This is a genomic window from Janthinobacterium rivuli (genome assembly GCF_029690045.1).
GTDB classification, from domain to species: Bacteria; Pseudomonadota; Gammaproteobacteria; order Burkholderiales; family Burkholderiaceae_D; genus Janthinobacterium; species Janthinobacterium rivuli.
Window position 1 is genome coordinate 515,289 of sequence record NZ_CP121464.1, and the last position, 55,446, is coordinate 570,734.

55 protein-coding genes and 1 tRNA gene (1 of these 56 cut by a window edge) are annotated in these 55,446 nt (G+C 63.7%); 40 read left to right on the plus strand and 16 right to left on the minus strand.

Features of this window, described 5'->3' with window-relative positions; all coding sequences use genetic code 11:
- The 7 genes from P9875_RS02250 to P9875_RS02280 form a co-directional block, all read left to right on the plus strand.
- Positions 1-292, plus strand: the end of a protein-coding gene (locus tag P9875_RS02250; RefSeq protein ID WP_278317477.1) for a glycoside hydrolase family 127 protein. The gene continues 2,066 nt to the left of window position 1, outside the view; the window shows 292 of its 2,358 coding nt (coding positions 2,067-2,358); its start codon lies off the left edge, out of view; the stop codon is at positions 290-292.
- Positions 293-464: 172 nt separating this feature from the next.
- Positions 465-1,427: an ABC transporter substrate-binding protein gene (locus P9875_RS02255; RefSeq protein WP_035823666.1), complete on the plus strand. Its 963-nt coding sequence runs from the start codon at positions 465-467 to the stop codon at positions 1,425-1,427.
- A 9-nt stretch (positions 1,428-1,436) separates the two neighbouring features.
- Positions 1,437-2,978, plus strand: coding sequence for a sugar ABC transporter ATP-binding protein (locus P9875_RS02260; RefSeq protein WP_278317478.1), 1,542 nt, complete (start codon positions 1,437-1,439; stop codon positions 2,976-2,978).
- Positions 2,975-4,057 (plus strand): ABC transporter permease, encoded by a 1,083-nt coding sequence (locus P9875_RS02265; protein ID WP_278317479.1) that lies wholly within the window; start codon positions 2,975-2,977, stop codon positions 4,055-4,057. The genes P9875_RS02260 and P9875_RS02265 overlap by 4 nt, the downstream gene beginning before the upstream one ends.
- The gene (gene yjfF / locus P9875_RS02270; RefSeq protein ID WP_099401186.1) at positions 4,054-5,028 is read left to right on the plus strand and encodes a galactofuranose ABC transporter, permease protein YjfF; all 975 of its coding nucleotides are present in this window, start codon (positions 4,054-4,056) and stop codon (positions 5,026-5,028) included. The genes P9875_RS02265 and yjfF overlap by 4 nt, the downstream gene beginning before the upstream one ends.
- A gap of 4 nt (positions 5,029-5,032) precedes the next feature.
- Positions 5,033-6,007 carry a glycoside hydrolase family 43 protein gene (locus tag P9875_RS02275; RefSeq protein WP_278317480.1) on the plus strand — a complete coding sequence of 325 codons (975 nt, stop codon included), beginning with the start codon at positions 5,033-5,035 and terminating at the stop codon, positions 6,005-6,007.
- Positions 6,008-6,141: 134 nt separating this feature from the next.
- Positions 6,142-7,083, plus strand: a complete 942-nt coding sequence (locus tag P9875_RS02280; RefSeq protein ID WP_035823672.1) for a LysR family transcriptional regulator — start codon at positions 6,142-6,144, stop codon at positions 7,081-7,083.
- Positions 7,084-7,145: 62 nt separating this feature from the next.
- Here the strand turns inward: P9875_RS02280 and P9875_RS02285 are convergent, their stop codons facing one another.
- The 4 genes from P9875_RS02285 to P9875_RS02300 all read right to left on the minus strand — a co-directional run bounded on the left by P9875_RS02285 (position 7,146) and on the right by P9875_RS02300 (position 11,517).
- Positions 7,146-8,411 carry a DUF6445 family protein gene (locus tag P9875_RS02285; RefSeq protein ID WP_278317481.1) on the minus strand — a complete coding sequence of 422 codons (1,266 nt, stop codon included), beginning with the start codon at positions 8,409-8,411 and terminating at the stop codon, positions 7,146-7,148.
- A gap of 46 nt (positions 8,412-8,457) precedes the next feature.
- Entirely contained in the window at positions 8,458-9,189 is a 732-nt protein-coding gene (locus P9875_RS02290; protein WP_035823676.1) for a hypothetical protein, read from the minus strand.
- 32 nt (positions 9,190-9,221) lie between these two features.
- Positions 9,222-10,043 (minus strand): hypothetical protein, encoded by an 822-nt coding sequence (locus P9875_RS02295; RefSeq protein ID WP_035823679.1) that lies wholly within the window; start codon positions 10,041-10,043, stop codon positions 9,222-9,224.
- Positions 10,044-10,128: 85 nt separating this feature from the next.
- Complete coding sequence (locus tag P9875_RS02300; protein ID WP_278317482.1) at positions 10,129-11,517, minus strand: caspase family protein; 1,389 nt, start codon at positions 11,515-11,517, stop codon at positions 10,129-10,131.
- A 175-nt stretch (positions 11,518-11,692) separates the two neighbouring features.
- Between P9875_RS02300 and P9875_RS02305 the strand changes: the two genes are divergently transcribed.
- The 13 genes from P9875_RS02305 (at position 11,693) to P9875_RS02365 (ending at position 24,765) form a co-directional block, all read left to right on the plus strand.
- Positions 11,693-12,457: a hypothetical protein gene (locus tag P9875_RS02305; RefSeq protein ID WP_278317483.1), complete on the plus strand. Its 765-nt coding sequence runs from the start codon at positions 11,693-11,695 to the stop codon at positions 12,455-12,457.
- A complete protein-coding gene (locus tag P9875_RS02310; protein WP_278317484.1) occupies positions 12,454-13,479 on the plus strand; it encodes a hypothetical protein in 1,026 nt (341 codons plus the stop codon). Before P9875_RS02305 ends, P9875_RS02310 begins: the two co-directional genes overlap by 4 nt.
- 27 nt (positions 13,480-13,506) lie before the next feature.
- Positions 13,507-14,367 (plus strand): hypothetical protein, encoded by an 861-nt coding sequence (locus tag P9875_RS02315; protein WP_278317485.1) that lies wholly within the window; start codon positions 13,507-13,509, stop codon positions 14,365-14,367.
- 1 nt (position 14,368) lies between these two features.
- Positions 14,369-16,009 carry a hypothetical protein gene (locus P9875_RS02320; protein ID WP_255206314.1) on the plus strand — a complete coding sequence of 547 codons (1,641 nt, stop codon included), beginning with the start codon at positions 14,369-14,371 and terminating at the stop codon, positions 16,007-16,009.
- The gene (locus tag P9875_RS02325; RefSeq protein WP_278317486.1) at positions 15,984-16,895 is read left to right on the plus strand and encodes a glycerophosphodiester phosphodiesterase; all 912 of its coding nucleotides are present in this window, start codon (positions 15,984-15,986) and stop codon (positions 16,893-16,895) included. Before P9875_RS02320 ends, P9875_RS02325 begins: the two co-directional genes overlap by 26 nt.
- Positions 16,896-16,919: 24 nt before the next feature.
- Entirely contained in the window at positions 16,920-17,504 is a 585-nt protein-coding gene (locus P9875_RS02330; protein ID WP_099401196.1) for a hypothetical protein, read from the plus strand.
- Positions 17,505-17,629: 125 nt separating this feature from the next.
- On the plus strand, positions 17,630-18,655 hold the full coding sequence (locus P9875_RS02335) for a LacI family DNA-binding transcriptional regulator (protein WP_278317487.1): 1,026 nt from the start codon (positions 17,630-17,632) through the stop codon (positions 18,653-18,655).
- A complete protein-coding gene (locus tag P9875_RS02340; protein ID WP_278317488.1) occupies positions 18,655-20,142 on the plus strand; it encodes a sugar ABC transporter ATP-binding protein in 1,488 nt (495 codons plus the stop codon). Before P9875_RS02335 ends, P9875_RS02340 begins: the two co-directional genes overlap by 1 nt.
- Positions 20,123-21,130: an ABC transporter permease gene (locus P9875_RS02345; protein ID WP_278317489.1), complete on the plus strand. Its 1,008-nt coding sequence runs from the start codon at positions 20,123-20,125 to the stop codon at positions 21,128-21,130. The genes P9875_RS02340 and P9875_RS02345 overlap by 20 nt, the downstream gene beginning before the upstream one ends.
- 61 nt (positions 21,131-21,191) lie before the next feature.
- Entirely contained in the window at positions 21,192-22,154 is a 963-nt protein-coding gene (locus P9875_RS02350) for a substrate-binding domain-containing protein (protein WP_100875187.1), read from the plus strand.
- Between the two features lie 93 nt (positions 22,155-22,247).
- Positions 22,248-23,300: a sugar phosphate isomerase/epimerase family protein gene (locus tag P9875_RS02355; protein ID WP_278317490.1), complete on the plus strand. Its 1,053-nt coding sequence runs from the start codon at positions 22,248-22,250 to the stop codon at positions 23,298-23,300.
- Between the two features lie 9 nt (positions 23,301-23,309).
- Positions 23,310-24,458, plus strand: a complete 1,149-nt coding sequence (locus P9875_RS02360) for a Gfo/Idh/MocA family protein (RefSeq protein WP_278317491.1) — start codon at positions 23,310-23,312, stop codon at positions 24,456-24,458.
- A gap of 16 nt (positions 24,459-24,474) precedes the next feature.
- Entirely contained in the window at positions 24,475-24,765 is a 291-nt protein-coding gene (locus P9875_RS02365) for a 2Fe-2S iron-sulfur cluster-binding protein (RefSeq protein WP_278317492.1), read from the plus strand.
- 1 nt (position 24,766) lies between these two features.
- Here the strand turns inward: P9875_RS02365 and P9875_RS02370 are convergent, their stop codons facing one another.
- On the minus strand, positions 24,767-25,078 hold the full coding sequence (locus P9875_RS02370) for a hypothetical protein (protein ID WP_035823702.1): 312 nt from the start codon (positions 25,076-25,078) through the stop codon (positions 24,767-24,769).
- A gap of 92 nt (positions 25,079-25,170) precedes the next feature.
- Between P9875_RS02370 and P9875_RS02375 the strand changes: the two genes are divergently transcribed.
- Both P9875_RS02375 and P9875_RS02380 read left to right on the plus strand, forming a co-directional pair.
- Positions 25,171-25,440: a MoaD/ThiS family protein gene (locus P9875_RS02375; RefSeq protein ID WP_099377821.1), complete on the plus strand. Its 270-nt coding sequence runs from the start codon at positions 25,171-25,173 to the stop codon at positions 25,438-25,440.
- Positions 25,441-25,444: 4 nt separating this feature from the next.
- The gene (locus P9875_RS02380; RefSeq protein ID WP_278317493.1) at positions 25,445-26,551 is read left to right on the plus strand and encodes a WD40/YVTN/BNR-like repeat-containing protein; all 1,107 of its coding nucleotides are present in this window, start codon (positions 25,445-25,447) and stop codon (positions 26,549-26,551) included.
- Here P9875_RS02380 and P9875_RS02385 read toward each other — a convergent pair.
- The gene (locus P9875_RS02385) at positions 26,524-27,147 is read right to left on the minus strand and encodes a TetR/AcrR family transcriptional regulator (RefSeq protein WP_099377823.1); all 624 of its coding nucleotides are present in this window, start codon (positions 27,145-27,147) and stop codon (positions 26,524-26,526) included. The two genes, P9875_RS02380 and P9875_RS02385, sit on opposite strands and share 28 nt — an antisense overlap.
- A gap of 169 nt (positions 27,148-27,316) precedes the next feature.
- Here P9875_RS02385 and P9875_RS02390 point away from each other — a divergent pair, with 169 nt between their 5' ends.
- Positions 27,317-28,360: an MBL fold metallo-hydrolase gene (locus P9875_RS02390; protein WP_278317494.1), complete on the plus strand. Its 1,044-nt coding sequence runs from the start codon at positions 27,317-27,319 to the stop codon at positions 28,358-28,360.
- Position 28,361: 1 nt separating this feature from the next.
- Here the strand turns inward: P9875_RS02390 and P9875_RS02395 are convergent, their stop codons facing one another.
- Entirely contained in the window at positions 28,362-28,694 is a 333-nt protein-coding gene (locus P9875_RS02395; RefSeq protein ID WP_035828508.1) for a hypothetical protein, read from the minus strand.
- Positions 28,695-29,138: 444 nt separating this feature from the next.
- On the opposite strand from P9875_RS02395, the gene P9875_RS02400 reads away from it, so the two are divergent.
- Positions 29,139-30,149 carry a substrate-binding domain-containing protein gene (locus P9875_RS02400; protein WP_099401205.1) on the plus strand — a complete coding sequence of 337 codons (1,011 nt, stop codon included), beginning with the start codon at positions 29,139-29,141 and terminating at the stop codon, positions 30,147-30,149.
- A gap of 37 nt (positions 30,150-30,186) precedes the next feature.
- Here P9875_RS02400 and P9875_RS02405 read toward each other — a convergent pair whose 3' ends face one another.
- The gene (locus P9875_RS02405) at positions 30,187-33,783 is read right to left on the minus strand and encodes an indolepyruvate ferredoxin oxidoreductase family protein (protein WP_278317495.1); all 3,597 of its coding nucleotides are present in this window, start codon (positions 33,781-33,783) and stop codon (positions 30,187-30,189) included.
- A 194-nt stretch (positions 33,784-33,977) separates the two neighbouring features.
- Positions 33,978-34,919: a LysR substrate-binding domain-containing protein gene (locus tag P9875_RS02410; RefSeq protein WP_070258630.1), complete on the minus strand. Its 942-nt coding sequence runs from the start codon at positions 34,917-34,919 to the stop codon at positions 33,978-33,980.
- 149 nt (positions 34,920-35,068) lie between these two features.
- On the opposite strand from P9875_RS02410, the gene P9875_RS02415 reads away from it, so the two are divergent.
- A complete protein-coding gene (locus P9875_RS02415) occupies positions 35,069-36,295 on the plus strand; it encodes an HD-GYP domain-containing protein (RefSeq protein ID WP_278317496.1) in 1,227 nt (408 codons plus the stop codon).
- Here the strand turns inward: P9875_RS02415 and P9875_RS02420 are convergent.
- Entirely contained in the window at positions 36,292-37,338 is a 1,047-nt protein-coding gene (locus P9875_RS02420) for a GGDEF domain-containing protein (protein ID WP_278317497.1), read from the minus strand. The two genes, P9875_RS02415 and P9875_RS02420, sit on opposite strands and share 4 nt — an antisense overlap.
- Positions 37,339-37,819: 481 nt before the next feature.
- On the opposite strand from P9875_RS02420, the gene P9875_RS02425 reads away from it, so the two are divergent.
- The 14 genes from P9875_RS02425 (at position 37,820) to P9875_RS02490 (ending at position 50,841) form a co-directional block, all read left to right on the plus strand.
- Positions 37,820-38,002 (plus strand): Flp family type IVb pilin, encoded by a 183-nt coding sequence (locus P9875_RS02425; protein ID WP_034752975.1) that lies wholly within the window; start codon positions 37,820-37,822, stop codon positions 38,000-38,002.
- A gap of 53 nt (positions 38,003-38,055) precedes the next feature.
- Positions 38,056-38,589 carry an A24 family peptidase gene (locus P9875_RS02430; RefSeq protein ID WP_035823730.1) on the plus strand — a complete coding sequence of 178 codons (534 nt, stop codon included), beginning with the start codon at positions 38,056-38,058 and terminating at the stop codon, positions 38,587-38,589.
- Between the two features lie 93 nt (positions 38,590-38,682).
- On the plus strand, positions 38,683-40,056 hold the full coding sequence (locus P9875_RS02435) for an ATP-binding protein (protein WP_278317498.1): 1,374 nt from the start codon (positions 38,683-38,685) through the stop codon (positions 40,054-40,056).
- Positions 40,053-40,910 carry a Flp pilus assembly protein CpaB gene (gene cpaB / locus P9875_RS02440; RefSeq protein WP_278317499.1) on the plus strand — a complete coding sequence of 286 codons (858 nt, stop codon included), beginning with the start codon at positions 40,053-40,055 and terminating at the stop codon, positions 40,908-40,910. Before P9875_RS02435 ends, cpaB begins: the two co-directional genes overlap by 4 nt.
- An 18-nt stretch (positions 40,911-40,928) precedes the next feature.
- Entirely contained in the window at positions 40,929-42,377 is a 1,449-nt protein-coding gene (locus tag P9875_RS02445; protein ID WP_278317500.1) for a type II and III secretion system protein family protein, read from the plus strand.
- A 16-nt stretch (positions 42,378-42,393) separates the two neighbouring features.
- Positions 42,394-42,696 carry a hypothetical protein gene (locus P9875_RS02450; RefSeq protein ID WP_176389877.1) on the plus strand — a complete coding sequence of 101 codons (303 nt, stop codon included), beginning with the start codon at positions 42,394-42,396 and terminating at the stop codon, positions 42,694-42,696.
- A complete protein-coding gene (locus tag P9875_RS02455) occupies positions 42,686-44,113 on the plus strand; it encodes a pilus assembly protein TadG-related protein (RefSeq protein ID WP_278317501.1) in 1,428 nt (475 codons plus the stop codon). Before P9875_RS02450 ends, P9875_RS02455 begins: the two co-directional genes overlap by 11 nt.
- The gene (locus P9875_RS02460; RefSeq protein WP_099401213.1) at positions 44,110-44,592 is read left to right on the plus strand and encodes a TadE/TadG family type IV pilus assembly protein; all 483 of its coding nucleotides are present in this window, start codon (positions 44,110-44,112) and stop codon (positions 44,590-44,592) included. Before P9875_RS02455 ends, P9875_RS02460 begins: the two co-directional genes overlap by 4 nt.
- Positions 44,582-45,190 carry a TadE/TadG family type IV pilus assembly protein gene (locus tag P9875_RS02465; protein ID WP_278317502.1) on the plus strand — a complete coding sequence of 203 codons (609 nt, stop codon included), beginning with the start codon at positions 44,582-44,584 and terminating at the stop codon, positions 45,188-45,190. The genes P9875_RS02460 and P9875_RS02465 overlap by 11 nt, the downstream gene beginning before the upstream one ends.
- Positions 45,191-45,242: 52 nt before the next feature.
- The gene (locus tag P9875_RS02470; protein ID WP_035823743.1) at positions 45,243-46,412 is read left to right on the plus strand and encodes an AAA family ATPase; all 1,170 of its coding nucleotides are present in this window, start codon (positions 45,243-45,245) and stop codon (positions 46,410-46,412) included.
- A 50-nt stretch (positions 46,413-46,462) separates the two neighbouring features.
- The gene (locus P9875_RS02475) at positions 46,463-47,809 is read left to right on the plus strand and encodes a CpaF family protein (RefSeq protein ID WP_100876790.1); all 1,347 of its coding nucleotides are present in this window, start codon (positions 46,463-46,465) and stop codon (positions 47,807-47,809) included.
- 8 nt (positions 47,810-47,817) lie between these two features.
- Positions 47,818-48,795, plus strand: a complete 978-nt coding sequence (locus P9875_RS02480; protein WP_099401214.1) for a type II secretion system F family protein — start codon at positions 47,818-47,820, stop codon at positions 48,793-48,795.
- Positions 48,796-48,808: 13 nt separating this feature from the next.
- On the plus strand, positions 48,809-49,747 hold the full coding sequence (locus tag P9875_RS02485; protein WP_278317503.1) for a type II secretion system F family protein: 939 nt from the start codon (positions 48,809-48,811) through the stop codon (positions 49,745-49,747).
- Between the two features lie 11 nt (positions 49,748-49,758).
- Positions 49,759-50,841, plus strand: a complete 1,083-nt coding sequence (locus P9875_RS02490; RefSeq protein ID WP_278317504.1) for a LytR C-terminal domain-containing protein — start codon at positions 49,759-49,761, stop codon at positions 50,839-50,841.
- Between the two features lie 66 nt (positions 50,842-50,907).
- On the opposite strand, the gene P9875_RS02495 is transcribed toward P9875_RS02490, so the two are convergent.
- Positions 50,908-51,894 (minus strand): EDSAP-1 family PEP-CTERM protein, encoded by a 987-nt coding sequence (locus P9875_RS02495; protein WP_176390659.1) that lies wholly within the window; start codon positions 51,892-51,894, stop codon positions 50,908-50,910.
- A 364-nt stretch (positions 51,895-52,258) separates the two neighbouring features.
- Between P9875_RS02495 and P9875_RS02500 the strand changes: the two genes are divergently transcribed.
- Complete coding sequence (locus P9875_RS02500; protein WP_099401218.1) at positions 52,259-52,570, plus strand: hypothetical protein; 312 nt, start codon at positions 52,259-52,261, stop codon at positions 52,568-52,570.
- Positions 52,571-52,585: 15 nt separating this feature from the next.
- On the opposite strand, the gene P9875_RS02505 is transcribed toward P9875_RS02500, so the two are convergent.
- From P9875_RS02505 to P9875_RS02525, 5 genes are all read right to left on the minus strand, one after another.
- Positions 52,586-52,792 (minus strand): dodecin, encoded by a 207-nt coding sequence (locus tag P9875_RS02505; RefSeq protein WP_034753599.1) that lies wholly within the window; start codon positions 52,790-52,792, stop codon positions 52,586-52,588.
- 133 nt (positions 52,793-52,925) lie between these two features.
- Complete coding sequence (locus P9875_RS02510) at positions 52,926-54,272, minus strand: type II toxin-antitoxin system HipA family toxin (RefSeq protein WP_278317505.1); 1,347 nt, start codon at positions 54,270-54,272, stop codon at positions 52,926-52,928.
- A gap of 2 nt (positions 54,273-54,274) precedes the next feature.
- Positions 54,275-54,538, minus strand: coding sequence for an XRE family transcriptional regulator (locus P9875_RS02515; RefSeq protein WP_176390657.1), 264 nt, complete (start codon positions 54,536-54,538; stop codon positions 54,275-54,277).
- Positions 54,539-54,777: 239 nt separating this feature from the next.
- A tRNA-Thr gene (locus P9875_RS02520) sits at positions 54,778-54,853 on the minus strand.
- 26 nt (positions 54,854-54,879) lie between these two features.
- Positions 54,880-55,392 carry a ClpXP protease specificity-enhancing factor gene (locus P9875_RS02525; protein WP_035823815.1) on the minus strand — a complete coding sequence of 171 codons (513 nt, stop codon included), beginning with the start codon at positions 55,390-55,392 and terminating at the stop codon, positions 54,880-54,882.
- Between the last annotated feature and the right edge of the window lie 54 nt (positions 55,393-55,446).

Genomic DNA, 55,446 nt, shown 5'->3' on the forward strand with positions numbered 1-55,446 from the left:
CCACGCCACAGGCTGGTTCAGCTATGAACTGAGCGATCCGCAAGCCGAAGCGAAGATATTGCGCCTGACCCTGTCCACCTTGGATGCGGGCCGCGTCTTCGACGTCTTGCTCAACGGGGTCAAGGTTGAAGCAGTCGCCGTGGCGGCCGATGCGCCGCAAGAGCTGCATACGGTCGATATTGCCGTGCCTGCGGCGTTGGTAGCGGCCGCCAAGGGCAAATTGACCGTGAAATTTGTCGCCGGCAAGGATTCCGTGGCGGGCGGCCTGTACGGCTTGCGCCTGCTGCGCTGAGGGAAGAGGCGACTTTGCTGGGCTTTGCTTGTTCTACTGATACGCAAATCGGTATCGCAAGCGAAAAAGAATTGATTGGATGGCTATGTTGCTTTCTCCTACCATGGGTTCATAAAAAACCGCCCATCCGGCATCCGGCTGTGATGGTATTCCAAAAAAACTGGAGACAAGAATGAAATTGACACGCCGCACACTCCTCGCCAGCGCCATGCTGCTCGCACTGTCCGCTACTTCTTCCGCTTTCGCCGCCAAGCCCCTCGTCATGGGCTTTTCGCAGGTGGGCGCCGAAAGCGAATGGCGCACCGCCAATACCGTCTCCATCAAGGATGCGGCCAAGAAAGATGGCGTCACCCTGAAATTTGCCGATGCGCAGCAAAAGCAGGAAAACCAGGTCAAGGCGCTGCGCTCGTTCATCGCGCAAAAAGTCGACGTGATCGCCTTCTCGCCGGTCGTTGAGTCCGGCTGGGATACCGTCTTGCGCGAAGCCAAGGCTGCCAAGATTCCCGTCATCCTGACGGACCGCGCCGTCAACGTGGCCGACAAATCGCTGTACGTGACCTTTATCGGTTCCGATTTCGTGGAAGAGGGCCGCCGCGCCGGCCAATGGCTGCTCGAGCACGCCAAGAAAACCCCGGACGCGCAACTGAACATCGTCGAGCTGCAAGGCACGGTTGGTTCGGCGCCAGCCATCGACCGCAAGGAAGGTTTCCAGGAAGTCATCGGCAAGAACCCGAAGCTGAAGATCATTCGTTCGCAAACGGGCGACTTTACGCGCGCCAAGGGCAAGGAAGTGATGGAAGCGTTCCTGAAGGCCGAGGGCAAGAAGATCAACGTGCTGTACGCGCACAATGACGACATGGCCATCGGCGCCATCCAGGCCATCGAAGAAGCGGGCATGAAACCGGGCAAGGACATCATCATCATCTCGATCGATGGCGTCAAAGGCGCGTTCGAAGCCATGATCGCCGGCAAGCTGAACGTCACCGTGGAATGCAGCCCGCTGCTGGGCCCGCAACTGATGTCGATTGCCCGCGATGTCGTGGCCGGTAAACCCGTGCCAGCGCGCATCACGACGGTGGAAGGCGTGTTCCCTGCCGAGGTGGCCGCCAAGGAATTCCCGAACCGTAAGTACTAAGCTTGCCGCATGATGAAGACGCAAGCGCAACACAACGCCGCGCCAGCTCCCTTGCTGGAGTTGCGCGGCATCAGCAAGTCCTTTCCTGGCGTCAAAGCCCTCAGTGACGTTGCCCTGCGACTGTATCCGGGCGAAGTGCACACCCTGATGGGGCAGAACGGCGCCGGGAAATCGACGCTGATCAAGGTGCTGACGGGCGTCTACACGCCCGACAGCGGCCAGATTCTGCTCGATGGCAAACCCATCGCCCCCGCATCCACCTCGGATGCGCAGTTGCTCGGCATCAGCACCGTGTACCAGGAAGTCAATCTGTGCCCGAACCTGTCGGTGGCGGAAAACATTTTTATCGGCCGCTACCCGCGCCGCTTCGGTGCGATCGATTGGCGTTCCATGCAGCAGCAGGCGCGTGCCTTGCTGCAGCAGTTGCAGATCGATATCGATGTCACGGCGCAATTGTCCAGCTTTCCGCTGGCCATCCAGCAGATGGTGGCCATTTCGCGCGCGCTGAACATTTCGGCCCGCGTGCTGATCCTTGACGAACCCACGTCCAGCCTGGACGAGGCGGAAGTCAATCTGCTGTTTTCCGTGCTGCGCCGCCTGCGCGAGCAGGGCATGGCGATTCTGTTTGTGACCCACTTCCTCGACCAGACCTACGCCATTTCCGACCGCATCACCGTCATGCGCAATGGCGAGCGCGAGGGAGAGTATGCATGCAGCGAGCTGTCGCGCCTGGCGCTGGTGAATAAAATGATCGGCGTGGCGGCCGACACGCAGGAACAAACGCTGGATCTGGCGCAAGAAGCGGGCGCCGCCAGCTTTGGTCCGACTGTGCTTGAAGCGCAGGGACTGGGCCGCAAGGGCGCCTTGCTGCCCATGGATTTCCACATCCGCCAGGGCGAATTGCTGGGCCTGGCCGGTTTGCTCGGTTCGGGCCGCACGGAACTGGCGCGTTTGCTGTTCGGCGCCGACAAGGCCGATTCCGGCAGCATTGTCATGCAAGGCAAGATACGCCAGTTCAACGTGCCGCGCGATGCGATTGCCCGGGATATCGGCTTTTGCTCGGAAGACCGCAAGCACGAGGGCGCGATTTTGTCGCTGTCCGTGCGCGAAAACATCATCTTGGCCTTGCAGGCCCGCACGGGCTTGCTGCGCGCCATCCCGTTCAAACGCCAGCAGGCGCTGGCCGACGAGTACGTCAAAGCGCTGGGCATCAAGACGGCCAGCATCGAAACGCCGATTGGCAGCCTGTCGGGCGGCAATCAACAGAAAGCCTTGCTGGCGCGCTGGCTGGTGACCTCGCCGGCCATGCTGATTTTAGACGAACCGACGCGCGGCATCGACGTGCGCGCCAAGCAGGAAATCATGAGCTATGTGAGCAAACTGTGCCGCAAGGGCATGGCGATTTTGTTCATCTCGTCGGAGTTGCCGGAAGTGCTGCGCTGCAGCGATCGTATCCTGGTCATGCGCGACCGCAAGGCCTGCGGCGACTATGCGCGCGGCGAGCTGGACGACAGCTCCGTGCTGCAAGTGATCGCCGGAGACGCCACATGAGTTTATCCACGCCATCGAACGCGCCACTGGCGCGTCCGGCTTCCACTACGGGTACGTCCGCCTTGCATACCGTTTTACACCATCCTTTGAGCCGGCCCCTGGCCGCGCTGTTCTTGCTGCTGCTGGTCGATTTCTTTGCCATCCCCGGCTTTTTCCACCTGGAAATCCGCGACGGCCACCTGTACGGCAGCGTGATCGACATCGTCAACCGCGCCGCGCCCCTGATGCTGGCGGCGCTGGGCATGACCCTGGTGATCGCCACGCGCGGCATCGATATTTCCGTGGGCGCCGTCGTGGCCCTGTCCGGCACCGTGGCCGCCATGCTGATCGGCGGCACCATGGTGATGGACAACGGCGTGCCGACCTACGTCAGCAATATCCCCATGGGCTGGGCCCTGGCCGCCGCCCTGGGCGCGGCTTTGCTGTGCGGCGCCTGGAATGGCGTGCTGGTGGCGGGCCTGGGTTTGCAGCCCATCGTCGCCACCCTGATCCTGATGGTGGCGGGGCGTGGCCTGGCGCAATTGCTGACGGATGGCCAGATCGTCACCGTCTACTACCAGCCGTACTTTTTCATCGGCAGCGGCTACCTGTTCGGCTTGCCGTTCTCGCTGTTTCTCGTCGCTGCCGTGTTCATCATCACGGCCGTGTTGATGCGCAAGACGGCCCTGGGCCTGTTCATCCAGGCCGTTGGCATCAACCCCGTCGCCGCGCGCCTGGCCGGCATCAAGACGGCGACCCTGATCTTTTTCGTCTACGTCTTTTGCGCCGCCTGCGCGGGCCTGTCGGGCCTGATGATCAGCTCGAACATCAAGAGCGCCGACGCGAACAATGCAGGCCTGATGCTGGAACTCGACGCCATCCTGGCCGTCACCCTGGGCGGTACGTCCCTGGCCGGCGGCAAGTTCAGTCTCGTGGGCAGCATGATCGGCGCGCTCATCATCCAGACCCTGACCTACACGATCTATTCGCTGGGCGTGCCGCCGGAAGTCAACATGGTCGTCAAGTCGGTCGTCGTCTTCCTCGTCTGCCTGTCGCAATCGTCGGAATTCAAGCAATTGCTGCATCGGAGAAAAGCATGAAGGGTTTGCTGCACACCCCGTATTTCACCTCGCTCGTCACGGTCCTGCTGCTGGTGGTGATGCTGGGCCTCGGCGGCGCCGCCTATCCGGGCCTGCTGTCGACGCAAGTGATCTTTAACCTGTTGATCGATAACGCCTTTTTGCTGGTGATCGCCGTCGGCATGACTTTTGTCATCGTCTCCGGCGGCATCGATTTGTCCGTCGGTTCCGTGCTGGCCCTGTCGACCATGATCGCCGCCTGGCTGCTCAACGTGGCGCACTGGCCGCCGCTGCTGGTGATCGTCACCGTGCTGGCGCTGGGCACCGTCTTTGGCGCCAGCATGGGCGCGCTGATCCATTATTTCAAATTGCAGCCCTTCATCGTTACCCTGGCCGGCATGTTTCTGGCGCGCGGGCTGTGCTATCTGATCAGCATCAATTCCATCACCATCGATGACCCGCTGTTCGTCGCCATGTCGCAGACGCAATTGGGGTTCCTGGGCGGTTTCGTTTCACCGGGCGTGGTGATCGCCGTGATGACGTTGCTGCTGGCCATCTGGCTGGCGCATGCCACGCCGTTCGGCCGCGCCGTGTATGCGATTGGCGGCAATGAACAGTCGGCCCTGATGATGGGGCTGCCCGTGGGCCGCACCAAGGTGTTCATTTACGCCTTCAGCGGTTTTTGCGCCGCGCTGGGCGGCGTGCTGTTTTCGTTCTACATGCTGTCCGGCTATGGCTTGCATGCGCAAGGCACGGAACTGGACGCGATTGCCGCCGTCGTCATCGGCGGCACCCTGCTCAGCGGCGGCTACGGCTATGTGGCGGGCGCGCTGTCGGGCGTGCTGGTGCTGGGCACCATCCAGACCCTGATCGCCTTCGACGGCACGCTCAGCTCGTGGTGGACCAAGATCGTCATCGGCGGCTTGCTGTTCGTCTTTTGCGTCGTGCAAAGACTGATGGCCATGGGCCAGAAGAATACCAATCGGAGTTAATACCATGTTTAAGAAAAGCAAACTTGCCGCAGCCATCGGCATGGCGGCGGCGCTCGCCTGTATTGCAGTCAACGCGCCGGCGGCCAACCCCATCGTGAAAAACATCTACACGGGCGACCCGGCCGCGCTGGTCGACAATGGCAGGGTGTACCTGTACGTGGGCCACGATGAAGCGAGCGCCACGGATACGGATTACCGCATGCACGAGTGGCGCGTGTATTCCTCGTGCGATATGGCGAACTGGACGGATCACGGCTCGCCCGTGCGCTTTTCCACCTTCGCCTGGGCCGGCAAGGATGCGTGGGCCGGCGATATCGTCAAGCGCGGCAGCAAGTATTATTTTTACTCCACCGTCGACCATAAAACAATCCCCGGCAAAGCCATCGGCGTGGCCGTGTCCGACAGCCCGACGGGCCCGTTCGTCGACGCGCGCGGCAGCGCCCTGATCACGAACGACATGACGAAGCAGACGGCGATTCCCTGGGACGATATCGATCCGGCCGTCTTCATCGACACGGATGGCCAGGCCTACATTTATTGGGGCAATACGGTCTTGAAATACGCCAAGCTGAAAGCCAACATGACGGAGCTGGACGGCCCGATATTGACCTTCGGCATGGATGCGTTCACGGAAGCGGCCTATATGCACAAGCATGCCGGTACGTATTATTTGTCGTATTCGCGCAATTTCCCCGAGGAGACGGCGTATTCGACGGGACCGACACCGACCGGTCCCTGGCATTTCCGCGGCACCATCATGGACAAGAACGCCGTCGTGAAAACCATCCACCAGGCCATCATCGAATTCAACGGCAAGTCCTACATCTTCTATCACAACGACAAGTTGCCCGGCGGCGGAGAATACCGGCGTTCCGTGGCCGTGGAAGAGCTGAAATACAAGCCCGACGGCACTATCGCATTCATCGATCAAACGGCTGGCCCGGCACCCAACCCCAGCGCCGCCTGCAAGGCAGGTTAGTACCGGGGTCAGACCCGCCGGGTCTGACCCCAGCCTTTGCTCTTGGGTTTTTGAATTGTAAAAAAGGAGACACACCGATATCAACAATATCGATATCCATCAGTATCCGATATCGATCATGATATGATTTATTCATGGATACCCTCAACCCCAACTGGTTCTTGCGAGCCCGCCTGAAGACGCGGCAATTGCTGTTGTTGATCGCCCTTGACGAGCAGCGCAACATTCACCGCGCGGCGGAAGAATTGCACATGACGCAGCCGGCCGCGTCCAAGCAAATCAAGGACCTGGAAGAGATGCTGGACGTGCGCCTGTTCGACAGGCTGCCGCGCGGCATGGAGCCGACGATCTACGGCGAGACGATGATACGTCACGCGCGCATGGCCCTGACGAGCTTGTCGCTGGCGCATGACGACATCGTCGCGCTCAAATCAGGCCTGACGGGTCAGGTGGAAGTGGGCGTCATCATGACGCCGGCCATGGCCTTGCTGCCGCGCGCGATTGCCCGCATCAAGCAGCAGGCGCCGCTGATGCGCATCGGCGTGCACCTGGAGCACAGCAATACCTTGATGGACATGCTGCAGCACGGCACGCTTGATTTCATGATCGGGCGCATCCTGGAAAAGGAAAGCAGCGCGGGCCTGATCTACGAGGAATTGACGGAAGAGCCGGCCAGCGCCGTGGCGCGCAATGGCCATCCGCTGCTGTCGCGCAAGAATCTGCAATTGAAAGACCTGGCTGGCCAGCCGTGGATATTGCCGCCGCAAGGCAGCATCCTGCGCCACCGCTTCGACATGATGTTCCGCCGCGCCAGCCTGGAGCCGCCCGTCGACGTGGTCGACACCACCGCCTTGCTCCTGATCACATCCTTGCTGCAGCAGACGGATTCCCTACACGTGATGCCGACGGAAGTGGCGCATTACTACGAATCGTTGAACGTGCTGAGCATCCTGCCCATCGAGCTGCCGTGCAAGATGGATGCGTTCGGCATCATCCGCCAGCAGGATCATTTGCTGTCGCCGGGGGCGGATATGCTGTTGAAAGCTGTGCGGGCCACGGCGGCGGATATGTATTAAACCCAACGGCAAATGCTGGGGTCGTACCCTCAGGGTACGGCCCCGGATCTTGCTTTTGGGGTTCAATCCGGTACTTCAAAGAAAAACAGCTGCACCAACCGCCCATTCTCCGGCGTGTCGCCAAACACATTGCTGATCGAGTGAAAGTAATGTCCCTTGTACACGATCAGGCGGTTGTGGCGCATCGGCACTTCCAGCAGCGCTTGCCAACTGTCGCGTTGCTCCTGCAATTCGTTGAATTTCTGTACTTTGCTGTTCGGCAGCCAGCGTTTCTGGAAATCCTTGAAGCTGGCGTAGCCGCCCGCTTTCACGTCTGCCTCGGGCAACCTCCGGTACCAGCCGCTGGGCTGGTGGCGCCAGAAGGTGGTGCCGCCCTGGCACTGCTCGGGTGGATTCAGATACAGCACGCCCGCATAGAAATTGAAATTGTTGCCCGTCTCATTGTCCACGTGGATATCCGTGCGCGCCATCGCGTCCGCATAGCTGAGGCGATACGAGCCGTTGTCGGGCGAGATGAAACGGATGGGGCGGCCCAGCGTCGTGGCGATGCGCTCCATGATGGCCTGGCTGGGCTGGCCCGCCGTCTGGCTGCCCGGATAGTTTTGCCCCGCATAGCGCTGCTGTTCGAACGGCAACGCCAGCGCCTGCGCGCGCCAGGCGGCGGGATCGGGCAGGAAATCGTCGAGGATGTGCAAATCCGTTTCGCGCAGGAAGTCGTGCAGGCTTGCCGGCACGTCGGGCTTGGTCAGCCGCTCCGTGTTTTCCGTGCCGGGGCTGGCAAAGCCGATGCGGCACGTTTGCGCCAGCGCCGGATGCAGCGCCAGGCCTTGCGCGTAGCGTTGCAAGGCCAGTTCCTGCTGTCCCGTGCGGTAATACAGCTCGGCCAGTCCCTGCAGCGTTTGCCAGCGCTGCGGACGCAGGGCGTGAGCCCGTTCCAGTTCGGCGATGGTGTCCGCCAGCCGCTGTTTTCCCATCAGCAATTCGGCATGGCTGATCGCGAAATCATGTTCATGCGGCGCCAGCCGCGCTGCCGTGGCGTAGCTGGCCAGCGCCGCCTCGTTGTCCGTACCGCGCAGCACGTTACCGAGGTTGTAGTGGAACAGGGCGTTGTCGGGCTGTTGCTTGAGCGACAGTTTGATGAGGCCCAGGCCGATGGCGCCCTGGCCCAGCTCCAGCATCGCCAGGCCCTGGAAATGTTGTGCTTCGGCCAGGGCCGGGTTCAGTTTATACGCGGCCTGGTAGGCGTTGATCGCCTCGATCAGCTTGCCTTGCTGCTGCAGCCCTTGCCCGTTTGCCAGATGTTGTTCCGCCAGTGTCTGTTCGCCCATGTCACTATTCCGATGCAATGTGGCGAACAGTGTAACCGAGCCCGTTCTACCGTGCCTGGCTGACGAGAATTTCTTCCCCGTTCAGCTTGATCGCCACCTTGACGATCTGCGCCTTGACCTGGTTGCTGGCCATGTCCGCTTCCTGGGCATAGGCATACACGACGATGGCGAAGTCCTTGTAGCCGCTGCGCGCCGCCTCGATCTTGCGCGCCGCCTCCTGGTCCACTTTCAGCAGCGAATAACCGTCGCCATTCGTGAACGCCAGCTTGTAGTCGCCGTTGTCGTACATGTAGTAATACGTGCCCGCGTCGGCGAACTTGGCGGGGAAGGCGGCCTTGTCCATCGCGTACGGCGACAGCGCGCCCTGGCCATTGATCTGGTAGCGCAGGTAGCGCTTCGTCTTGGCCTCATTGACCTTGGCGTCGATCTGCGGTTTCAGGGCGTCGAGCAGTTCCTGCTTGCGGAAGGCGTCGTTGCTGCCCGCATATTCGCGCGAGATGCGTTGCGCCACGGCCGCATAGTCGGGCGGCACGCCGGACAGGGCGAGGTAGCTGTACATCAACTGGTGGCCGCTGGTGATGTCAACATAGCTGGACGCTGGCGTGGCAGCGTCCGCTTGCGGCAGGCTGGCGGCAGCCGCTTTGACTTGCGCCTTGGCGGCCATATCGGCCACGCTGGTGGCGGGCGCCGAGGCGGCCGGCGTTGCATTGTCGGAGGGCTTGCCGCAGGCGGACAGCAAGACGGCGATGGCGAGCAGGGCAGGGAGGGTACGGTTCATGATATTTCCTTCAATAAATGTGTGGAGGTGGCTTAGCCGATGGTTTTACGTTTGTATTCGCCGACGCCGTACGCGGCCAGGACGATGGCAGACGCCAGCACCAGGTAAAAACCGATGCCAAAAGAGAGTCCTTGCCACACTTGTCCCAGCATTTCGCTGGCCATCTGCTCGGCCATGCGGGCCGCGCGGCTGCCCATGATGCCGCCCATGGCGTTGCCCGCGTCGCTGACGGCGCCCTTGATCTTGATGAACAGCAAGCTGCTGTGGATGACGATGAACAACAGGGGCGCGCACTTGCCCAGCGCCGCTTTCGGGTGCTTGCTAACCATGGTGGCGCAGCAGGCGCCGATGGCCAGCAGGAAGAAAAATTGTGCGGACGTAAAACCGCCGCCGCCATCGCGGGCAAAGCTTTCCAGGCTGTCGGCGGACAAGCCCAGCAACTGCCAGTAGGTGCGCGAGACGGAGGCGAACAAACGGATGCCGATGGTGTTGAAGACAAAGGCGCCGGCGATCAGGACGCCGAGGCTGGCCAGCACCTTGATGCCCAGGGCGGAGACGGCCTGGCCCCACAGCTGCTGGCTTTTTTCGCGCGCCAGTTTCGCCGCGCCGGCCATTTCTTCCTGCGCCAGTTGCTGCGTCGCCACGGCGCTGACGGTGGCGAGGCTGCCGGCGTCATCGAAGCGCACGTCGACGACGGCGTTGATGGCGGGCGCCACGTCCGAGCGCCAGTGCGTGGCCACGTCGAACGCATGTTGAATGCCGGCCACGCTGACGGAACCCTGTCCGCTTGGCTGGTAGGCGAGGATGCGGCCACGCTGGCCGGTGGTGAATGTTGCTGGGCTGGATGTTTGCATGAGATTTCCCTGGTCACTGTCATGCTCTATTGCATGTACCCACGGATAACGGGGGCAGTTCAGGGAAATCTAAAATTATTTTGAATTATTTTTTTGGCGGCTGCATCATGTCCTTGGCGGCGCCCTGGTAATCCTTCATCAAGCCCATGAAGGCATCCTGCAAATGCCGGGCCGCATCCTGCGGCGGCGCGCCCGTGCGCCGGGCCAGGTCGAATTTATACGCATGGGCGGGGCTGTAGCCCGCCTGCGATGCCGCGTCCAGCAGCACGCCGGCCCGTTTCAGCGAAGCGGGATCGCCCTTGACCATCAGCAATTCCGCCAGATAGGTCTGGGCAATCGGAAAGTCCTTGGCGGCCGCCTTTTCCAGCCACTGCATGCCCGCCTTCGGCTGTTTTATTCCAGCATCGCCGCTGCCGATGCCATAGCCGAGGGCCGTCAGCGCCACCAGATCGCCGCCCCGTGCGCGCTTTTCCAGTTGCTGGCGGGGAAACGGGCGGGCCGCGATCTGCATGCGGATTTCATAGTTGATGTCTTGCAGCACATTGCCTGGCCACACCTTGACGCCCGGTGCGGCCGGCTTTTCCACCGCTGGGGCAGGCGCCGGGACCGGTGCGCGCACGCCACCCTGCGCGCTGGCCAGCACGCCCGGCGTTGCCTGGCTGACGCCCTTGCCGCTGCCCATGTTCAGTACCAGGCGCGCCGACGTTTCGCCAAACGACACGCGGGGCTTTTGCACGTCGTGCGTCATGGCGGCAACCCTGGCCGCCACTTGCGAAAACACGTCGCTCATGGGCAAGCCCGGCGCGTCGAGTGCATCGAGCAGGGCGCTCGTGTAGGGACTGTTGCGCGAATCGGGCGACCAGAAATCGCGCGCCAGGGCGCCGGGCCCGGCCGAATAGGCGATCACCACGCCGCGTGGCGCTTGCGTGTCGGCAAAGCCGTGGCTGGCCGCATTGCCGCCGGGGACCACCACGGCGCCGCCCCGAGTATATTCCTGGCGGCAAGCGTCGAGGATCAGCACGGCGCCGCGCGCGCCCGTGCGCTGCAAATCGCCCGCCAGGCTGGAAACGGACACGCCCTGGGCGGCGATGGCGGCCGCACTGAGCGCATTCATGTTGGCGCCCAGCGGCAGCACATAGTTCGCTTCGCCCGCCTGCGCGCCGTGGCCCGCGTAAAACACGAGGGCGATATCGGCGCCGCGCGCCTGCGTGGAAAACTCGGCCGAGGCCTTTTGCAGCTGTTGCGCATTGATGTCCGTGCGCAACAGCACTTCAAAGCCCAGGCGGCGCAGGCGCTCGGCCATGGCGCGCGCATCGTTCACGGGATTCAATAGAGGCTGCGGATAGGCCGCGTTGCCGATCACCAGGGCGATGCGCTTGCCGGGACCGCTGGCGGCGTTGCCCACGGCCGCTTGCACGACGTTACCGCAGAGTAAAAAGAACAGGCTGAAAAACAGGGGGATCAGGCGATGCATCGGCGTCTCGGGAATTGTCGTGAAAGTAACTAAAGTTAGCGATTTTTACTGTGATATGAGAAAATTGCTTAAATGCATTTTACCTTACTGACAAGTTTCTCTTGTCTGGCCAGCGCACGCTGCACGTCGCCGCCGGCCAGTGGCGCGTGCCGCCCAACACACGATCGGACCGGCTTTGCAATCGGAACAATTTGAACGGATTCATGCTTTCTGGACCCGCCGCCAGCAGCTGACACAAGGCGAACTGGGCGAGTTTTACCAGCGCGTCATCGCCGCGCTGACGCCGTGCCGTCCGCGCGAGGCGGCGTCGCTGGGCGACTCGCTGGCCGACTTGCGCCACCAGTTCTTCATCGAAAAAGTCCTGCACGGCGACAGCGACGCGGCGCCCCACCACGTCGGTGCCCTGTTTTTGTACTTCAAGCGCTTCATCATCGACCAGTTGCGCAAGCAGCGCGATGACGAAGATGCCGATGCCCAAGAAGGCTGCGAGCTGCGCGCGCCCGACGCGTATGCGGAACCGCTGCGCGACTATCAGCTGACGCCACAGCAGGTGCGCGACGCGGCCGACAGTTTTATTACGACCTTGCCGCACGACTTGATCTTGCTGCTGCGCCATTGTGGCTGCGGCGGCATGCCCGTCAAGGAGTTGGCCGAACAGATCGCTTCCGCGCATTACCACGGCGGCAAGTTGGGCCTGGTGCACAGGCAGAAGGGCGAGGCCAATAGCGCGGGGCGCCAGATCGTCGAGCCGGCCCACCGCGCCACCTTGCTGGGCAGCTGGGTCTTGAACCTGCTCAAGCTGCGCGTGGGCGACACCCTGGCTGCGCGCGATATGCAGGCGGCGCAAATAGTTTTGGATATCTTGTGCGTGGCCGCGTTATCCCTGCACATGGACCCCGCGTCCACCCAACCGAACACTGATGAAAGGCCATCGGCATGACTGCATTGACGCCCTCGCTGGCCATCGTTGCCGCGCGCCTGCCGTCGCCCCCGTCTTCCATCGAATTGCTGGATGAGGACGTGGCTGGCGATACCCCCGACTGGCGCGGCATTGCCGTGCCGGAACACCTCATGGAACGCTTTGCGCGCCGCAGCGATGCGGCGCCGCTGGCCGGGCGGCCCATCGCCGGTGGGCAGATTCATTTGCTGGCGCGCCGTCCCGGCTTTGGCGCCGTGCTGCTCGACGCCTGGGACAGCTCGCGGCAGCGCTGGCGCGGCTGGCTCGTCACGCCGGACGCATCGTATGCGGACGCCTGCGGCCTCGTGGTCGAAGAGCGCGACGCGCCCGCCGACCCGCGCGCGGGCCTGGTGCTGTGCGACATGCCCGTGACCCTGGCCGTGACGGACCTGGGCGCCTGCCTGGGCGTGTTCAGCCAGGAGCGCCTGCAGGCGGCGCGCTGGCTGGAGTGGCATGGCCGCGCGAATGCCGCCACGGCGGCGCCGGGCGTGATCGCCCGCGTGGCCTTGCCTGGCGACGATTACGCCTTGACGGGCACACCGCTGTCGAGCGAGCTGGGCAAGGATGGCCGCGTGGCGTACCGGCAATTGCTGCGTCAGGGTTTGCAGCAATTGCAGATCGCTCCGGCCGATGCCGCCGCGCCAGCAGCGAAGGTGCCGATGCAGGCGGCCAATGCAAACCGCTGGCTGAAGCTCGTCACGGCCGTGGCCGCCAGCGTGATGGTGGTGCAATCGGCGTGGCTGTTCCTGCCGAAAGAGGGCGCCGTCGTCGGCAATGCGGAGTTCCGCAACGGCGGCAGCGGCGTCGAGACGGGCGTGCGCACGCGCGTGCTGTTCCGCGCCGAGGCAACGGAGGCGGAAATCCGCACCTGGCTGCAGCGCGAGCAGCTGGAAATCGTCGCCGGACCGGACACTCTGGGTGCCTTCACCGTGCTGTCGCGCAACCGCCAGAAAGTCTTGCCGCCACCGGGACCGGGCAATCCGCTGGCCGTCATCAATCCCTGACCCCGAAATAAGAGAAAGTTATCAAGCATGGCAACGTATAAGAATTTTGCATCCGCGCACTGGCGCAAATTGATCGCCGGCGTGGCCGCCGGTGTCCTGTTGACGGGCTGCGCCATGACGCCGAACGGCCGTGGCGGCGTGTTGATGGGCCTGGATACGGCCGAGCTGTTCGGCACGCCGATTTCCACCTTCCGCCTGCGCGACGGCACGGAGGGTACTTTGCGCAAGGATCCACAGGGCAAGTATTCGATCAAGCTGTCGCAGGCCTTCCGCGTCGTGCCGCTGGCCAACGCCATCACGGCCCGCGTGGCGCGGGTGGAAAACGTGGGCGAACGCACGGTGGTGATCGTGGAAACGCAGGAGCGCGGCTGCGCCTACCGCTATGAAGTGCTGGCTTTCCAGGGCACGGACGTGCTGCAGTGGACGGTCGGCAATTGCAAGGACCGCCCCCGCGTGGACGTGGCGGCCGATGGAAAATCACTCAATATCGACTTCCCCAACTACAACCGCCTGTCGCGCATGATCTACACGGACAACCGCCTGCTCAACGCCAGCGTGGCCGTGCCGCCCGGCGTCGATACGCGCGCCCAGCCGTTTGCCGACGATGCCTTGCGCGGCACGGGTCCTGCCATCGCCACTATGCCGGCTGGCAACGACAGCGGCCGCGTGATCCCGGCGCCGCCGGCGGCCGCTCCGGCGCCTGCCGCTGCGCCGAAAACGGGTAGCCGCGCCAGCGCCAGGGCGCGCCGCCAGGAGCCAGCAGCCAGGGCGGCAACGCCCGCCGCCATCAGCCTGCCCGCGCCGCGTGCCGCAGCGGCGGCCCCGGCGGCGCCGATGATCTTCCAGGCCGAAGAGATCAAGCCCGTCGTCATCGATTTGAGGAAATAAGATGGCCGCGAGTTTGCGCAGTCTGCAGATCCGGCAGACCTTGATCCTGATCGTCCTGACGATCATGTATTTGTGCTTCGAGCTGGGCTTCAATGCCCGTTTGCTCGACGTGGTGGGCGGTGACGTCAAGCCGCAGGATGTGGAAGGCGTGGAGTTCTATGGCCGCAGCCTGTCGGGCATCGCCGCCGCGCTGGTGGTGCTGCAACTGATGTGGCGCCGCCGCCTGAAGAACAATGGCAGCGGCCCCAGCTGGAAAAAGATCCTCTTTTGCTGCGTCGCCACGGCGGCGGTCGTGTTCGGCATTTTGAAGACCACGGTCACGGTGCTGGTCGAAACGCGCGATGCGCAATTTCGCCGCCTGGCCTTCAACACGACATTGATGCAGCGCTCGCTGGTCGGCGGCAGCCTGCAATTGCAGGGCCTGGTCGATGACGCCACCCTGTTTGCCAAGCCCGAGGGCAAGGCTTTCCTCGCGCTGTTTCCCTTCCTGGCCGTCTCGGTGGGCCACCTCGATGAGCGCATGGAGCCGGCCAAGGAGCAGTTGATCAATTTTAATGTCCGCAAGATCGCCGGCGGCGCGGCCGGTTACTATGACAAGTATCAGAAGGCGATTGGCGAAGTGCACGACAAGTGGAAACTGTATTCGGGCATGATTCCCGACGACGATGCAGGCTTGCGCCAGCAGCAGGAAACGGCGTGGAACGATTACCGGCAAAGCCTGTCGCGCCACGGCTGGCAGCCGCATTCCGTGCCGGCGCGGCGCAAGGCGGCCGTCGTCAACAATGTGCGCAAGAAAGTGCCCGTGTCGGCCAACTGGCATCCGGCCGATCAGTTGAGCTTCCGCGCCGCCGTCAAGCGCCGCTATGCGTCGGAAGCGGCCAGCAAGGGCTTGCATATCAAGGGCGACCGCATTCCGCCTGGCTTGTCCTTCGCCGCCTTCGTCGCGCGCCCCGGCATCCAGGCCGTGCTGCGCGACGGGCCGGACGGCGGCGATGGCAGCGAAGCGAGCAAGGGCTTGCGTTTGCCCAAGGGCGCCGTGGTGCAGGATGCGTATGCGAGTCCGGCCGAGTTCAGCCGTCTGTTCGACCAGTTCGCCGCGCGCCAGACGGCGGAAAAACTGGTGGAATACCGCGCCAGCCGCAACGACTTCGAGGTGGGCGGCAAGTACTTTGAAGAGGGCAAGGAAGCGGCGCGCGCGGCCATCGTACCGCCCGTCGCCCTGTTCTTCTCGCTCTTGGGCGCCATCGGCCACTTTTCGAAACTGCTGTACCTGATCGCCACGGTGGGCTTGCTGGTGCTGGCGGCACGCCGCGGCGAGCAGGCGGGCGCCGATGGCCAGCTGAGCCGCCGTTCCGCCTGGATCGCCACGGGCGTGCTGGCTGGCGCCTTCCTGGGAACCTGGGGTATCTTTACCCTCTCGGACAATAATGTCACGAAGAGCGAGCTATTCCGCCAGATGCTGGACTGGAACCGCCAGGCAGCCGATGACAGCACGCGCTGGCAAATCGCCGGCAAGGGCTTGCTGGCCAATATCACGCACGTCGTGGCGGTGGGGCAGGGCTACAGCTACCCCGTCAACGAAGCGATCCGTATCCACGTTTTGCAGGGAATTCACTATGGCTATCATCCGGGACAAAAATAAGGCGGCCGCACTGGCCTTGCTGCTTTCCATGGCCAGCACGGCCGTCCAGGCCGATTGCCTGGGCATGAAGGTGCATGCCCACCGTGGTGCCGGCAATGCGCCGGAAAACTCGCTGAGCGCGCTGCGCAACACGTATTTCGGCACCTGGGACGGCGTCGAGACGGATTTGCAGCTGCTCGGCGACGGCAGCTGGGTGGTGCACCACGACCTGCTGACGGGCAGAGTCGTCGACACGGGATCGCCCCGCACCGTGAAACAACTGACGGCCGACGACTGGCGCGCCGCCAGCATGAAGAACCGCGGCGTGGCCACGCCGGAAACGCCGCCGTTTGTTACCGACGTCGCCGATCTGGCGACGGCTTTCCCGAGTAAAACCCTGAACGCGGAAATCAAGGATGTCGTGTCCTCGTGCGCACCGATCGCCACCCTGGTGGGGCAGTTGCGCGCGAACATCAAGCACGGCAACTGGTTCCTGACGTCGGGCGTGCCGAACAACCTCGCGTGCGCGCGCCGCGCCGATCCGCAGGGTTACCTGGGCCTGCTGGTGTTTGACGCGCGCAATGCGCAGGCGGCTGGCGCCAACCGGATCAGCCGCTATATCGCAAAAAATGCCCGTCCGCCCAAGCTGGACAAGCCATGGTTGCAGCGCGTGCAGCAGCAGATCGGCATGCCCACGGGCGTGCACGTCGACGCGCGCAGCCTGGACGCCAATCCGAATTTGCTGGGCGACGCCGCCAGCCTGAACATGCCCGTCTTCGTGTATGCCGTCGATGGCGACTCGGCCCTGGCCGCCTCGCTGTTGCGCGCGCAGCAGCGCAGCCACCGCCTGCCCAGCGGCGTCATCCTTGACGGCAATCCCGAAACGTTTTGCGCGATGATGAAGTAAGCGCTTTCACCGAGAGACCACGCCATGACCATGCCACCATCGACCCCCGCCAACCTTGCCGGCAGCGCCATTGGCGCCATGTTCTTTTCCCTGTTTGGCGGCCTGTGGGTGGCCGCCTGGTGCGTGCAGACGTATGGCGCGCATCCCTTGAGGTTGCTGCCGGTTGCCGCAATCACCGTCTTGCTGTTCATGCTGGCGTGGCGCCAGTTTCGCCGCCACCGGGCCGCGCATGCGGCGGCGGAACAATCGCCACAGGCCAAACGCGTGGGCCGGCTGTTCAATATTGTGAACGCCGGGCAATGGATCGCCATCTTCATCGTCGGCAACGTCCTGAAAAACCTGGGGCTGCAGGCGTGGTTCATTCCTGCCGTCATCTTGATCGTGGGCTTGCATTTCTTTCCGCTGGCCTGGCTGTTCAAGGCGCGCCGCCACCTGGCCATCGGCATGGCGCTGTGCGTGTGGGCCATCGGCTATCCGCTGACCCTGCGCCATGGCCCCATCCATCCCGTCGGCTGCCTCGGTGCCGGCCTGATCCTGTGGGTGGCGGCCCTGTCCGCCGTGCGCGCCGGTTTTGCCGTGCAGCAGAGCGCCTTGCAGCCCCAGAAATAGCTTACCGACGGTCCGCGCAGGGCCGCTTTTTGCCCATTTTTTGCGCGCCGCAGCATCGATAATGTTTGCATCGGGCGCGCGACTGGCTTATAAATGTAATCGATTACATTTATATGAAAAGCGCCATGCCAGCAGCCGTCCCATCCCCTTTGCCGACAGAAACCGTCTCCATCAGCGCCGTTGCCGCGCATGCGGGCGTGTCGGTGGCCACCGTCTCGCGCGTGATGAACGAGCAGGCGGGAGTGCGGGCGCCCACGCGCGACAAGGTGCTGGCGTCTGTCGCCGCGCTCGGCTACCGCATGAACCATCTGGCGCGCAGCCTGCGCACGGCCGAGAGCCGCATGCTGCTGACCATGGTGCCCGACGTGGGCAACCCGTTCTATGCGCAGATCGTGCGCGGCATCGATACGGTGGCGCGCGAACACGGCTACTTCGTGCTGCTGTGCGACACGGGCGCCGACGCGGGCCGCGAGCGTTCCTACTTCGACTTGCTGCGCATGCACCGCGCCGATGGCGCCATCTGCCTCGACCCGGACACGGTGCAACATGCCTTGTCGCATGAATCCGTCAGCCTGCCGTGGGTGGCGTGCTGCGAATTCGACCCCGCCGTGGCCGTGCCCTATGTCGGCATCGATAATCACCGGGCCGCCTCCGACGCCGTCGCGCATCTGCTGGCGCGCGGCCACACGCGCATCGGCCTGATCAATTCTGATGAACGCTATCTGTATGCGCGGCAACGCCAGCAAGGCTATCTGGACACCCTGGCGGCGGCCGGCCTGCCCGTGCAGCCGCAGTGGGTGCACACGGTGCAAAGCCTCGATTACGAAGCGGGCACGGCCGCCACGTTGCGGATGATGGCGCAGCCCGACGCCCCGACGGCCATCTTTGCCGTCTCCGACACCCTGGCCATTGGCGTGCTGAGTGCGCTGCGCCAGCTGAACAAGCGCGTGCCCGAGGACGTGGCCGTTATCGGCTTCGACGATATCGCCATCGCCGCGCAGATCGATCCGGGCCTGACCACGATTGCCCAGCCGATGCGCGAACTGGGCGAGACGGCGGCGCGATTATTGCTGCAACGCCTGGCGGACCCGGCTGCCCAAGTGCCGGGCGTGCTGCTGCAACACCAATTAATTCTGCGAGGGAGTGCATAGTGAGCGTAGCCGTCGGTTTCGAAGGGGTGTGCAAGGATTTCGGCCCCGTGCGCGTCTTGCATGGCGTCAGTTTTACCTTGTCGCCCGGGCGCGTGTATGGCTTGCTCGGCGAAAATGGCGCCGGCAAGTCGACCTTGATGAAAATCCTCGCCGGCTACGAAGCCGTCAGCGAAGGCCAGCTACTGATCGATGGCCAGCCCCAGCACTTTGACAGTTCGCGCGCCGCGGAATCGGCCGGCATCGTGCTGATCCACCAGGAATTCAACCTGGCCGAGCACCTGACGGTGGCGCAAAACATGTTCCTTGGCCACGAAAAGACGCGCGGCTGGCTGCTCGACGAGAGCGCCATGAAGGAAGAAGCGTCGCGCTACCTGAAACAGGTGGGGCTGGACGTGTCGCCTGACACGAAAATCCGCGACCTGATCGTGGCTGAAAAGCAACTTGTGGAAATCGCCAAGGCCCTGTCGCGCCGCGCCCGCTTCCTGATCATGGACGAGCCGACCGCCACCCTGACGTCGTCGGAAACCCAGCGTTTGTTTGCCGTGATGGCGCAGCTGAAAGCGGACGGCGTGACGATTTTGTATATCTCGCACAAGCTCGATGAAGTCGAGCGCAACACGGACGAGGTCATCGTCATGCGCGACGGGCGCTTCGTCACGCGCGAGCCGACGGCCAGCCTCACGCGCCAGCAGATGGCGAACCTGATGGTGGGGCGCGAATTGTCGGACATGTTTCCGGTCAAGGTGGCGCTGGCGCCGGACGCGCCCGTACTCCTGAAAGTCGATGGCTTGTGCGTGCCGGGCTGGTCCAGGGACCTGTCGTTCGAGGTGCGCGCTGGCGAAGTGCTGGGCTTTGCGGGCCTGGTGGGCGCGGGGCGCACGGAATCGTTCGAGGCCTTGCTGGGCTTGCGTCCGCGCAGCGCGGGTGTGATCCGTCTCAATGGCCAGCCCGTGGATATTCGTACCCCCAAGCAAGCCATGCAGCACGGCATGACCTACCTGAGCGAAGACCGCAAGGGAAAAGGTCTGCATGTGAACCTGGGCTTGCGCGAAAACCTCACCATGATGACGATGGAGCACTATGCGCGGCCGTGGCTGGATGTTGATGGAGAGAAACAGGCGCTGGCCAAGGCCGTCGCGGATTTCAATATCCGCACAGGCGACCTCGACAGCCGCGCGCGCATGCTGTCCGGCGGCAACCAGCAAAAGCTGGCGCTGGCGAAATACCTGCATTCGGACCCGCGCGTCGTCGTGCTCGACGAGCCGAGCCGTGGCGTGGACGTGGGCGCCAAGCGCGACATATATTTCCTGATACACCGCCTGGCCGCCGAAGGGCGCGCCGTGATCGTGATTTCATCCGAACTGATCGAATTGATCGGCCTGTGCCACCGGGTCGCCGTGATGCGCGCCGGCACCTTGCAAGCCACCCTGTCTGCTGACCACCTGACTGAAGAGGAGTTGATTGCCCATGCAACCGGCACGCACTGACACCACCGTATCCCCTATTGCTCGATTCGGCGCGCGCATCAAGGGCTTTGGCCCCGTGCTGGGCCTTTTATCTCTGTGCATCGCGGGCACCTTGCTCAACGGCGACTTCGCCACCCTGGACAACCTGATGAACGTGCTCACGCGCACGGCGTTCATCGGCATCATCGCCGTCGGCATGACCTTCGTGATCATTTCCGGCGGCATTGATCTGTCCGTTGGCTCGATGGCGGCCCTGATCGCCGGCTGCATGATTTATTTCATGAATGCGCTGGCGCAAGGGGCGGGCGGCGACCTGGCGCCGATCACCATGCTGGTGCTGGGCATCGCCATGGCCCTGGTCCTGGGCGCCGGCTTTGGCCTGATGCATGGCTTGTTGATCAGCAAGGGCAATATCGAACCGTTCATCGTCACCCTGGGCACGCTTGGCATCTTCCGCGCCGTATTGACGTACCTGGCCGATGGCGGCGCGCTGACCCTGGATGCGACCCTGTCCGAGCTGTACAGCCCCGTGTATTACACGAGCGTGCTGGGCGCTCCGATACCGATCTGGATCTTTTTATTCGTCGCTGCGGCCGGCGCCATCATCCTCAACCGCACGACCTTTGGCCGCCACGTGCAGGCGATTGGTTCCAACGAGCAAGTGGCGCGCTATGCGGCCATCAATGTCGACAAGGTGAAAATTGCCACCTACATGCTGCTGGGCGTCTGCGTGGGGATCGCCACGGTGCTGTACGTGCCGCGCCTGGGCTCGGCCACGCCGACGACGGGCTTGCTGTGGGAACTCGAAGCCATCGCCGCCGTCGTCGTCGGCGGCACGGCGCTGAAGGGGGGAGAGGGGCGCATCGTCGGCACCGTGATCGGCGCCATCCTCTTGTCCGTGATCAGCAATATCCTGAATTTGACCAGCATCATCAGTGTCTACCTGAATGCCGCAGTGCAAGGCGTGGTGATCATCGCCGTCGCCTTCCTGCAGCGAGGCCGCAAATAAAAATACAGCGGCGTTCTGAAAGGGCAGCCAACGGGCGCCCACAACCTTGGAGGAGAGCAGCATGAAGAGCTTTAGACGGGTAGCAGGGATGGCAGTGCTGGTGATGCAGGCGTGGGCGATGGGGCCGGCGCAGGCGGCGGAGAAATTGGTGGTCGGCGTGGCGATTCCCACGGCCACGCACAGCTTTACTTCCGGCATCGTCTGGTGGGCGAACCAGGCCAAGGCGGAACTGGAAAAGGCCCATCCGGGGCTGAAAATCATCGTCAAGACGGCCGCCACGGCGCCCGAGCAGGCCAATCAGTTGCAGGACATGTTGACGGTGAACAAGATCAACACCCTGGTGATCTTCCCCATCGAGTCGGCCTCGCTGACGCAGCCCGTCTCGCAAGTGAAAAACAAGGGCGTGTATGTGACGGTGGTTGACCGTGGCTTGACGAACACGCAGTCGCAGGATGCCTACATCGCGGGCGACAACACGGCCTTTGGCAAGCTGCCGGCCGAGTATCTGGCGAAAAGCCTGAATGGCAAGGGCAATATCGTCGTACTGCGCGGCATGCCGACCACCCTCGACAACGAACGCTACGATGCATTCAGTGCCGTGATGAAAGACCATCCCGAGATCAAGGTGCTCGACGCCAAATATGGCAACTGGAACCGCGACGATGCCTTCAAGGTCATGCAGGATTACCTGACCCGCTTCAAGCACATCGACGCCGTCTGGGCCGCCGATGACGACATGGCCATCGGCGTGCAAAAAGCCATCGCGCAAGCCAAGCGTACGGACATCAAGCAAGTGTTCGGCGGCGCCGGCGCGAAGGGCGCGGTGAAAAAGATCATGGACGGTTCCGACCCGCTGATCGTGGCCGACGTATCGTACTCGCCGAAATTCATGTACGACGCCATCAAACTGACGACGGAAGCGCGCCTGAAAGGTGATAAATTGCCGGCCAATACGATCATCCCCTCGGTGCTGATCACGCGCGAGAACGCCAAGCAGTTTTACTTTCCGAACTCGCCTTTTTAAATTCTGGGGTCAGACCCCCTCGCCCGCTAGCAATGACCTGTGCGTTAGCGGCATTGAGGGTCTGACCCCGGCTTTATCTAACAGGACATTGACATGAAAACCATCCAGGGCCCGGCCATTTTCCTGGCCCAGTTTCTCGGCGACGAGCCGCCGTTCGACTCGCTCGAGCACTTGGCGCAATGGGCGGCCGGCCTGGGTTACAAGGGCTTGCAGCTGCCGACGGCGCCGCGTCTGTTTGACCTGGAGCAGGCGGCCAGCAGCCAGCAGTACTGCGACGATGTGACAGCCTTGCTGGCGCGCCACGGCTTGCAGGTGACGGAATTGTCGACGCATTTGCAGGGCCAGCTGATCGCCGTGCATCCCGCCTACGACGCCCTGTTCGACGGTTTTGCACCCGAGCACGTGCGTGGCGATCCGCTTGCCCGTACGGCCTGGGCCACGCAGCAACTGCTGTGGGCGGCCACCGCCTCGCAGCGCTTGGGCCTCAAGGCGCACGTGACGTTTTCCGGCGCGCTGGCCTGGCCGTATCTGTATCCATGGCCGCAGCGCCCGGCCGGCCTGGTGGAAACGGCCTTCGCGGAATTGGCCAAACGCTGGCTGCCCATCCTCGACGCGTTCGACGCGGCTGGCGTCGACCTTTGCTATGAATTGCATCCGGGCGAGGATTTGCACGACGGCGTGACCTTCGAGCGCTTCCTGGCCGCCGTCAACGACCACCCGCGCGCGTCCATCTTGTACGACCCCAGCCACTTCGTGCTGCAGCAGCTCGATTATCTGGCCTTCATCGACATTTATCACACGCGCATCAAGGCCTTTCATGTGAAAGATGCGGAATTCCGGCCGAACGGGCGCCACGGCGTGTATGGCGGCTACGGCGACTGGCAAGACCGCGCCGGGCGCTTCCGCTCGCTGGGCGACGGGCAGATCGATTTCAAGGCGATTTTCTCGAAGATGGCGCAGTACGACTTTCCCGGCTGGGCCGTGCTGGAATGGGAATGCTGTTTGAAACACCCGGAAGATGGCGCTGCAGAGGGCGCACGTTTCATCCGCGATCACATCATCCACGTGGCTGAACACGCATTTGACGATTTCGCGGGCAGTGCGGTTGACCAGGATCAAATCCATCACTTGCTTGGCTTGAAATAAGGAGACGACATGCAGCGACGCTTACGGCTGGGCATGGTAGGGGGCGGGCAGGGCGCATTCATCGGCGCCGTGCACCGCATCGCGGCGCGCATCGACGACCAGTACGAGCTGGTGGCGGGCGCCCTGTCGTCCGATCCGCAGCGGGCGCGCGACAGCGGCGCCGCGCTGCACCTGGCGCCCGAGCGCAGCTATTGCGATTACCGCGCCATGGCGCAGGCGGAGGCCGCGCGCGCTGACGGCATCGAAGCCGTGGCCATCGTCACGCCGAACCATTTACATGCGCCCGTCGCCACGGCGTTCCTGGAAGCGGGCATCCACGTGATCTGCGACAAGCCGCTGGGAATTTCCCTGGCGGAAGGGCAAAAGCTGGCGGCGCTGGCCCAGCAGAAAAATTTGCTTTTCGCACTCACGCATACCTACAGCGGCTACCCGCTGCTGCGCCACGCCCGGGCCATGGTCGAGGCGGGCGAGATCGGCGAGCTGCGCCTCGTACAAGTGGAATATTCGCAGGATTGGCTGGCCGATGCCATCGCGGCGGGCGGCATGAACGAAGGCAACTGGCATAACGACCCGCACAAGGCCGGCCCCGGCGGCACCCTGCTCGACGTGGGACTGCACGCCTACCACCTGGCGCAATTCGTCAGCGGACTGACGCCCGAATCCGTGCTGGCGGAACTGTCGACCTTTGTTCCGAATCGCAGCCTGGACGACCACGTGCAGGTAATGCTGCGCTATGCCAACGGAGCCAAGGGCACTCTATGGGCCAGCCAGGTGGCCACCGGTTGCGAAAACACGGTGCGCTTGCGCCTGTTCGGCAGCAAGGCGCAGCTCGATTTTGACCAGGAAAAACCAAATGAGCTGTGGTGTACGCCGCAGGGTGGCAACCGCCAACTGCTGCGTCCGGGCCGGGTCGACAGCGCCGCCGCGCGCCACGCCACGCGCGTGCCGGCCGGCCATCCGGAGGGGTATCTGGAAGCGTTCGCGCAGCTGTACCTGGATGCGGCCCTGGCCATCCGCGCCTTGCAATCGGGCTTGCCCGTGCCCAAGGAAGCCAGTTGGCTGCCCACCGTCACCGACGGCGTGGCCGGCCTGGCTTTTGCGGAAGCCGTGCTGCGCAGCCATGCCAATGGCGCGAGCTGGACGACCCTGGCAAGCTGACTGTTACACTGGAGCCATGCGCTCCTTTACCATCACCATCCTTCCGCAAGGCTGGCAATTCCCGGCCGACGCGGGCACGACCATCTTAGCCGCCGCTGAGCTGGCCGGTATCCGCCTGCTCAGTTCCTGCCGCAATGGCACTTGCCGCACCTGCCTCTGCCACATGCCTGCAGGCCAGGTGCGCTACACGGTGGACTGGCCCGGCATCAGCCCCGATGAACGGCTCGACGGCTACATCCTGCCCTGCGTGGCCGTGGCCGAAAGCGACCTCACCATGCAGGCGCGCGCCGTGCGCACGGGCGCCTGAATCAGGAGGACTTGCCGCCCTTGAGGCGCTGCAGCAGCGCGTCCACGCTGTCGCTGACTGGCAAGCCGTGGCGGCGCAGCAACTGCACGTGTAGCACGAGGTTTTCCAGCACCAGCTTGGCCGCCACGGCCAGCAGGGCCAGGTTGCGGTCTTCCGGGCTGAAACTTTCCATCGCGTCGGCCATCTCGCACAGGTGGTTGGCGATCAGCCCGCGCAATTCCTGCTCGTCGAAGGGCAAGTCGGCAAAATCGATGGGATCGGCCACTTCCACTTCCTGCATCAGCACCGCTAGTTCTTCCGGGGTAATCGTCATGCCTGGCCTCCTTGTGTGCTTGCCTCTATTTTAATTGTATTGGCCGCAAAGCGGACTAGAATGAGTCGAGGCCGACGACGTCGAAGGGCAGCATGGCGCATCTGCATTTTACGCAACAACTGGCACGCTTCTTGGACGTCCCCACGCTCGAGGTGGTCGCGCCACGCCTGCGCGCCGCCTTGGATAGCGCGTTTGCGCAGCAGCCGCGCCTGCGCGGTTATGTGCTCGACGAGCAGGGGGCCTTGCGTCCCAATGTGGTGATCTTCATCGACGGCGCCCGCTGCCGCGAGCGGCGCGTGCTCGACGATGCCTTGCGGCCCGACAGCCAGGTGTATATCTTGCAGGCCCTTTCAGGAGGTTGATGCCATGACAGCAGTCCCGCAGCGCGCGTATCTCGGCACCCGCAAGGGCTTGTTCCAGTTCGATGTCGATGCGGCCGGCGCCTGGCAGCTGGCGCTGGTGCAGTTTGCCGGCGATCCCGTTTCCATGCTGCTGCACGATGGCCGCGACGGCACCTTGTATGTCGCCCTGAACCTGGGGCATTTCGGCGCCAAGCTGCACCGCCTCGACGCGGGTGCCAGCGCGTGGCAGGAAGTCGCCGTGCCCGCCTATCCCGCCAAGCCGGAAGACAGCACCGATAGCGTGGACTGGGCCTTGCAGCAGATCTGGTCGCTGGCGGCGGGCGGCGCGGACCAGCCCGGCGTGCTGTGGGCGGGCACCCTGCCTGGCGGCCTGTTCCGTTCAAGCGACCGCGGCGACAGCTGGCAACTGGTGGAATCCTTGTGGAACGTGCCGCAGCGGGCGCAGTGGTTTGGCGGCGGCTACGACGTGCCTGGTATCCACAGCATTTGCGTCGACCCGCGCGACAGCCAGAAGGTGCTGGTCGGCGTGTCCTGCGGCGGCGTGTGGCAAACGCTCGATGGCGGCGCCAGCTGGAGCCTGAGCGCGACGGGCATGCGCGCCGACTACATGCCGCCCGAGCTCGATGAAAACGAAGCCGTGCAAGACCCGCACCGCATCGTGCGCAGCACCGGCACGCCGGACGCGCTGTGGTGCCAGCACCATAACGGCATCTGGCGCTCGGACGATGCCGGCTGGCACTGGCAGGAAGTCACGACGGCGCCGCTGTCGCATTTCGGCTTTGCCGTGGCCGTGCATCCGCGCGATGGCGACACGGCCTGGTTCGTGCCGGCGCAGGCGGACGTGCTGCGCATTCCCATCGATGGCGCGCTGGCCGTCACGCGCACGCGCGATGGCGGTAAAACCTTCAAGGTCTTGCGCGCGGGCTTGCCGCAGCAGCATTGCTACGACCTCATCTATCGCCACGGGCTGGCGCTGGCCGATGATGGACGCAGTTTATTGATGGCGTCGACGACGGGCGGCGCCTGGTATTCGGGCGACGAGGGCGAACACTGGCAGACCATCTCTGCCCACTTGCCGCCCGTTTATGCCGTCTGTTTTGCCACGCCGTAGTAGCACAGGAAGATATCGACGGCCAGTTCCGTCACTTCGCGCCGGCGTGCCGGGCCCAGCAGAGGCTCGCCCATGGTGATCTGCGGCCAGAAGGCAAAGGTTTTTAAAGGCGACATCAAGAGGTGCGCCACTTCCAGCGTCTCGCCTGCCTTGATGCGCCCGTCTTGCTGCGCCGCGCGGATCCAGATATTCAGGCCCGTTTCCTTTTCATTCAGGCGCGCAACCATGGCTTGCGCGCGCTCGGGCGAATGGATGGTTTCGCCAAAGATCACGCGCGCCAGGTCGATGAAGGCCGCGTCGCACAGCAACACCATTTTCTGCTCGACCAGGGCCAGCACCTGCGGCCGTAGCGGCTGGTCGGCAACATAGGGCACGGCGGGCTGGGCCACGCTGCTTTCCCACATGCGTTGCAGGATTTCCGCGAACAACTCGTCCTTGCTGGGGAAATGGTTGTACACGGTGCGCTTGGAAACGGCGGCCGTGGCGGCGATCCTGTCCATGCTGGTCGCATCAAAACCGTGGTCGCGGAACTCGGCGATGGCGGCATCGACGATGGCGACGCGCTTGCGGTCGGTGAGGCGTTGCGGTGCGGCCATGGCTGAAAATCTCCTTTGAAAACAATATTTTACACCTCCTGGTTTACTTTGCCAGAAATAGGAACTACACTGTGTAGTGTAATTTAATCCTTGTACATTCCTTGCCGGGCCACATATGCACTTGCACCGAGCCGCACGTCGTCTCTTCTTTCTGGGAGTCCTGATCATCATGAGTTCTTGCACCCTGCGCGCCGCGCCTGCCGCGCCCGCTGAATCCCCACAACGCCACGAAGGCAAGTTCCGCAATCCTGTGGAAATGTACAAACTGGGCACGGCAGCGACGCTCAAGCTGCTGTGGACATTTGTCTTTGATAAACCGGACAGCACGGTGCCGGCCGCTACCGTGCCCGTGCAAGCCTTGAGCCGGGCGCAGCTGCTGGCCGCGCCCGATAACAGTCTGTTTCGCCTCGGCCACTCGACCCTGCTGTTGAAACTGAACAATGAATTCTTCCTCACGGATCCCGTGTTTTCCGAGCGCGCCTCGCCGGTGCAGTGGGCCGGACCGAAGCGCTTTCACCAGCCGCCCATCAGCATCGCCGACTTGCCGCCGATCAAGGCCGTGATCCTGTCGCATAACCATTACGACCACCTCGACTATGCTGCCGTGCTGCAACTGGCCGCCAAGACGGGACATTTTGTTGCGCCGCTGGGCGTGGGCGACACCTTGGTCGAATGGGGCGTGCCGAAGGACAAGGTACAGCAATTCGACTGGTGGCAAGGCACGACGATTGCCGGCGTGAAACTCGTTGCCACGCCATCGCAGCATTTCTCGGGACGCGGCTTGTTTGACAGCAATCAAACCCTGTGGGCGTCATGGGTGATCGACGCGCCCGAGGTACGCGTGTTTTTCAGCGGCGACTCCGGCTATTTCGACGGTTTCAAGCAGATCGGCGACAAGTACGGCCCGTTCGACATGACCATGATCGAAACGGGCGCCTACGACAAGCTGTGGCCGGACGTGCACATGCAGCCGGAACAGACCTTGCAAGCCCACCTGGACTTGCGCGGCAAGTGGCTGATGCCCGTGCACAACGGCACCTTTGACCTGGGGCTGCACGCCTGGCATGAACCGTTTGACCGCATCACGGGGCTGGCGGCCAAGCAGGGCGTGAACCTGGCCACGCCGCAGATGGGCGAGGCGGTCGACCTGGCGCAGCCGAAAAAAGGTGAAAAATGGTGGCTGGCGATGCTCGAAGAAGAAATGGGCCAGTAATTTACGCCGTCACATCGATCAGGCGTCCCAGGGTCTGGCCATAGCCGTTCAGCTGGGGCGTGCTTTTCGGCGCGGCGGGGATGGCTTGTTGCGGCACGGCCACCTTGATCGCCTGGTCCAGCTGCGGCGCCTTGATGGCGGTGGGGGCATCGGCCTGGGCTTGCTGGCTGCTGCGCTGCGTCTGGCTCAGCGATTCCTGTTCCCGCGCCAGCAGCTGGCGGCTTTGCGCCAGCTGTTCACTGTCGCGCTGTACCTGGTTCTGGCCTTGCTCGACCCGGCGCTGCGCCGTGGCCAGCGAGGCTTGCAAGTTGTTGACAGACGTTAGCGTGACCACATTGTTCACCTTTGAAAGTATGTCCAGGCGTGTACAGAAAAGAGGGGAGTCCAGGAAGATGTGCGGCGCCAGACGCAACATGTCTGGCGGTAACCTTTACCTGAATCAAGAGTAGGACAAATTCTCGCACAGTTCCAGTAAATATGTTTTCTTGATAATGCTGTCGCGTGCGCCCTGTGTTGTCGACACGGCATGCCAAAGGTGAGCCAGTGATTGTCGAAGTGAGCACATGCTGTCGCCTTCGAGCATTGTTTATCAGCCATCGGCGCTGCAGTGCCATAGAGAGGCACAAGTGCTCACATTTAAAACGTTGCTTTTTAGATAGTCAATGTATTGTTGTTTTTGTACCATGTCTGCGCACGTTACTGCGCGGCCTGTTTGGCGCTCTGGGCTATAATTGACGGTCAGAGTTGGTTTCTTTTGCCATACAGACAGGTAGTTAACATGAATCTCAAGAGCCTCGCAATTGCCCTCGGCATGTCGAAAACGACAGTCAGCAGGGCGTTGAACGGCTATCCGGAAGTCAATTCCCGCACCCGTGAAATCGTCCTGGCCGCCGCCAAGAAAGTCGGCTACCGGCCCAACCCGCTCGCGCGCAGCCTGGCCGTCGGTCGCACCAATGTGCTGGGCATGATCTATCCCCTGCTTCCCAGCGACCTGGGCGACAGCGTCTTTCTTTCCGTGGTCAATGGCATGTCCGACGCCGTCGAAGCGTCGAAGATGAGTTTGATCATCGCTCCCGTGTCGCCGCAGAATGAACAGCCGTCATATGAAAACATGGTGCGCGGGCGCCAGGTCGATGGCCTGGTGGTGGGGCGCACCAAGGTGGTTGACGAGCGCATCGCTTACCTGACGAAAGTCGGCTTTCCTTTTGTCGCGAATGGCCGCACGCGCATCGACGCGCCGTACGCGTATTTTGACTACGACAACGACACGGGCATCGACCTGGCCGTGTCCTTCCTGGCGGCGCACGGCCACCAGCGCATCGCCCTGCTGAGCGCGCCGCTGGCGCTGCATTTTGCGTATGAGCGCAAGGAAAGCTTTATCCGCTGCATGGCGCAAGCGGGCTTGCCGGTCGATCCCGCCTATCTGCTCGACAACACTTTTGACCGCCGCAGCGGCTACCAGGCCATGCAGCAATTGCTGGCCTGCTCGCCCCGTCCGACGGCCGTCATCGTCGACAACCATTTGTCCGGCGTCGGCGTGGTGCGCGCGCTGATGGATGCGGGCATCGAGATCGGCAAGGAAATCTCCGTCATCGTCTGGGGCAATGTGGAAGACACCTTGATTGGCATCAACGTCACCACCATCGACCAGCCCGACCTGCGCCGCGCCGGCGCCAAGATGGTTGAAATGCTGCAATCGCTGCTGGCCGGCACGCCGCCGGAACGGCTGCAGGAAATCTGGCAACCGGTGCTGTTGCCGGGGGCGACGGTGGGGCGCTGTCCCGACTGAATAAAAAAAACGCAGAGCCGAGGCTCTGCGTTGTTTTTTATGCCGCGTGCTTGCTGCCGTCGGCCAGCAGGGTCAGCAATCTCGCCTTATCCTTGCGGTAAGTATCGACGGCCGCTTCCTTGACGTGGCCGAAGCCGCGGATTTTCTCGGGCAGCGATGCCAGTTCCACGCAAGTGGCCAGGTTCTCCGCCGTCAGGTTGACCAGCATGCCGGCCAGCAGTTCGCGGTATTCGACGATGAGGGCGCGTTCCATCTTGCGCTCGTTTGTATAACCGAAGACGTCGAAGGTGCCGCCGCGCAAGCCCTTGGCTTTCGCCAGCAGCTTGAAGGCGCGCCACATCCAGGAACCGAACTCCGCTTTTACCAAATGCCCTTTCGCATCTTTCTTCGCGAACAGCGGTGGCGCCAGGTTGAATTTCACGGAGAAATTACCTTCGAACTGCTGCTGCAATTGCTCCACGAAACGGCCATCCGTGTACAGGCGTGCCACTTCGTATTCATCCTTGTAGGCCAGCAACTTGAAATAGCTCTTGGCGACAGCCGTCGACAGCTTCTGGCCCAGTCCCAGGGTGTTTTCGCGGTCGCGCACCTGTTTCACCAAGGTCGCATAACCATCCGCATACGCGGCGTTCTGGTAGGCCGTGAGGAATTCCACGCGCTTCTTGATGACGCTATCGAGGCTTTGCGGCATTTGCACGATAATCGCTTGCGATGGCGTGGCGATCTGCGTGACCTTGCGCACGTCGACGGCGGCGCGGCGGCCCCACAGGAAACTCTTCTTGTTCGACTCGATGCCCACGCCATTGAGTTCAATGGCGCGCAGCAGGGCCGCTTCCGTCAGCGGGATGCGGCCTTTTTGCCAGGCGTAGCCGAGCATGAACAGGTTGGCGGCAATCGAGTCGCCCATCAGCGCGGTGGCTAATTTTGTCGCGTCGATGAAGTCGGCCGCGTCCGCGCCGCCGACGGATTCCTCGATCAGCTGGCGCACTTCCGCCGTCGGATATTGCCAGTCGGCATTCTGCGCAAACGTGCCCGGCGGCTGCTCGTGCAGGTTGACGACGGCCAGGCTGCGGCCCGGACGCATTTTCGACACGGCATCCTGCGCGCCGGCCGTCAGCATGTCGCAGCCCAGAATCAGGTCCGCTTCGCCCGTGGCGATGCGCTGGGCGCGGATGTGCGCGGGCGACTTGGCGATTTTCACGTGCGAGGTGACGGAACCGTTCTTTTGCGACATGCCCGTCATGTCCAGCACGGATGCACCCTTGCCTTCCAGGTGGGCCGCCATGCCCATCAGGGCGCCGACGGTGATGACACCCGTGCCGCCGATGCCGTTGATGAGGATGTTGTACGGCGCGTCGCAGGCGGGCAGCACGGGTTCCGGCAGGGGGCCGAAGTTGTCCGTCTCGCCCGCTTTGCTGGCACCCGTCTTGGTCTTCTTCAGGCTGCCGCCCTCGACCGTGACGAAGCTGGGGCAAAAACCCTTGGCGCACGAATAATCCTTGTTACACGAGGATTGGTCGATGGTGCGCTTGCGGCCAAATTCCGTCTCTTTCGGCAGAATCGACACGCAGTTCGACTGCACGCCGCAGTCGCCGCAGCCTTCGCAGACGGCGTCGTTGATGACCATGCGCTTGGCAATGTCCGGATACTCGCCTTTCTTGCGGCGCCGGCGTTTCTCGGCCGCGCAGGTCTGGTCGTAGATCAGCACGGACACGCCTTGGACTTCGCGCAGTTCGCGCTGCACGGCATCCATGTCCTTGCGGTCGTGCAAGGTCAGGTGGGCGGGCAGGTTGCTGCGGTCGCTGTAGCGGCTCAGGTCTTCCGTGACCAGCGCGATGCGGGCGATGCCTTCGGCGGCCACTTGCTGCGCCATCATCGGCACGGTGATGAGGCCGTCCACGGGCTGGCCGCCCGTCATGGCGACGGCGTCGTTGTAGAGAATCTTGTAAGTAATGTTGACCTTGGCCGCCTGCGCGGCACGGATGGCCAGGTAGCCAGAATGAAAGTAGGTGCCGTCGCCGAGGTTCTGGAACACGTGCGGCAATTCCGAGAACGCGGCCTGGCCTATCCACGGCGCGCCTTCGCCGCCCATGTGCGTGGTCAGCTTGTTCATTTCCGGGTAGATCGACGTGGCCATCACGTGGCAGCCGATGCCGGCCAGCGCCAGGCTGCCCTCGGGTACTTTGGTCGAGGTGTTGTGCGGGCAGCCGGAGCAGTAAAAGGCGGGGCGGAACGGCGTATTCACGGCTTTCTTTAATACCGCATCCTTGGCGTCGAGGAAACTGAGTCGAGCCTTGATCAGGTCGCAGGTGACGGGGTCGGAAATCAGGCGCGCGATGCGGCTGGCGATGACTCTAGCCACTTGCGAGACGGAAAAGTCGGCCTTCGAGGTCAGCAGCCATTCGCCGCGCGGCGCCACCCATTCGCCCTTTTCGTCGAATTTGCCGATGACTCTAGGGCGCACGTCGTCGCGCCAGTTGTAGAGTTGTTCTTTCAACTGGTATTCGACGATCTGGCGTTTTTCTTCGACGACAAGAATTTCATCGAGGCCTTGCGCAAACTCACGCACGCTGTCCGGCTCCAGAGGCCACGGCATGGCCACCTTGAACAGCCGCATGCCGACGTCGGCCGCCATCTGCTCATCGATGCCCAGCTCTTCCAGCGCTTCGAGCACGTCCAGATACGATTTGCCGGACGCGATGATGCCCAGCTTGGCGTTCGGGCTGTCGATGGTGGTGTGGTTGAGCTTGTTTTCGCGCGCGTAGGCCAGGGCTGCATAGATCTTGTAATCCTGCATCAGCGCTTCCTGGTTGCGCGCCTGCTGGCCCAGCGGGATGCTCGACAGGCGCGCGTTCAGGCCGCCTTCGGGCATGATGAAATCCTGCGGAATCTTCACTTCCACGCGGAACGGATCGGCATCGATGGAAGCCGACGATTCGACCGTGTCGGCCAGAGCCTTGAAGGCCACGGTGCAGCCGGAAAAGCGCGACATGGCCCAGCCGTGGATGCCCAGATCCAGGTATTCCTGCACATTGCACGGATACAGGACGGGAATCATCGAGGCGGAGAACAAATGGTCGGACTGGTGCGGCAGGGTCGACGAATACGCGCCATGGTCGTCGCCGGCCACCAGCAGCACGCCGCCCAGTTTCGACGTTCCCGCATGGTTCATGTGCTTGAAAACATCGCCGCAGCGGTCCACACCCGGACCCTTGCCGTACCACATGGCGAATACGCCGTCGTACTTGGCCGGGCCGATCAGGTCGACCTGTTGCGAACCCCAGACGGCCGTGGCGGCCAGGTCTTCGTTGACGCCGGGCACGAACTGCACGTGGTGCGCTTCCAGCTGTTTCTTGGCTTTCCACAGGTTCTCGTCGAGGCCGCCCAGGGGCGATCCCCGGTAGCCGGAGATGAAGCCGGCCGTGTTGAGGCCAGCGGCCTGGTCGCGCAGGCGCTGCATCATCGGCAGGCGCACGAGGGCTTGGATGCCGGACAGGAAGATGGCGCCGGAAGTGGCCGTGTATTTGTCGTCGAGGCTGACGGTGGTCAAACGGGAAGGTTCAAGCGGTGTAGATGGCGCGGCACCGGCGTTTCTAGCGAACGCTGCGGAGCCGTTTTCCGTGGTCACGGACATGGCTGTCTCCAAAAGGGTGTTTCAGATAACGGCTGTACAAGGGGCGCGCCCGGTAAGGCGCGCGCTGTGCAGACGGGATGGCCGCGTGTGGGCGGCATATAACTATTTTAAATTTAAAATAGTTAATGTGGTCAGTGTAGAACGAGTCAGGGGAGGGGGCAAATACGCTTTGCCGATGGGGGTATAAGAAATACTTATGCCATGGGCGAGAGCACGTTTGCCCCCACCCAGCGCCCGCTGCCGCACAGCTCGGCGGCCACTTGCAGCACGAGGTTTTTCACGGCGTTGCCTGCATTCGTGAGGGGAATGTTTTTCGACGCACACAGGGCCACCGTGCGCGACAGGACGGGGCTGTGGATGGCGTAGCTGCGCATGGCGCCGCTGTCGAGTTCGGCCAGCAGGGGCGCTGCCGGCAGGATGGTGGCGCCCATGCCGGCCAGGATGGCCGATTTCAGGATGGCGATCGAGTTGATCTCGATCACGTTCGCCGTTTCCAGGCCCAGTTCGCGCGCGCGGCTGTCGATGCGCGGGCGCACGCCATGCTGCAGGCCCGGCAGGATCAGGGTGGCGCTCAGGGCTTGCTGGAACGACACGGCATGGCCGGCGGGCGCGAATGGCGAATCGCTGCGGCAGATGAAACGCATCTCTTCTTCCACCAGCGGGCTGCAGGCAAACGGCGTCAGCTGGCCATCGTCGAACAGCACGGCCAGGTTGATGCGGCCCGATTTGAGCTGTTCATTGAGGTTGCCCGTGATTTCTTCCGTCAGTTGCAGGGTGATTTCGGGATAGCGTTCGCGCGCGGCCAGCAGCAGGGGCAGGGCCAGGGCGCCGGAAATGCTGTGCGGTAAGCCCAGGGTGACATTGCCGGACGGCCGCGTGGCGCTTTGCGTGACGGCCGAGCGGGCGTCGGCCACCTGTTTCAGGATCGCTTGCGCATGTTCGTAAAACACCTTGCCCGCGTCCGTGCTGAGCACGCCCTGGGCCGAGCGATGCAGCAGCTGCACGCCCAGCTCCTCTTCCAGTTGGCGCAACTGCTGCGTCAGGGCCGGCTGCGCCACGTGCAGGATCAGGGCCGCGCGCGACAGCGAGCCGTGGTCGACGATGGCAACAAAGTAGCGTAATTGGCGCAGTTCCATGGGGTCCAAGAGCGGTGCGTTGAGGGTGCGTTGAGCGGAAAAAACCGGGTGTTGCGCCACGGCGCCGAACGCGGCCAGCAGAATAACAATTTTGTTATACTCATTCTAGCGCCTTCGGTGCTCCAGCCGCGTATTTGTGGGATGACAGCATGCTTAAGAAAGTTGATTCGTCTCAATTAAAAGTGGGCATGTACATTCATGACCTCAGCTGCGACTGGATGACGCATCCCTTCGTGCGCAACCGTTTCTTGTTGCGCAGCGACGATGAGATCCGCAAGATCGTGCAGGCCGGCATCCACGACGTGGTGATCGACAGCGGCAAGGGCCTCGACGTGCAGGACGCGCACACCGTGGCGCAGGCGCGCGCCGAGACGGAACGCGAACTGGTGCAGATCGCCGCGGCGCCGCAAGTGGTCACGCGCGTGTCGCTGGGCATGGAGCTGGCGCGCGCCACGCAGGTGCGGCGGCAGGCGGCCAGCCTGGTGCGCACGGTGATGGCCGACGTGCGCCTGGGCAAGGCGGTCGAGCTCGACCGTGTACAGCACACGGTGCAAGACATCACCGAATCGATCCTGCGCAATCCCGGCGCCCTCGTCGGCCTGTTGCGCATCAAGAGCAAGGATGACTACACCTTTTTGCATTCCGTCAGCGTATGCGCGCTGCTGGTGGCGTTTTGCCGCTCGCGCGGCATCGATGCGGCCACCACGCACCAGGCCGGCCTCGGTGGCTTGCTGCACGACACGGGCAAGGCCCTGGTGCCCGACAGCGTGCTGAACAAGCCCGGTCCCTTGACGCCGGAAGAATTTGCCCTGATCAAGCGCCATCCGCGCGACGGCTACGACATCCTGCGCCAGTCGCCCGAGCTGGGCGCGATTCCCCTCGACATCGCCTTGCACCACCACGAACGGCGCGACGGCAGCGGCTATCCGGACCAGCTGGCCGGCGACGCCATCAGCGAACTGGCGCAGATGGCCGCCATCGTCGATGTGTATGACGCGCTGACGTCGGACCGCAGCTACCACAAGGGGATTCCCGCCGCCGAAGCCCTGCGCAAGATTTATGAATGGAGCAAATTCCATTTCAACCCCGTGTTCGCGCAGGATTTCATGCGCTGCGTGGGCATCTATCCGGTCGGCACCATGGTGATGCTGGAATCGGGCCGCCTGGCCGTCGTTGTCGAGGCACACGAAAGCAATCTGCTGGCGCCGAAGGTGAATGTATTTTTCAGTACGAAGAGCAAGACCTACATCAAGCCGGAAACGGTCGACCTGTCGCGCGGCTTCGGTTTCGGCGGCGCCGACAAGATCGTCGGCCATGAGTCGGCCGCCAAGTGGCAGGTCGATCCCATGCGTTTTTTATCGCTGGCGGATGCCTAGAAGAATTCTGCCGTATCGTTCGAGGTGATAGTTGTCAGCAAGCCTTTTGCCACCAGTTCGTCATAGTGGCACGCCAGGTTGCGGCCATGGCTCTTGGCGTAATACAGGGCCTGGTCGGCGCGGCCGAGGATGATGACGGGTGCCTCGTAGGCGTTGATGCTGACGAAGCCCACGCTGACGGTCACTCTGCCCACTTGCGGGAAGTCGTGCGCTTCGACGTTGGTGCGGAAGCGGTCGATGATTTTCTGCGCATTTTCCAGGGTGATCGAGCGCAGCAGCACGACGAATTCCTCGCCGCCGAAGCGGAAGATGCGGTCTTGCGAGCGGAACGACGATTGCAGCTGGTTGGCGATCAGGATCAGCACTTCATCGCCATACAGGTGGCCAAATTTATCGTTGACCAGTTTGAAATGATCGACGTCGATCACGGCCAGCCATTGCCGTTCCGTGTCCGTATGGTGGCGCCGTTCTTCATCGACGGGACGCGACTTCTCCGCTTCCGGTTCGCCGCGGCTTTGCAGGATTTTCGCCAGCTGGTCGTCGAAGGTCTTGCGGTTCAACAAGCCGGTGAGCGAATCGCGTTCGCTGTAGTCGAGCAGGTTCTGGAAATTGCGGTACACGCTGACGATGCCGCCGATCACCTGGATGGTGGCGCCCGTGTACGGCGTGGGGTTGGTGATTTCCAGGCAGGTGGTGACCTGGTCGCCGATCCAGATGGGCAGCCACAGCAGGTGGCGGCCGTCGGCGCACAGGGTGTCGGCGCTTGCTTCATGGCGCTTGATGCAGGCGGCCAGGGCCGGATAGTCCGACAGCGGTTCGCCCGGCAGGGTAGGGTCGATATGCTCTTCCATGCGGGCCACGCTGCCCGCCACGATGATGGCCCGCGACCGCACGAACACCTGGCCACGCACGGTGGTCAGGGCCAGCACACGGGTCTGCGACGCGGCAGCGAGTTCCTGGACCGCCGAGATCACGGAGATGTCGAGCATCGTGTGGTCGCGGTGCCCGGTCATGTCCACCATGTGTTTCAGTAGGGAATCCATTGTCGATCTCTGGAAAGTAGTCACACAAGTGTCGTCATAGCAGCATTGCATCAAGCAAGAGCATGTTCGCGTCCGTCTACAAGAAGCCAAGATTTATTTGGTGGCATGACGCTCTGTACCACCGGGCGAGAGGCCTTTCCAAAGAAGAGCTAAGCAGGATAATGTCTTTTTGCCTAATAGGCAATTAACGTATGCAATATTTCATGTAAATACATGAGATTCATGCACTGCATTGCAAAAAACTTGCCCTGACGAAGGCTTTCAATCCGGATCGCAACATTTGTTTGCGCCAGCCGCCATTTCACCAGAGTTTGATAATTTCCATGTGGAAACTTGTGGCGCGTCAATTTGCCAAAACGTGGACGCTTTATAGTCAATGTAATGGCGCAGAAATTTACGGCAGGAAACATATTAGCAGGAAAGGGCAATGTTTCACACCCGATTGCGCCAGGGACTTGTGATTCACTTTTGGGAGCTTGTCATGCATACCTTCCTGTCGGCAGTACAGCAGTTTGTCAAGGATGAGGATGGCATTACGGCAATCGAATACGGCCTGATTGCGGCGTTGATGGCTACCGCCATCACGGCCGGTTTCTTGCTGATCAAGACCAACTTGCTGGCCGTCCTCACCGACATTTCGTCGAACCTGGTGTTGACGCCCTAAGCGGGTGCCCGCCGCTGGCCGGCCAGTGGCGGGTTTTTTTCGGGAGGTGTGCCATGCCTGCAACTGCCTTGTGCGACCTGCTGTTGCTGTGCTTCGTGACGGGGGCCGCCGTCAGTGATTTGATCCGCCGCAAGATTCCGAATTGGCTGGTGTTGTCCGGCATCCTCGCCGCGCTGGCCTTGCACCTGTGGCTGTGGCCGCAAAACGTGCTGCCGCTGTGGCTGGGCGGCATGGCGACGGGCTTTTTCCTCTTTTTACCCTTGTACGTGCTGCGCGGCATGGCCGCCGGCGACGTCAAGCTGATCGCCATGGCGGGCGCCTTTGCCGGTCCCTGGCCCGTGCTGCAGATCTGTTTCGCCACGTTTGTCCTGGGCGGCCTGATGGCCGTGCTGATGATCACCTGGCAGGGCAAGTGGCGCGCCTGCCTGGTCAATCTGCGCCAGCTGCTGTGGCCGATGATCGCGCGCATGGCCGGCATTCCCCTGGCGCCTAACGCACTGGGCAGCGGCGCCAGCGTGGGCAACATGCCGTACGGACTGGCCATTGCGCTGGGCTGCCTGCTGGTGCAAGGGCGGCATTATTTCTGATTGGTATTCATTGCTCTGAATCAATGGGCAGCTATGCCCGCTCGCTAGAATGAATTCTGTTCAATGCAGACTAAACCGGCTAGGAGACGCAGCATGACCGAGGTCGACTATTCCCTGAGCACCGACAGCACGCCGCGCCCTGCCGATGCGAACCTGATGCCGCCCTTGCCGCCGCAGCCGAAGAGCTTGCGCGAAACGGGACTCGAGCGGCCGCTGGTCGTCGAACTGATCGCCAAGCTGATGTTTGTGGGTGGCAAGACGCACCTGTCCGCGCTGACGACGCGCTTGCGCCTGTCGATCAATGTCTTGCGCGAAGTGCTCGATTTCATGGTGGCCGAGCAGATGGCCGAAGTGGCCTGGCGCGGCGAATCCGATATCGATGTGCAGTACCAGCTGACGGGCGCCGGCAAGCAGCGCGCCAGCGCTTTTCTTGAGCGCTGCGCATATATCGGCGCCGCGCCCGTCACCCTGGAAGCGTACCGCGCCATGGTGGCGCGCCAGTCGTGGCAGGCGCAGGAACAGCGCGTCGGCAGCGACGACCTGGCCGCCGTGCTCGGTGGCGCCCATGCGGGGCCGGGCATGCTCGACGTGGTGGGAGCTGCCCTGCATTCGGGACGCTCGCTGCTGCTGTACGGTCCGCCCGGCAGCGGCAAGTCGACCCTGGCGCTGCAGCTGGGACAATTGCTGCATGGTCTAGTCGCCGTGCCGTACGCCATCGTCGTCGGCCAGGACATCATCCAGTTGTACGATCCGGCCCAGCACCTGCCGCCCGCGCCGCAGCACGTCAGCCATGCGCGCCAGGCGCTGGAGCGGCGCAGCACGGATATCCGCTGGGTACTGTGCCAGCGTCCCGTGATCCACGTGGGCGCCGAGCTCGACGCCGGCATGCTGGAACTGCGCCATGACGCCAGCGGCGCCTGCTACCAGGCGCCGCCGCATGTGCGGGCCAACAATGGCATGCTGATCATCGACGACCTGGGCCGCCAGCGTCTGGGCGCGCCGGAATTGCTGACGCGGCTGATGCAGCCGCTGGCGCGCGGCAGCGATCAGCTGGGTCTGCCCGGCGGGGTGCAGATCAGCGTGCCGTTCGACAATGCCCTCGTGCTGGCCACGAACCTGCCGCCGGGCGAGCTGTTTGACGCCGCCTTGCTGCGCCGCATCGGCTACAAGGTGCAGGTGGGGCCGCTGGCCGAGAACACCTATCGCGCCCTGTTCCGCCAGCAATGCCGGCTGGCCGGCATGGCCATCGACGAACTGGCCGTGAACCATCTGCTGCAGCTGCATGGCGCGCAGGGACGGCCCTTGCTGGCCAGCTATCCGCAGGAATTGCTGGCGCGCATAGGCGACTTCGCCGGCTTTGCCGGCTGCGAGCCGCGCCTGACACTGGCCGCCCTGGAGCAGGCCTGGGGCAGCCTGTTTGCCAGCTGCGACATGCCGGCCGCCAGCCTGTGCGAGCGTATCGCATGAAAAACCGGCGCGCCCTCCTGATGATGGGCCTGGCGGTCGTGCTGGGTCTGCTGGCCGTGCTGCTGGCCTCGCACTGGCTGCTGCGCCAGACGCCGGCCGGCAAGGGCAAGATCGTCGTCGCCGCCAGCGATGTCAACCTGGGCCAGCGGCTGACGCCCGAGATGCTGCGCCTGGCCGAGTGGCCGGCGGAAAGCTTGCCGCAAGGCGCTCTGCAAGACCCGGCAAAGCTGGCGGGACGGGTGCTGAAAACCAGCGTGCTGCGCGGCGAGCCGCTGAGCGAAGCCAAGCTGGCGCCGGCCGGCACCCTGGGTGGCCTGTCGGCCCTGATCACGGAAGGGCGGCGCGCCATCACCGTGCGCGTCAACGATGTGATCGGCGTGGCCGGCTTCGCCTTGCCGGGCAACTATGTCGACATCATCGTGAGCACCCAGCAAGATGCCGGCGACCGCGCGTTTCCGCAAAGCCGCAACATTTCCAAGATCGTGCTCGAACGCATCCTCGTGCTGGCCGTGGCGCAGGAAGTGGGGCGCGACGAGACCAAGCCGCGCGTGGTCAATGCGGTGACCCTGGAAGTGACGCCGGAACAGGCGGAAAACCTGGACCTGGCGCGCAGCGTGGGCAGCCTGTCGCTGGTGCTGCGCAACCAGGTCGACCCGCAGCCGGGCGTGACGGCGGGCGCCACCAAGCTGACCCTGCTGGGCGGACCGCACGAAGCTGACGAAGCTGTTCCAGCCGCCGCACCCGTGCTGGCCGCAGCGCCGCGCGCGGTACGCGTGGCGAAGGCGCCGCCGGAAGCGACGCGCCAGTGCAGCGGCGTCATCGACGGGACGCGCCAGTCGCGCGAATGTTTTTAGCCAACCATGGACACGCTCATGAACCGCGCCCTGTTGATACTGTTCTGCCTGCTGTCGCCGCTGGCCGGCGCGGCGGCCGATCCTGGCCCGCGCTGCGGCGGTGAAGCGGCCTCGCCCGGCAATTTGCAGCTGCAGGTGGGCAAGTCGAGCATGCTGCGCCTGCCTGAAGCCGTGCAACAGCGCAGCGTCGGCAACCCGGCCATCGTGCAAGCCATGCTGGTCGCGCCCGATACCTTGTATGTGGTCGGCGTCGAGGTGGGCAGCACGAACATGATCATCCAGGGCAGGAGCGGCGTGTGCAGTGTGGTGAACGTCAGCGTCAGCATGGACCCGGCCGGCTTGCAAGCGACCCTGGCGGCCCTGATGCCGGAAGAAAAAGCCATCCGCGTCACGGCCGTGGCCGACACCCTGGTGCTGTCGGGCACGGTGCAGGATGCGGGCGCCGTGCTGCGCGCCGTCGAGCTGGGGCATGCGTATGTGCGCCGCGCTACGGTGCCGCTGGCGCTGCCCAAGCCTGCCGATGGCGCCGCCATGCCCCTCGCCGCCACGGCGCCCGGTGGCGGCGCGGGCGGCGCGAACAGCCGCATCATCAACATGCTCGACGTCAGCGCGCCGCAGCAGGTGATGCTGGCCGTGCAGATCGCCGAAGTGTCGAAGTCGCTGCTGGAACGGCTGGAAGTGGGCGCCACCCTGCGCTTCGCTTCCGGCAGCTGGGCCACCACCTTGCTGTCGAATTTTCTCAGTGGCACGGCCAATGGCTTGCTCGACGTGCGCAAGTCGAATGGCCGCCAGCAGCTGACCATCGAGGCGCAGAAACAGGATGGCCTGGTGCGCATTCTGGCCGAGCCGACGGTGATGGCGATCAGCGGGCAGGAGGGCAGTTTTCTGGCGGGCGGCAAGATCTTCATTCCCGTCGGCCAGGACAACAACAAGATCACCCTGGAAGAGCGCGAATACGGCGTCGGCCTGCGTTTTACGCCGACCGTGCTGTCGGGCGGGCGCATCAATTTGAAGGTGGCGCCGGAAGTGTCGGAATTGTCGCGCGAGGGGGTGGGCATTTCCGCCGCCGGCGTCAGCGGACGTTCTATTTTGCCCGTCATCACCACGCGGCGCGCCTCGACCACGGTGCAGCTGTACGACGGCCAGAGCTACGCCATCGGCGGCCTCATCAAGAACAACCAGGTGAGCAACATCACGGGCGTGCCCTGGCTCAGCGAAGTGCCTATCCTCGGCGCGCTGTTTCGCAGCACGGATTTCCAGAATGACCGCACGGAATTGCTGTTCGTCATTACCGCGCATCTGGTGAAACCCTTGCCGGCCGACGCCGTGCTGCCGACGGCGCAACTGGCGCAGCCTTCGCGCATGGACTTGATGTTGGGCGGCAAGATGGAAGGCACGCTGGCGCCGCCGTCCGTGCCGCCGTCGGTACCAGCACCGCGCGCGGCCAACGGTTTCGAATTGAAATGAGATGGGGAGATACGCCATGCCGAACGCGTTCCTGACATCGCTGCGGCACTTGGCCGCCCTAGCCCTGGCCTTGCAGCTGGCCGCCTGCGCGCACGGCAGCACGCCGCAGCTGGACCGGCGTTTCGGCGACGCCGTGCGCCTGTCCATGGCGCAGCAGGTGCGCGATCCGGCCAGCGCCGGCAATCGTACGCCGGCCGATGGCCTTGACGGACCCAGCGCGCACGCCGTCATGCAGCGCTACCGCGCGTCGTTTGCCGAACCGAATGCCCAGGCGCCGCAGCCGGTGCAATTCATGCTGGGAGGCGGCAGTGGCAAATAGACGCCAGCGCCAGCGCGGGGCGATGCTGATCGCCTTTTCCATCCTGCTCATCGTGGTGCTGGGCTTTATCGGCCTGGCGCTCGATGTGGGGCAAGTCATCGGCCGCAAGACGGAACTGCAAAACCTGGCCGACAATGCGGCGATGGCGGCCGCCGCGGAACTGGTGGGTACGCCCGAGGGCTTGCTCGCCGCCGTGGAAAAAGCCAAGGGCAGCGCGGCCGACCGCAGCGCATGGCGCCGCCGCATGCAGGGCGCCATCCTGTCGGACGCCAGCATCCGCTTCGCCAGCACGCCCGACGCGCCCGCCAGCGGGTGGCATGCGGCGGGCGCCGTGCCCGACGCCGCCACGGCGCTGTTCGTGCGCGTCGATACGCAGGCCAATACCCCCTCGCTGGGGCGGGTGGCGACGGCGTTTCTCGGCGCCTGGTCGCCGGCGCTGCGCACCCTGGACACGGGCGCGCGCGCCGTGGCCGGGCGCACCAGCTTGCACCTGATGCCGCTGGCCGTCTGCGCGCTGTCGGCCAGCGCGGCCAGCCCGCGCACGAATGCGGCACTGCTGCCGGCCGTCGAGTTGCTGGAATATGGCTTTCGCCGCGGCGTGGCGTATAACCTGTTGAAACTCAATCCGCATGGCGCCACGGCCGAACATTTCGTGCTCAATCCGCTGGGCCAGCCGGGCGTGGTGGGAGTGTCGCAGCAGGTCGGCGAAGCGAGCGTGCTGCCGTTTGTCTGCAGCGGCACGGTGCAGTATCCGCGCATCGGCAGCGCCCAGGTGCACGTGCACCGGCCGTTTCCCGCCGCGCTGTGGACGGCCTTCAATGCGCGCTTCAACCAGCATGCGGGCAGCGGCTGCCATGCCGTCACGGCGCCGCCCGACACGAATATCCGCGCCTATCCGAATACGGCCGCGAGCTGGTGGATGACCAACGCGCCCGATGCGCCGAGCGCCCTGAGCACGGGCAATCCGCTGCTGTCCGTGGCCGATCCGGAATCGAACGCGACGCCGCCCGCCGTCGGCAGTTACGGGCCGCTGTGGTCGTTTTCCAGGGCGGCCAGGTACAGCAACCCGAAGCCGGCCGGCGGTTATCTGCCGTTTGCCACCAGCGACTGGCCCAAGCTGTATCCGGCCAGCCCGGCCGCGCCGGCCGCCAAGTCCGGCTACCCTGCCACGCCGCCCTACCAGACGCTGGGCTTCCAGACGGCGCCGACCGGCAACACGGGCGTGGCGCAGCGCCGCCTGCTGCACATCCCTCTGCTGGCCTGTCCCGTGCCGGCCGGCGGCGACGTGCTGGCGCAGGTGCGCGGCATCGGCCGCTTCTTCATGACGGCGCCGGCCAGCAATGGCGTATTGAGCGCCGAATTTGCCGGCCTGGTGGAAGAGGGCACGCTGGCCGGTCCCGCGGAGCTGCTGCGATGAAGCCGCCCTGCCGCGCCGCGCGCCGCCAGGGCGGCGTCGCCGCCATCGAGCTGGCGCTGATCCTGCTGTTTTTCATGGCGCTGTTGCCCTTCGTGCTGCTGTTCGGCCGCGCGCTGCTGGTGTACACGGCGCTGCAAAAAAGCGCGCACGATGCGGCGCGCTACATGGCGACCATGCCGTTGCCGCAGATGGGCAAGTTCGACACGGCGAGCCTGGGCGCCGCGCTGGCGCGCGAGATGGTGGCCGAAGCGATGGCGGAAAGCTGGCCGGACATCAACCCCGCATGGGTCAATGTGGATTGCGTGTACGCCGACGATTCCTATGCCTGCGGCAGCTACGCGACGGCGCCGCTGCAGGTGCGCATCAAGGTCACCGCCGACATGCCGGTGGATTTCCTGCCCGCGCTGACCCGCAAGTGGCTGCCGCAACTGGCGCCGATTCCCCTGCGCGCCAACGCGACCTTGCGCTATGTGCATTGACCCGCACCGTCGCCGGCAGCGTCAGCGCGGCGTCTTCGCCGTCGAATTCGCCATGCTGGCGCTGCTGTTCTTCCTGTTCCTGTTCGCCATGCTGGAAATGGCGCGCGCCGTGTACGTGTGGAACATGGTGCATGAGATTACCCGGCGCGCGGCGCGCGCCGCCGCCGTCACCGATTTCAGCAATGCCGGCGCCTTGCAGGCCGTGCGCACGCAAGCCGTGCTGCGCGCCACGCCGGGCACGCTGCCGCTGGGTGGCGGCATCGGCGACGCGCATGTGCGCATCGATTATTTGTCTGAAAGCGCGGGCGGCGCCGCGCTGGCGGCCGTGCCGGTAACGGTGCTGCCGGGGTGCCCGCAGCGTAACCGCATCAATTGCCTGGACGATCCGCATGGCGCCAGCTGCATCCGCTTCGTGCGCGCGCGCCTGTGCCAGCCCGGCGACGGCGCGCGCTGTGAGCGTGTGCCCTACCGGCCCGTGCTGCCGCTGCTGGGGATGATGTTTCCCTCCGGCGCAGGGGCCATACGTTTGCCCAGCGGGACCACCATGGCGGTGGCCGAGTCGCTGGGCTATCCGGACAATCCCGGCTTTTGTCCATGAGCGCCAAGCCGCCGGCGCAGCCGAATGTAGTGCCTTGAATGAAGGAGGCGTGATGAAAGCCTTGATGATTACCCGTGACGCCAGCTTGCACGATGAAATCGCGGCGCAAGGCGCGGCCCGCATGCCCGTGCTGCGGCTGCTGGAGCGGCGCAGCGGCCTGCGCGACGCCGTCGAGCGCATGCTGCCCGAAGCGCCGGAACTGGTGATCGTCGACGCCAGCGGCATCGATGCCGACGAAGCCGACCTGCTCGAGCGCCTGGCGCGCCAGTATCCGCTGGCCGTGCTGATGCTGCTCACGCGCGGCCAGCAGCAGGATGTGCTGATCCGCGCCATGCGCGCCGGCATGCGCGAAGTGCTGCAGCTGCCGCTGGTGCACAAGGCCTTCCACGAGGCGATGGACCGGGTCGATATCCAGGCCGGCGTGACGCAGATGCGCGACGGTAAAGTGCTCGCCTTCATCTCGTGCAAGGGCGGCAGCGGCGCGACGTTTTTGTCGACGAATTTTTCGTATGCGCTGGCCAGCCTGGCCGGCTGCAAGGTGCTGCTGATCGACCTGCACGGCCAGTTCGGCGACGCCACTTTATACGTGTCGGACCAGAAGCCGGCCATGACCTTGTCCGACATCTGCGCGCAGATCGCGCGCATGGATGGCGCCTTTCTCGCTTCGTGCCTGGTGCACGTGACGCCGAACTTCGGCGTGCTGGCGGCGGCCGACGACCCCGCGCACAAGGTCGACATGCAGCCCGAGCACATGGACCGCATCCTGGCCGTGGCGCGCCAGCACTACGACTACATCGTGCTCGACGTGGGGCGCCAGATCGATGCGCTGTCGCTGCGCGCGCTCGACAACGCCGACGCCATCTATCCGGTGCTGCAGCTGGCCCTGCCCGACATCCGCGACGGGCGCCGCCTGCTCGACATTTTCCGCTCGCTCGGCTATCCGGGCGAGCGCCTGCGCCTGATCGTCAACCGCTATGAAAAGGGCGGGCGATTGCGTCTGGCGGATCTGGAGCAGGCGCTGGGCGCCGAAGTGGTGCACACGGTGCCCAACGATTACATTGCCGCCACCGACTCCGTCAACCAGGGCATTCCGCTGCTGCAGCTGTCGCGCACCAGCGCCGTGGCGCGCAGCCTGGCCGAGCTGGTGGAACTGGTGACGGCGCGCCGCGTGACGGAAAGCCGCGGCCTGTTCGACCGTTTGTTCAGCCGCAGCGAGTCCTAGGACCGCAATCGATGTCAAGGCTCCCGCCGGGAGCCATCATGGGAGCCAAGATGACTTTACGCGAACGCCTGGCGGCGAATGAAACGGTGCGCCCCGCCACGAATGGGCAAGGCGCGCTGGCGCTGCACGCCTACCAGGAACTGAAAAAAACCATGCACCAGACGATACTCGACCGTATCGACCTGGAACGCTTGAAACGCCTGACGGCCGAGCAGTTCAAGCACGAGCTGGCGCTGCTGGTGCAGCGCGTGATCGAGGAAGAGCGCATCGTCCTGAACCAGCATGAGCGGCATAGCCTGGTGCTCGACATCCAGCACGAGATGCTGGGCTTTGGTCCGCTCGAACCCTTGCTGGCCGATGCCAGCGTGTCCGATATCCTCGTCAATACCTGCGACAAGGTGTACGTGGAGCGGGGCGGGCGGCTGCAGCTGACGGACGTGACTTTCCACGACAATGCGCACCTGATGAAGATCATCGAAAAGATCGTCTCGCGCGTGGGCCGGCGCGTCGACGAATCGAGTCCGATGGTCGACGCACGCCTGCCCGATGGCTCGCGCGTGAATGCCATCATTCCGCCGCTGGCCGTCGATGGCCCGATCCTGTCGATCCGGCGCTTTGCCGTGCAGCCTTTGACGATCGCCAACCTGCTCGACTACAAAAGCCTGACGCCGCCCATGGTGCAGGTGCTGCAGGCGCTGGGGCAGGCCAAGGTCAACATCCTGATCTCGGGCGGCACGGGCAGCGGCAAGACGACCCTGCTCAACGTGCTGTCCGGCTTCATCCCCGGCAGCGAGCGCATCGTCACCATCGAGGATGCGGCCGAACTGGCGCTGCGCCAGCCGCACGTGGTGCGCCTGGAAACGCGTCCGCCGAATATCGAGGGCAAGGGCGAAGTGAGCCAGCGCGCGCTGGTGCGCAATGCGCTGCGCATGCGGCCTGACCGCATCATCCTGGGCGAGGTGCGCGGCGCCGAGGCGCTCGACATGCTGCAGGCGATGAACACGGGCCATGAAGGGTCGCTGGCGACGATCCATTCGAATACGGCGCGCGACGCGCTGGCGCGGCTGGAAAACATGGTCGGCATGGCCAGCGTGAACCTGACGCCGCGCGCCACGCGCCAGCAGATATGTTCGGCCGTGACGGTGGTGATGCAGGTGTCGCGCCTGACGGACGGCGCGCGCAAGCTGGTCAGCCTGCAGGAGGTGACGGGCATGGAGGGCGACATCATCGCCATGCATGAAATCTTCCGCTTCGAGCAGACGGGCGTCGATGCCGACGGCAAGGTGCTCGGTCATTTTTGCGCCACGGGTGTGCGGCCCCGCTTTACGGAACGCCTGCGCATGTTCGGCGCGCCCGTGCCCGATAGTGTTTTTGATCCGGACCGCATCTACGAATAGGAGTCAGCATGGACCTGGTCTTCTACGGCTTTGCCGTGCTGCTGTTCGCCGCCTGCATCCTGATGGTGGAGGGGGTCTGGCTGTGGTGGTCGGGCACGCACGGCAGCGCGGCGCGGCGCATCAACCGGCGCTTGCGGCTGATGGCGGCGCGCGGCGAGGCGGGCGGCGAGCGGGTCTCCATCCTCAAGCAGCGCCGCTATGCGCGCACGCCCGGCCTCGAGCGCTGGCTGCGGCGCCTGCCGCAGGCGGCAAAGCTCGACCACCTGCTGCTGCAATCGGGCTTGTCCTGGTCGGTGGCGCAGTTCCTGGGCGGCGCGGGCGCCTTGCTGCTGCTGGCGCTGCTGTGGCTGGCCATCTGGCCCATGCCGTTGCCGGGCGCCTTGCTGCTGCTGGGCGTGGCCGGTGGCGGGCCGTGCATGGTCGTGCTGCGCGCGCGCGCGGCGCGGCTGAAAAAGATCGAGGCGCAATTGCCGGAAGCGGCCGATTTCCTGGCCCGCGCGCTGCGCGCCGGGCACTCGTTTTCGAATGTGCTGCAGATGGTGGGCGATGAACTCAATGAGCCGATCAGCGGCGAATTCAAGATGGCGCACGAAGAGATCAATTACGGCGTGCCGATGAACGAAGCGCTGCAAAACCTGGCCGCGCGCATTCCACTGACGGACTTGCGCTACCTCGTCATCGCCGTGCTGGTGCAGCGCGAATCGGGCGGCAATCTGGCCGAGGTGCTGGTCAGCATCGCGCGCATCATCCGCGCCCGGCTAAAACTGCTGGGGCAGGTGCGCGTGCTGTCGGCCGAGGGGCGCATGTCGGCCTGGGTGCTGGGCTTGATGCCGGTGGTGATGATCGGCGTCATGGCGCTGGTCAACCCGCAATACATCCGCCTGCTGTGGACCGATCCCAGCGGCATCAAATTGCTGTGGTACGCGGCCGGCATGGTGGCGCTGGGCGTCGTGTGGATGCGCAACGTCATCCGTATCAGGATATAAAACAGGAGGTCGCATGAGCGGTGCACAACTGCTGTTCCTCGTGATCGTCTTTGCCGTGGTGGTGGCGCTGGCCCTGCTGGCATGGGTGATCTTCTTTCCCGGCACCTTGCGCCAGCGCCTGTTCGGTTCCATGGCGCCGGCCGCCAGCGAGGCGGTGGCCGACACGGGCTGGGTGGAGCGGGTGGCGCGCGTGGCGCAGCCGTTCAGCAAGCTGTCGCTGCCGGAAGAGGGCTGGGAGCGCTCGCCGCTGCGCACGCGCTTCATGAACGCGGGCTGGCGCCAGGCCAGCGCGCCGGCCCTGTATTTTGCGGCGAAAACCGTGCTGGCCCTGCTGTTTCCCACCGTGCTGGGCCTGTACGCGGCCAGCGCCATGGCGGCGCAGCTGCGCAGCGTGCTATTGCTGCTGCTGTGCGTTAGTGCCACCGTCGGTTACTACCTGCCGAACCTGGTGCTGGCCAGCACGGCCAAGCGGCGCCAGCGCGACATCTTTGAAAACATCCCCGACGCGCTCGATTTATTGACCGTGTGCGTGGAAGCGGGCCTGAGTCTGGAGCGCGCGCTGGTCAAAGTGTCGGGCGAAATCCACATCAAGAGCGTGGTGCTGGCGCAGGAATTGCAACTGGTGCTGATGGAAATGCGCGCCGGCTTTTCCAAGGAAAAGGCGCTGCGCAACCTGGCCTTGCGCAGCGGCGTGGAAGATGTCGACACCCTGGTTGCCATGCTGATCCAATCGGAACGTTTCGGCACCAGCATGGGCGATTCGCTGCGCGTGCATTCGGAAAACCTGCGCGGCAAGCGCAGCCTGCTGGCCGAGGAGGCGGCAGCCAAGATCGCCCTGAAACTGCTGTTCCCGCTGATTTTTTGCGTCTTTCCCACCCTCATGCTGGTGCTCATGGGGCCGGCCGTGATCGAAGTGTATCGCGTGCTCGTGCCGGCCATGGCCAGCCGCTGAAAGGAGCTACCATGCGCTTGACGATTTCCCGCCTGGCCGCCGCCTGCGCCTGTCTGGGCCTGGCCGCCTGTACCACGCAGCTGGCCCGCGCGCCGGTGCCGCAGTGGCCTGACGCCGATGCCGCCTATGCGGCGGGGCGCCAGTATTTTGACGCGGGCGACCTGCCTGCCGCGCAAGCGGCGTATGAGCAAGCCCTGCACGCCGCGCCGCGCCACGTGAATGCGCGTAACGGCCTGGCCGTGCTGCACGCGCAGCGCGGTGAACACGATGCGGCGATCGCCCATTGGCTGGCCCTGACGCGGGAGGCCAGTTCGCCGCAGCCGCAGCAGGCCTATCTGTTCAGCAATCTCGGTCACGCCTATTCCCTGAGCGGGCGCGATGCGCAAGCGTTGACGGCGCTGGAACAGGCGTGCCTGCTCGATCCGCTCAATGCACTGGCCTGGCAGCATCTGGCGCAAGTGCTGGAACGGCTGGGACAGCACGCGCGCGCCGCCGTCATGCGGCGCCAGGCGCAGAGTCTGCAGGAACACGACCTGCGGCGCGACCTGGCCGTCTTGCGCAAGGAGGCGCCGCAGAAGAAAGCGCCCGTGGCCGCGCCGCTGCAGGATGCGCCCGCCATGGCGCGCATCGACATCACGCAAACCGACGGCATGGCGCGCCTGCAGCGCGTGCCGGCCGCCGCGCGCGGCGTGCCCGCTGCCGCTGCCATGGCGGAGCGGTCCATGCCGGCTGCCGCCGTGCCCCGTCCGCGCCTGGAAATTGTGAACGGCAATGGCGTGCCCGGCCTGGCAGCCGCGCTGGCGCGCAGTCTGGCCGGCGCTCCCGTGCAGGTGGTGCGTCTGGCCAATGAAACCAGCTTCCAGGTGGCGCGCACGCGCGTCGAATACCGGCCCGCGCAGGAGCAGGCGGCGCGCCAGCTGGCCCGCCAACTGGGGTTGCAGATACAAACCCAGGTGCAGACCCAGGCCGCCGATTGTCCCGCCAGCGAGCTGCGCCTGGTATTGGGGCGCGACCTGAGCGATCCAGCCATGCTGCACCGCTATTATCTGCAGCAGCTGCAACTGGCGCGCCAGGCGCTGGCGCGGCTCGGTTAACAGGGTTTTTGTCGGCATAAAAAACGCGGCGCCTTTGCGGGCGCCGCGTGTTTTTCATGCGGCTGCTTATTTCGGCTGGCGGCGCGTAAAAGCCAGGGCGGCCAGTCCCGCGCCCAGCAGGAACAGGGTGCCCGGTTCCGGTACTTGCAAGGGATCGATGACGACGATGTCGGTGCGCGTGGACTTGGAAAAGTTCAAGGTGTAGCTGCCGGCCGGCAGGGCGAAATTCGAAGTCAGGGAAAACATCGCAAAGCCATTCGTGAAGGCGCGCCCGGTGGCCGGGTCGTTGGTGCCGGCCGTCATGTTCAGGCTGAACGGGTCGAGGCTGCCGACCGTATGGTTGCCGTTGACGTCGCTGCCATTGTTGGCATCGCCATCGGGCGCGAACTGGAAGATCACGCCGTCGGCATTCGCGTTCGACAGGCAGCCCACGGGACTGGAATTATTGCACGAGATATTGAAGATATCCATGATCGACACGCTCGACTTGTCGCCCATGGTCGTCACGCTGGTGCGCAGGTCGCGCCGACCCATGAAGCTGAAGGTGATGAAGCCAGCGCTCGACAGGGTCAGGTTGACGGAGCCGGTGAGCGTGTCGCCAGCCGTGGACGTGGCGGCACCGACCGTGTTGCGTTGTGCTTCCGCAACGGCGCGCACGGTGGAGCCGCCATTGAGCATATTGCCGAAGGCGTGTGCATCGCCGCGGGCGAATTCCAGGGTGGAACTGGGGCTGGGTGCGTAATGATTCTGCGGTAAACCGCCGCAGCCACCGCCCGAACACACTTGCAGCACGTCGGCGTTGGCGGCCGGGCCCGTATTGACGGCGCGCGGATTGACGGCCACGCCACCTTCGAAGAAGGCGCTGTCGCTGGCATTGCGGTTGGCGCCGGCCAGCGACAAGGTGCCGGCACTGGTGGTGATGCGGAAATTGTTCAACTCATTGACGGCCAGGCCGTACGCGCCAGCCTGCGCCTGACCGCTGGCCAGCAGGCTTGCCGCCGCCAGTGCGCCCAGCCAGCCCAGCGTCTTGCTTCGTGTGTGATTGACGTTCATCGCAGCCTCTTATCGTGGTCAGTCTCGGAAAATCCGGGGGATAAAGAATCCAGAATGACTTGCCTGGATTCATCTCGTAGACAGGGATAAGCAGCTTGCGTGCCACACAAAAAAAGCATATTGAATCAAACACTTGCGTAAAGCGGACTGAACTGGAAAGGACAAAGTGTAAGAAAGGCCGACGCCAGCCGCCTCAGGTGCCCTGGTGATAACCGATGTGGCCGCCGGCATTGCGCGCCACTTCCTCGCCTTCCGCCAGTTTCTAGTTGGTAATCGTCGTGGCCGCAATGCCGCCGCGGCGCTTGCGCCAGATCAAAGGTGCGGCACAGCGCCTCTTGCCGTTCATTGCCCGGTAAAATAGGCCATGGCAAACAAAACCCCCACCTTCCCCGGCGCGCGCACGGGCCGCGGCCAGGTTCTGGCCGTGCTGCTGTCGAACCGCGACCAGTCCGGCGCCGAACCGCTGCAAGGCCGCGTATCGCTGGCCGCCATCGTCAAGGCGCTGAAACGCAAGTACCACTGGCCGATTGAAACACACAGCTTTCCCGCCAACACGCAGGACGGCCGCGCCAGCTGGGCGACCGTCTACAGCTTGCCGGAAAAGGTCATCGAGACCGCGCTGAACAGCGGCGGCCGCGAGTGGCTGGAAAGCCGGGGAGCGGTTGGACGGCGGTGAATGCGCCGCAGTACGCTATTCGAGCCGGAAGCCGACCTTGAGCGTGACCTGGAAGTGCGCCACCTTGCCATCGACGATATGTCCCCGCGACTCGGTCACTTCATACCAGTCCATATGCTTGACTGTCAGCGCCGCCTTGGCGATGGCATCGCGTATCGCCTGATCGCTGCTCTCGGTCGACGTGCCAACCAGTTCGATCAGCTTGTAAGTGTGTGCGGACATGATATTTCCCCAGGTAGGCAAGCCAGACATCGGGAGCCTGCTTTGCGCAAGCACATGCGCATCTTGCGCCTAAATGTGCCGGACGTCATTGCGCGGTGCAGCAATGCGTCGCGCCAGCCGGAAGTCCTTCCCTTCAGGCTGGCGGCATCCGTTGAAGGACGGCCGCTGAAGCAAGCAGGCCGCCCAGAATTTTGTCGGCTACCTTTTCCGAAAACCCCACAGGCAGTTCGCTGCGGACCTTGTCTACGACCGCGGGCGTGCGTGCAATGAAGTCCTGCAGCAGCGGCTCCGCGCTCACACCGTAGCCGACCTCTTTGGCTGTGCTGTTGAAGTGGCGCCGCTCGATGCCATGCGCCAGGTAGTGCCGGTTGTTACCGAGCAGCGCCATTGCCAACTTGAGCTTGCGTTCGCTCCACTGATTCGGCCCTGGGCCGATAACCGGGTAGGCGGACATCACATCATAGATGGGCGTCAGCTTGAATCGTCCCGCACCAGCGAGGAGCTGGATACTGAAGTTTTTGGCGTGGCCATCCGGCGCACGCAGCATCCAGAACAGCAGTTGGGATGCCATGAGCGTGTGCATATCCGCGGCGCTATCCCGCGATTGCTGCAGCAGGGTGAACATCTGTTTGAGCCCCGGGCCGCCGTCATTTTCATATTTCAGCAGCGGCGATGTTCCAGTGGCCTGGCAAAAGTCTTCTTGAACAAGCCGGAACAGCTGCTTACCGTTGGCCGAGCGCGTGCGGTCGAAGCGCTCGACGACGAGCACGCGTTGCGCGCCAAACGTCGCAATCTCGGCATTGGCCGTGGGCAGTCCGAATTCCTTGAACAGGCGCAGGCACAACCATTCGTTATCGACCGACGTGGTGAAGTCGGCCCGCTTCCCGCCCACCATCCCGATTGGAAGCTTGAAGATGTGTGTCGTCGGCGTGGCGCCGCGCGGCTTCATCCATTTTCCATCCCACCAGAGGAATGCGTCCTTCTCCTGCGCCCCGGCGAGCGAAATGCGGAAGTCGTCGTCGGCGTCATCGACGGCGCCGTGCCGCTCCAGGCTCACCACTTCAAGCAGGTGGCGCTCGATGTCTTCCTCGCTGACGGTGATGCCGTCAACATGAACAAGTTTTTCCGGTGTGGCACCTTCCGGCAGCAGTTGCAAGGCGCCTGCGCAGTCCCGGCCAACGGCCGCGAGCAGGTCGAAAGAGTCGAGCGAGCCTGTCTTGAAGCGGGTCGCAACACGCTTACGAATGATGTCGCTGTCCGGCAGCAAGCCCTCGAAGTAGTTCGAGACATTGGCGCCCTTCAGCGGCTCACCGTGCATATTGAACGGCAACGACAGCGAGATGGGGCGACCAAGCCTGGATTGGCGCCAGCCGGCGTCGTACGCCAGTTCGGAGTCCCCATTGGCGTTGATCGTCCAGCGGCCGACGTAGTCGCCATTGGCCCAGAGGTGCAGTGTTTGGCTGTGTGAGCGGCGACCCATGGCTACCACTCCGCCGAGCTGCTGGCCGTGGATGTATCGCGCTCGCCCAAGTACAACTCCAGCTCGAGGGCCGAACACCAGCTCAGCAGCTGCTTGACGCTGATTTCGTCGGCATGGCTTTCGAGGTAGGAGATGCGATTCTGGCTCAAGCCGACATGAGTTGCGATGGCCGCCTGGGTGAGCTTGTGCCGCTTGCGAGTCGATACGAGCAGTTGGCCGAGCTGTGACGCGGTGAGCAGAAGTAGGGAGGTGGGTGCGCAAGACATTTCAAATATCCGCTATTCAGATAAACAAATTTTATCTGATATTCGGATAAAGTCAATATATCTGAATATCGGATAAATCGAATTTATCTGCATACCGGATATTTCTTGCGGAAGTATATGAATGATAAGCATCAGCCATGGACATAGCTTTAGCGTAGGGGGGATTGCAGCAAATGTCCCAGAAACGGCAAAGGGCTATAGATAAAATATCTATAACCCTTTGATTTACTGAATATTCTTGGTGCCGACTGCCGGTTTCGAACTGGCCACCTGATGATTACAAATCAACTGCTCTACCAAATGAGCTAAGTCGGCAAAAACTGCGCGTTGCGAATTATACGCTATTTAATGCGTGTCAGGGTCGGGCGGCCGCCTTTTTTTGGTGGCTCGTCGTCGCTTGGGGTAGCGTTGTCGCGTTGTTCGGGGGAGCTGGTCGGTACGGACGACAGGGTCGGGGCGCTGGAGACCGGGGCGATCGCTGGCGGCGGCACGTCGGCGGAGGCCGGGCTGTCCGTCGGTTGCGCGTCGGGATCATCGTTGCCCAGCACGGGCTCGAAGGCCATGCCCTGGCCGTTTTCGTTGGCGTAGATGGCCATCACATTGTCGACCGGCACGTAGATTTCGCGCGAGACGCCGCCAAAGCGGGCGTGGAAGCGGATGGCGTCGTTGTCCATCTTCAGGCCGCTGGTGGCGCCGAAGCTGATGTTGAGCACGATCTCGCCCTTTTTCACGTATTCCATCGGTACCGTGGTGCGCGAATCGACTTTGACCGCGAGATAAGGCGTGTAGCCGCTGTCGGTGCACCACTCGTAGATGGCGCGCAGCATATAAGGTTTGGTTGAGATTTCAGACATGGTAGGCACTGTGAGGCGGGAGCGCCCCCCATCAAGCATGAGGCGGGCGCACCG

What these genes read in the sequence shown, in the direction of transcription:
- P9875_RS02265 (WP_278317479.1), top strand. Translation starts at nt 2,975, where the DNA reads ATGAGTTTATCCACGCCATCGAACGCGCCACTGGCGCGTCCGGCTTCC.
- P9875_RS02430 (WP_035823730.1), top strand. Translation starts at nt 38,056, where the DNA reads ATGCCTGCAACTGCCTTGTGCGACCTGCTGTTGCTGTGCTTCGTGACG.
- P9875_RS02350 (WP_100875187.1), top strand. Translation starts at nt 21,192, where the DNA reads ATGAAGAGCTTTAGACGGGTAGCAGGGATGGCAGTGCTGGTGATGCAG.
- P9875_RS02300 (WP_278317482.1), bottom strand. Translation starts at nt 11,517, where the DNA reads ATGCATCGCCTGATCCCCCTGTTTTTCAGCCTGTTCTTTTTACTCTGC.
- P9875_RS02480 (WP_099401214.1), top strand. Translation starts at nt 47,818, where the DNA reads ATGGACCTGGTCTTCTACGGCTTTGCCGTGCTGCTGTTCGCCGCCTGC.
- P9875_RS02490 (WP_278317504.1), top strand. Translation starts at nt 49,759, where the DNA reads ATGCGCTTGACGATTTCCCGCCTGGCCGCCGCCTGCGCCTGTCTGGGC.
- P9875_RS02485 (WP_278317503.1), top strand. Translation starts at nt 48,809, where the DNA reads ATGAGCGGTGCACAACTGCTGTTCCTCGTGATCGTCTTTGCCGTGGTG.
- P9875_RS02460 (WP_099401213.1), top strand. Translation starts at nt 44,110, where the DNA reads ATGAAGCCGCCCTGCCGCGCCGCGCGCCGCCAGGGCGGCGTCGCCGCC.
- P9875_RS02320 (WP_255206314.1), top strand. Translation starts at nt 14,369, where the DNA reads ATGGCCGCGAGTTTGCGCAGTCTGCAGATCCGGCAGACCTTGATCCTG.
- P9875_RS02310 (WP_278317484.1), top strand. Translation starts at nt 12,454, where the DNA reads ATGACTGCATTGACGCCCTCGCTGGCCATCGTTGCCGCGCGCCTGCCG.
- P9875_RS02360 (WP_278317491.1), top strand. Translation starts at nt 23,310, where the DNA reads ATGCAGCGACGCTTACGGCTGGGCATGGTAGGGGGCGGGCAGGGCGCA.
- P9875_RS02445 (WP_278317500.1), top strand. Translation starts at nt 40,929, where the DNA reads ATGAACCGCGCCCTGTTGATACTGTTCTGCCTGCTGTCGCCGCTGGCC.
- P9875_RS02470 (WP_035823743.1), top strand. Translation starts at nt 45,243, where the DNA reads ATGAAAGCCTTGATGATTACCCGTGACGCCAGCTTGCACGATGAAATC.
- P9875_RS02280 (WP_035823672.1), top strand. Translation starts at nt 6,142, where the DNA reads ATGGATACCCTCAACCCCAACTGGTTCTTGCGAGCCCGCCTGAAGACG.
- P9875_RS02500 (WP_099401218.1), top strand. Translation starts at nt 52,259, where the DNA reads ATGGCAAACAAAACCCCCACCTTCCCCGGCGCGCGCACGGGCCGCGGC.
- P9875_RS02475 (WP_100876790.1), top strand. Translation starts at nt 46,463, where the DNA reads ATGACTTTACGCGAACGCCTGGCGGCGAATGAAACGGTGCGCCCCGCC.
- P9875_RS02295 (WP_035823679.1), bottom strand. Translation starts at nt 10,043, where the DNA reads ATGCAAACATCCAGCCCAGCAACATTCACCACCGGCCAGCGTGGCCGC.
- P9875_RS02345 (WP_278317489.1), top strand. Translation starts at nt 20,123, where the DNA reads ATGCAACCGGCACGCACTGACACCACCGTATCCCCTATTGCTCGATTC.
- P9875_RS02365 (WP_278317492.1), top strand. Translation starts at nt 24,475, where the DNA reads ATGCGCTCCTTTACCATCACCATCCTTCCGCAAGGCTGGCAATTCCCG.
- P9875_RS02505 (WP_034753599.1), bottom strand. Translation starts at nt 52,792, where the DNA reads ATGTCCGCACACACTTACAAGCTGATCGAACTGGTTGGCACGTCGACC.
- P9875_RS02275 (WP_278317480.1), top strand. Translation starts at nt 5,033, where the DNA reads ATGTTTAAGAAAAGCAAACTTGCCGCAGCCATCGGCATGGCGGCGGCG.
- P9875_RS02405 (WP_278317495.1), bottom strand. Translation starts at nt 33,783, where the DNA reads ATGTCCGTGACCACGGAAAACGGCTCCGCAGCGTTCGCTAGAAACGCC.
- P9875_RS02495 (WP_176390659.1), bottom strand. Translation starts at nt 51,894, where the DNA reads ATGAACGTCAATCACACACGAAGCAAGACGCTGGGCTGGCTGGGCGCA.
- P9875_RS02450 (WP_176389877.1), top strand. Translation starts at nt 42,394, where the DNA reads ATGCCGAACGCGTTCCTGACATCGCTGCGGCACTTGGCCGCCCTAGCC.
- P9875_RS02260 (WP_278317478.1), top strand. Translation starts at nt 1,437, where the DNA reads ATGATGAAGACGCAAGCGCAACACAACGCCGCGCCAGCTCCCTTGCTG.
- cpaB (WP_278317499.1), top strand. Translation starts at nt 40,053, where the DNA reads ATGAAAAACCGGCGCGCCCTCCTGATGATGGGCCTGGCGGTCGTGCTG.
- P9875_RS02335 (WP_278317487.1), top strand. Translation starts at nt 17,630, where the DNA reads ATGCCAGCAGCCGTCCCATCCCCTTTGCCGACAGAAACCGTCTCCATC.
- P9875_RS02385 (WP_099377823.1), bottom strand. Translation starts at nt 27,147, where the DNA reads ATGGCCGCACCGCAACGCCTCACCGACCGCAAGCGCGTCGCCATCGTC.
- P9875_RS02255 (WP_035823666.1), top strand. Translation starts at nt 465, where the DNA reads ATGAAATTGACACGCCGCACACTCCTCGCCAGCGCCATGCTGCTCGCA.
- P9875_RS02435 (WP_278317498.1), top strand. Translation starts at nt 38,683, where the DNA reads ATGACCGAGGTCGACTATTCCCTGAGCACCGACAGCACGCCGCGCCCT.
- P9875_RS02415 (WP_278317496.1), top strand. Translation starts at nt 35,069, where the DNA reads ATGCTTAAGAAAGTTGATTCGTCTCAATTAAAAGTGGGCATGTACATT.
- P9875_RS02380 (WP_278317493.1), top strand. Translation starts at nt 25,445, where the DNA reads ATGACAGCAGTCCCGCAGCGCGCGTATCTCGGCACCCGCAAGGGCTTG.
- P9875_RS02510 (WP_278317505.1), bottom strand. Translation starts at nt 54,272, where the DNA reads ATGGGTCGCCGCTCACACAGCCAAACACTGCACCTCTGGGCCAATGGC.
- P9875_RS02330 (WP_099401196.1), top strand. Translation starts at nt 16,920, where the DNA reads ATGACCATGCCACCATCGACCCCCGCCAACCTTGCCGGCAGCGCCATT.
- P9875_RS02390 (WP_278317494.1), top strand. Translation starts at nt 27,317, where the DNA reads ATGAGTTCTTGCACCCTGCGCGCCGCGCCTGCCGCGCCCGCTGAATCC.
- P9875_RS02315 (WP_278317485.1), top strand. Translation starts at nt 13,507, where the DNA reads ATGGCAACGTATAAGAATTTTGCATCCGCGCACTGGCGCAAATTGATC.
- P9875_RS02400 (WP_099401205.1), top strand. Translation starts at nt 29,139, where the DNA reads ATGAATCTCAAGAGCCTCGCAATTGCCCTCGGCATGTCGAAAACGACA.
- P9875_RS02515 (WP_176390657.1), bottom strand. Translation starts at nt 54,538, where the DNA reads ATGTCTTGCGCACCCACCTCCCTACTTCTGCTCACCGCGTCACAGCTC.
- P9875_RS02285 (WP_278317481.1), bottom strand. Translation starts at nt 8,411, where the DNA reads ATGGGCGAACAGACACTGGCGGAACAACATCTGGCAAACGGGCAAGGG.
- P9875_RS02355 (WP_278317490.1), top strand. Translation starts at nt 22,248, where the DNA reads ATGAAAACCATCCAGGGCCCGGCCATTTTCCTGGCCCAGTTTCTCGGC.
- P9875_RS02325 (WP_278317486.1), top strand. Translation starts at nt 15,984, where the DNA reads ATGGCTATCATCCGGGACAAAAATAAGGCGGCCGCACTGGCCTTGCTG.
- P9875_RS02525 (WP_035823815.1), bottom strand. Translation starts at nt 55,392, where the DNA reads ATGTCTGAAATCTCAACCAAACCTTATATGCTGCGCGCCATCTACGAG.
- P9875_RS02465 (WP_278317502.1), top strand. Translation starts at nt 44,582, where the DNA reads ATGTGCATTGACCCGCACCGTCGCCGGCAGCGTCAGCGCGGCGTCTTC.
- P9875_RS02410 (WP_070258630.1), bottom strand. Translation starts at nt 34,919, where the DNA reads ATGGAACTGCGCCAATTACGCTACTTTGTTGCCATCGTCGACCACGGC.
- P9875_RS02375 (WP_099377821.1), top strand. Translation starts at nt 25,171, where the DNA reads ATGGCGCATCTGCATTTTACGCAACAACTGGCACGCTTCTTGGACGTC.
- P9875_RS02420 (WP_278317497.1), bottom strand. Translation starts at nt 37,338, where the DNA reads ATGGATTCCCTACTGAAACACATGGTGGACATGACCGGGCACCGCGAC.
- P9875_RS02425 (WP_034752975.1), top strand. Translation starts at nt 37,820, where the DNA reads ATGCATACCTTCCTGTCGGCAGTACAGCAGTTTGTCAAGGATGAGGAT.
- yjfF (WP_099401186.1), top strand. Translation starts at nt 4,054, where the DNA reads ATGAAGGGTTTGCTGCACACCCCGTATTTCACCTCGCTCGTCACGGTC.
- P9875_RS02290 (WP_035823676.1), bottom strand. Translation starts at nt 9,189, where the DNA reads ATGAACCGTACCCTCCCTGCCCTGCTCGCCATCGCCGTCTTGCTGTCC.
- P9875_RS02370 (WP_035823702.1), bottom strand. Translation starts at nt 25,078, where the DNA reads ATGACGATTACCCCGGAAGAACTAGCGGTGCTGATGCAGGAAGTGGAA.